This is a genomic window from Streptomyces celluloflavus (genome assembly GCA_000720995.1).
GTDB lineage: Bacteria > Actinomycetota > Actinomycetes > Streptomycetales > Streptomycetaceae > Streptomyces > Streptomyces celluloflavus.
The window spans coordinates 230,686-288,356 of the sequence record JOEL01000012.1 but is presented as its reverse complement, the minus strand read 5'-3'; the positions used below and the strand labels follow the sequence as shown (position 1 = coordinate 288,356).

At 72.1% G+C, this 57,671-nt stretch carries 43 protein-coding genes, 1 tRNA gene and 1 pseudogene (2 of these 45 only partly in view); 26 read left to right on the top strand and 19 right to left on the bottom strand.

The features are described 5' to 3' along the window. The 4 genes from IH09_RS13810 to IH09_RS13795 all read right to left on the bottom strand — a co-directional run. Positions 1-3,600: the 5' portion of a multifunctional oxoglutarate decarboxylase/oxoglutarate dehydrogenase thiamine pyrophosphate-binding subunit/dihydrolipoyllysine-residue succinyltransferase subunit gene (locus IH09_RS13810; protein WP_052856486.1), read on the bottom strand. It extends 204 nt beyond the left edge of the window; only the first 3,600 of its 3,804 coding nucleotides appear in the window; its start codon is at positions 3,598-3,600; the stop codon falls past the left edge of the window. A gap of 237 nt (positions 3,601-3,837) precedes the next feature. Further along, complete coding sequence (locus tag IH09_RS13805; RefSeq protein ID WP_052856485.1) at positions 3,838-4,953, bottom strand: HAMP domain-containing sensor histidine kinase; 1,116 nt, start codon at positions 4,951-4,953, stop codon at positions 3,838-3,840. Beyond that, on the bottom strand, positions 4,950-5,690 hold the full coding sequence (locus IH09_RS13800) for a response regulator transcription factor (RefSeq protein WP_052856484.1): 741 nt from the start codon (positions 5,688-5,690) through the stop codon (positions 4,950-4,952). The genes IH09_RS13805 and IH09_RS13800 overlap by 4 nt, the downstream gene beginning before the upstream one ends. A gap of 77 nt (positions 5,691-5,767) precedes the next feature. Next, entirely contained in the window at positions 5,768-6,499 is a 732-nt protein-coding gene (locus tag IH09_RS13795) for a spermidine synthase family protein (RefSeq protein WP_052856483.1), read from the bottom strand. A gap of 278 nt (positions 6,500-6,777) precedes the next feature. On the opposite strand from IH09_RS13795, the gene IH09_RS13790 reads away from it, so the two are divergent. From IH09_RS13790 to lon, 3 genes are all read left to right on the top strand, one after another. Continuing rightward, the gene (locus IH09_RS13790; protein WP_052856482.1) at positions 6,778-7,599 is read left to right on the top strand and encodes a rhomboid-like protein; all 822 of its coding nucleotides are present in this window, start codon (positions 6,778-6,780) and stop codon (positions 7,597-7,599) included. Positions 7,600-7,888: 289 nt separating this feature from the next. Then, positions 7,889-8,734, top strand: coding sequence for a pentapeptide repeat-containing protein (locus tag IH09_RS13785; RefSeq protein ID WP_052856481.1), 846 nt, complete (start codon positions 7,889-7,891; stop codon positions 8,732-8,734). 467 nt (positions 8,735-9,201) lie between these two features. After that, a complete protein-coding gene (gene lon / locus IH09_RS13780) occupies positions 9,202-11,661 on the top strand; it encodes an endopeptidase La (protein WP_052856480.1) in 2,460 nt (819 codons plus the stop codon). Positions 11,662-11,779: 118 nt separating this feature from the next. On the opposite strand, the gene IH09_RS13775 is transcribed toward lon, so the two are convergent. Next, positions 11,780-12,643 carry a lysozyme gene (locus IH09_RS13775; protein ID WP_052856479.1) on the bottom strand — a complete coding sequence of 288 codons (864 nt, stop codon included), beginning with the start codon at positions 12,641-12,643 and terminating at the stop codon, positions 11,780-11,782. A 284-nt stretch (positions 12,644-12,927) separates the two neighbouring features. Between IH09_RS13775 and IH09_RS13770 the strand changes: the two genes are divergently transcribed. Further along, positions 12,928-13,446, top strand: coding sequence for a MarR family winged helix-turn-helix transcriptional regulator (locus tag IH09_RS13770; RefSeq protein ID WP_110952267.1), 519 nt, complete (start codon positions 12,928-12,930; stop codon positions 13,444-13,446). A 129-nt stretch (positions 13,447-13,575) separates the two neighbouring features. Here the strand turns inward: IH09_RS13770 and IH09_RS13765 are convergent, their stop codons facing one another. Next, a complete protein-coding gene (locus IH09_RS13765; protein WP_052856562.1) occupies positions 13,576-14,421 on the bottom strand; it encodes a hypothetical protein in 846 nt (281 codons plus the stop codon). A gap of 616 nt (positions 14,422-15,037) precedes the next feature. On the opposite strand from IH09_RS13765, the gene IH09_RS13760 reads away from it, so the two are divergent. The 5 genes from IH09_RS13760 (at position 15,038) to IH09_RS13740 (ending at position 21,060) form a co-directional block, all read left to right on the top strand. After that, positions 15,038-18,172, top strand: a complete 3,135-nt coding sequence (locus IH09_RS13760; protein WP_052856478.1) for a nitrate- and nitrite sensing domain-containing protein — start codon at positions 15,038-15,040, stop codon at positions 18,170-18,172. Continuing rightward, positions 18,169-18,663: a roadblock/LC7 domain-containing protein gene (locus tag IH09_RS13755; RefSeq protein ID WP_052856477.1), complete on the top strand. Its 495-nt coding sequence runs from the start codon at positions 18,169-18,171 to the stop codon at positions 18,661-18,663. Before IH09_RS13760 ends, IH09_RS13755 begins: the two co-directional genes overlap by 4 nt. Continuing rightward, positions 18,660-19,061, top strand: a complete 402-nt coding sequence (locus IH09_RS13750; RefSeq protein WP_052856476.1) for a DUF742 domain-containing protein — start codon at positions 18,660-18,662, stop codon at positions 19,059-19,061. The genes IH09_RS13755 and IH09_RS13750 overlap by 4 nt, the downstream gene beginning before the upstream one ends. Further along, entirely contained in the window at positions 19,042-19,716 is a 675-nt protein-coding gene (locus IH09_RS13745; RefSeq protein WP_094791753.1) for a GTP-binding protein, read from the top strand. Before IH09_RS13750 ends, IH09_RS13745 begins: the two co-directional genes overlap by 20 nt. A gap of 99 nt (positions 19,717-19,815) precedes the next feature. Then, the gene (locus IH09_RS13740) at positions 19,816-21,060 is read left to right on the top strand and encodes a styrene monooxygenase/indole monooxygenase family protein (protein WP_052856475.1); all 1,245 of its coding nucleotides are present in this window, start codon (positions 19,816-19,818) and stop codon (positions 21,058-21,060) included. On the opposite strand, the gene IH09_RS13735 is transcribed toward IH09_RS13740, so the two are convergent. The 5 genes and pseudogenes from IH09_RS13735 to IH09_RS13715 form a co-directional block, all read right to left on the bottom strand. Then, positions 21,038-22,039: a hypothetical protein gene (locus IH09_RS13735; protein ID WP_052856474.1), complete on the bottom strand. Its 1,002-nt coding sequence runs from the start codon at positions 22,037-22,039 to the stop codon at positions 21,038-21,040. The two genes, IH09_RS13740 and IH09_RS13735, sit on opposite strands and share 23 nt — an antisense overlap. A 177-nt stretch (positions 22,040-22,216) precedes the next feature. Then, positions 22,217-23,275, bottom strand: a pseudogene (locus IH09_RS13730) (chitinase); the annotation flags it as partial. Positions 23,276-23,733: 458 nt separating this feature from the next. Next, a complete protein-coding gene (locus tag IH09_RS13725; protein ID WP_190233283.1) occupies positions 23,734-24,000 on the bottom strand; it encodes a hypothetical protein in 267 nt (88 codons plus the stop codon). 114 nt (positions 24,001-24,114) lie between these two features. Further along, entirely contained in the window at positions 24,115-24,855 is a 741-nt protein-coding gene (locus tag IH09_RS13720; RefSeq protein WP_094791757.1) for a TetR/AcrR family transcriptional regulator, read from the bottom strand. Positions 24,856-24,997: 142 nt separating this feature from the next. Next, positions 24,998-25,924, bottom strand: coding sequence for an AurF N-oxygenase family protein (locus IH09_RS13715; RefSeq protein WP_094793141.1), 927 nt, complete (start codon positions 25,922-25,924; stop codon positions 24,998-25,000). 194 nt (positions 25,925-26,118) lie between these two features. On the opposite strand from IH09_RS13715, the gene IH09_RS13710 reads away from it, so the two are divergent. Next, positions 26,119-27,237 carry a diiron oxygenase gene (locus IH09_RS13710; protein ID WP_052856471.1) on the top strand — a complete coding sequence of 373 codons (1,119 nt, stop codon included), beginning with the start codon at positions 26,119-26,121 and terminating at the stop codon, positions 27,235-27,237. A 25-nt stretch (positions 27,238-27,262) separates the two neighbouring features. Here the strand turns inward: IH09_RS13710 and IH09_RS13705 are convergent, their stop codons facing one another. The 5 genes from IH09_RS13705 to IH09_RS13685 form a co-directional block, all read right to left on the bottom strand. Further along, on the bottom strand, positions 27,263-28,045 hold the full coding sequence (locus IH09_RS13705) for an ATP-binding cassette domain-containing protein (protein WP_052856470.1): 783 nt from the start codon (positions 28,043-28,045) through the stop codon (positions 27,263-27,265). Positions 28,046-28,453: 408 nt separating this feature from the next. Next, on the bottom strand, positions 28,454-28,933 hold the full coding sequence (locus IH09_RS13700; protein ID WP_052856559.1) for an HD domain-containing protein: 480 nt from the start codon (positions 28,931-28,933) through the stop codon (positions 28,454-28,456). 124 nt (positions 28,934-29,057) lie between these two features. Continuing rightward, positions 29,058-30,509 carry a penicillin-binding transpeptidase domain-containing protein gene (locus tag IH09_RS13695; RefSeq protein WP_052856469.1) on the bottom strand — a complete coding sequence of 484 codons (1,452 nt, stop codon included), beginning with the start codon at positions 30,507-30,509 and terminating at the stop codon, positions 29,058-29,060. Next, positions 30,506-31,972 (bottom strand): FtsW/RodA/SpoVE family cell cycle protein, encoded by a 1,467-nt coding sequence (locus IH09_RS13690; RefSeq protein ID WP_094791761.1) that lies wholly within the window; start codon positions 31,970-31,972, stop codon positions 30,506-30,508. The genes IH09_RS13695 and IH09_RS13690 overlap by 4 nt, the downstream gene beginning before the upstream one ends. Positions 31,973-32,158: 186 nt before the next feature. Then, positions 32,159-32,506 carry an SH3 domain-containing protein gene (locus tag IH09_RS13685; protein ID WP_052856468.1) on the bottom strand — a complete coding sequence of 116 codons (348 nt, stop codon included), beginning with the start codon at positions 32,504-32,506 and terminating at the stop codon, positions 32,159-32,161. Between the two features lie 748 nt (positions 32,507-33,254). Here IH09_RS13685 and IH09_RS13675 point away from each other — a divergent pair. Continuing rightward, entirely contained in the window at positions 33,255-34,541 is a 1,287-nt protein-coding gene (locus IH09_RS13675; RefSeq protein WP_094791762.1) for a cytochrome P450, read from the top strand. Between the two features lie 321 nt (positions 34,542-34,862). On the opposite strand, the gene IH09_RS13670 is transcribed toward IH09_RS13675, so the two are convergent. Beyond that, complete coding sequence (locus IH09_RS13670; protein ID WP_052856466.1) at positions 34,863-36,047, bottom strand: DUF418 domain-containing protein; 1,185 nt, start codon at positions 36,045-36,047, stop codon at positions 34,863-34,865. Between the two features lie 318 nt (positions 36,048-36,365). Here IH09_RS13670 and IH09_RS13665 point away from each other — a divergent pair, with 318 nt between their 5' ends. From IH09_RS13665 to IH09_RS13655, 3 genes are all read left to right on the top strand, one after another. Continuing rightward, positions 36,366-37,046, top strand: coding sequence for a response regulator (locus IH09_RS13665; protein WP_052856465.1), 681 nt, complete (start codon positions 36,366-36,368; stop codon positions 37,044-37,046). Further along, positions 37,043-38,182 carry a sensor histidine kinase gene (locus IH09_RS13660; RefSeq protein ID WP_052856464.1) on the top strand — a complete coding sequence of 380 codons (1,140 nt, stop codon included), beginning with the start codon at positions 37,043-37,045 and terminating at the stop codon, positions 38,180-38,182. The genes IH09_RS13665 and IH09_RS13660 overlap by 4 nt, the downstream gene beginning before the upstream one ends. Positions 38,183-38,652: 470 nt before the next feature. Beyond that, positions 38,653-41,058: an ATP-binding protein gene (locus IH09_RS13655; RefSeq protein WP_205379695.1), complete on the top strand. Its 2,406-nt coding sequence runs from the start codon at positions 38,653-38,655 to the stop codon at positions 41,056-41,058. A 206-nt stretch (positions 41,059-41,264) separates the two neighbouring features. On the opposite strand, the gene IH09_RS13650 is transcribed toward IH09_RS13655, so the two are convergent. Beyond that, positions 41,265-42,947: a hypothetical protein gene (locus IH09_RS13650; RefSeq protein ID WP_052856463.1), complete on the bottom strand. Its 1,683-nt coding sequence runs from the start codon at positions 42,945-42,947 to the stop codon at positions 41,265-41,267. Between the two features lie 351 nt (positions 42,948-43,298). Beyond that, positions 43,299-43,370, bottom strand: a tRNA-Arg gene (locus tag IH09_RS13645). A gap of 200 nt (positions 43,371-43,570) precedes the next feature. On the opposite strand from IH09_RS13645, the gene IH09_RS40610 reads away from it, so the two are divergent. The 12 genes from IH09_RS40610 to IH09_RS13585 form a co-directional block, all read left to right on the top strand. Continuing rightward, positions 43,571-44,182, top strand: coding sequence for a response regulator (locus IH09_RS40610; protein WP_404827259.1), 612 nt, complete (start codon positions 43,571-43,573; stop codon positions 44,180-44,182). Positions 44,183-44,383: 201 nt separating this feature from the next. Continuing rightward, positions 44,384-45,790, top strand: coding sequence for an ArgS-related anticodon-binding protein NrtL (gene nrtL / locus IH09_RS13635; protein WP_110952266.1), 1,407 nt, complete (start codon positions 44,384-44,386; stop codon positions 45,788-45,790). Positions 45,791-45,814: 24 nt separating this feature from the next. Further along, the gene (lysA, locus tag IH09_RS13630) at positions 45,815-47,206 is read left to right on the top strand and encodes a diaminopimelate decarboxylase (RefSeq protein WP_052856461.1); all 1,392 of its coding nucleotides are present in this window, start codon (positions 45,815-45,817) and stop codon (positions 47,204-47,206) included. A 138-nt stretch (positions 47,207-47,344) separates the two neighbouring features. After that, positions 47,345-48,637: a homoserine dehydrogenase gene (locus IH09_RS13625; protein ID WP_052856460.1), complete on the top strand. Its 1,293-nt coding sequence runs from the start codon at positions 47,345-47,347 to the stop codon at positions 48,635-48,637. 11 nt (positions 48,638-48,648) lie between these two features. Beyond that, on the top strand, positions 48,649-49,725 hold the full coding sequence (gene thrC / locus IH09_RS13620) for a threonine synthase (RefSeq protein ID WP_052856459.1): 1,077 nt from the start codon (positions 48,649-48,651) through the stop codon (positions 49,723-49,725). Positions 49,726-50,067: 342 nt separating this feature from the next. After that, entirely contained in the window at positions 50,068-50,985 is a 918-nt protein-coding gene (thrB, locus tag IH09_RS13615; RefSeq protein ID WP_052856458.1) for a homoserine kinase, read from the top strand. 375 nt (positions 50,986-51,360) lie between these two features. Continuing rightward, positions 51,361-53,463, top strand: a complete 2,103-nt coding sequence (rho, locus tag IH09_RS13610; protein ID WP_052856457.1) for a transcription termination factor Rho — start codon at positions 51,361-51,363, stop codon at positions 53,461-53,463. Between the two features lie 364 nt (positions 53,464-53,827). After that, positions 53,828-54,952, top strand: a complete 1,125-nt coding sequence (locus IH09_RS13605; RefSeq protein ID WP_052856456.1) for an LCP family protein — start codon at positions 53,828-53,830, stop codon at positions 54,950-54,952. 174 nt (positions 54,953-55,126) lie between these two features. Beyond that, positions 55,127-55,348, top strand: a complete 222-nt coding sequence (gene rpmE, locus IH09_RS13600; RefSeq protein ID WP_052856455.1) for a 50S ribosomal protein L31 — start codon at positions 55,127-55,129, stop codon at positions 55,346-55,348. A gap of 159 nt (positions 55,349-55,507) precedes the next feature. Further along, a complete protein-coding gene (gene prfA, locus IH09_RS13595; RefSeq protein ID WP_052856454.1) occupies positions 55,508-56,587 on the top strand; it encodes a peptide chain release factor 1 in 1,080 nt (359 codons plus the stop codon). Positions 56,588-56,618: 31 nt separating this feature from the next. Next, positions 56,619-57,500 (top strand): peptide chain release factor N(5)-glutamine methyltransferase, encoded by an 882-nt coding sequence (gene prmC / locus IH09_RS13590; RefSeq protein WP_094791772.1) that lies wholly within the window; start codon positions 56,619-56,621, stop codon positions 57,498-57,500. A 53-nt stretch (positions 57,501-57,553) separates the two neighbouring features. Next, positions 57,554-57,671, top strand: the 5' end (the start) of a protein-coding gene (locus IH09_RS13585; RefSeq protein ID WP_052856453.1) for an L-threonylcarbamoyladenylate synthase. Its footprint extends 530 nt past the window's final position; the window shows 118 of its 648 coding nt (coding positions 1-118); it begins with the start codon at positions 57,554-57,556; its stop codon lies off the right edge, out of view.

The following is a 57,671-nucleotide window of genomic DNA, read 5'->3' as shown; positions in this document are numbered from 1 at the left end:
CTGGGCCCACAGGTACTTCTCGGCGTTCGGGAACTTGGCGATCTCCGCCTGGAGCTCCTTGCCGGGCAGCGGGTAGAGCCGCTCGATACGGACGATCGCCGTGTCGTGCGCACCGCGCTTCTCGCGCTCGGCCTCCAGGTCGTAGTAGACCTTGCCGGCGCAGAAGACGACCTTGCGGACGGCGGCCGCGTCCACCGTGGTGTCGCCGATGACGGGGCGGAAGCCGCCCGTCGTGAACTCTTCCGTCTTCGACGCCGCGGCCTTCAGACGCAGCATCGACTTCGGGGTGAAGACGACCAGCGGCTTGTGGTGCGGGTTGTGGACCTGCCAGCGCAGCAGGTGGAAGTAGTTCGACGGCAGCGTCGGCATGGCGACCGTCATGTTGTTCTGCGCGCACAGCTGGAGGAAGCGCTCGATCCGGGCCGAGGAGTGGTCCGGGCCCTGGCCCTCGTAGCCGTGCGGCAGCAGCAGGGTGACGCCGGAGGTCTGGCCCCACTTCTGCTCGGCGGAGGAGATGAACTCGTCGACGACGGTCTGGGCGCCGTTGACGAAGTCACCGAACTGCGCCTCCCACATGACCAGCGACTCCGGACGGGCCAGCGAGTAGCCGTACTCGAAGCCCATCGCCGCGTACTCGCTCAGCAGCGAGTCGTAGACGTTGAAACGGGCCTGGTCCTCGGAGAGGTAGAGCAGCGGGGTGTAGTCCTCGCCGGTCTCGCGGTCGATGAGCACCGAGTGGCGCTGACCGAAGGTGCCGCGGCGGGAGTCCTGGCCGGCGAGCCGGACGGGGGTGCCCTCCATCAGCAGCGAACCGATGGCGAGGGTCTCGCCCATGCCCCAGTCGATCGTGCCGTCCTCCACCTGGGCCGCGCGGCGCTGCAACTGCGGCAGCAGGCGGGGGTGGACGGTGACCCGGTCGGGGATGTTGACCTGGGAGGAGGCGATCCGCTTGACGACCTCCTGGGAGATCGCGGTGTCCACGGCGACCGGGAACTCCGCCTGCGGCTGCGGCACCTCGGGGGTCATCGGGGCCGTGGTCGCGTCGCGGACCTCGGTGAAGACCTTCTCCAGCTGGCCCTGGAAGTCCTGCAGCGCCTGCTCGGCCTCTTCCAGCGTGATGTCGCCGCGACCGATGAGCGATTCGGTGTAGAGCTTGCGCACCGAGCGCTTCTTGTCGATCAGGTCGTACATCAGCGGCTGGGTGAAGGCCGGGTTGTCGGACTCGTTGTGACCGCGGCGGCGGTAGCAGATCAGGTCGATGACGACGTCCTTGTTGAACGCCTGGCGGAACTCGAAGGCGAGCCGCGCCACGCGGACCACGGCCTCCGGGTCGTCACCGTTCACGTGGAAGATCGGCGCCTCGATCATGCGGGCCACGTCCGTGGCGTACATGGAGGAGCGGGCCGACTCCGGCGGGGCGGTGAACCCGACCTGGTTGTTGATGACGATGTGCACCGTGCCGCCGGTGCGGTAGCCGCGCAGCTGCGACATGTTCAGCGTCTCGGCGACGACACCCTGGCCCGCGAAGGCCGCGTCACCGTGCAGCTGGACCGGCAGGACCGTGAAGTCCGTGCCGCCCTTGTTGATGAGGTCCTGCTTGGCGCGCGCGATGCCCTCGACGATCGGGTCGACGGCCTCCAGGTGGGAGGGGTTCGCGGCCAGCGAGACGGTGATCTGCTCGCCGTCCAGACCGGTGAAGGTGCCCTCGGCGCCCAGGTGGTACTTCACGTCGCCGGAGCCGTGCATCGACTTCGGGTCGAGGTTGCCCTCGAACTCCCGGAAGATCTGCGCGTACGACTTGCCGACGATGTTCGCGAGGACGTTCAGCCGGCCGCGGTGGGCCATGCCGATGACGACCTCGTCCAGCCGCGACTCGGCCGCGGAGTCGATGACCGCGTCCAGCAGCGGGATGACGGACTCGCCGCCCTCCAGCGAGAAGCGCTTCTGGCCGACGTACTTCGTCTGGAGGAACGTCTCGAACGCCTCGGCGGAGTTCAGCCGGCGCAGGATGCGCAGCTGCTCCTCGCGCTCGGGCGACTTGTGCGAGCGCTCGACGCGGTCCTGGATCCACTTGCGCTGCTTGGGGTCCTGGATGTGCATGAACTCGATGCCGGTGGTGCGGCAGTACGAGTCGCGCAGCACGCCGAGGATGTCGCGCAGCTTCATCATGGTCTTGCCGGCGAAGCCGCCGACCGCGAACTCGCGCTCCAGGTCCCACAGGGTGAGGCCGTGCTCGATGATGTCGAGGTCGGGGTGCTTGCGCTGGTGGTACTCCAGCGGGTCGGTGTCGGCCATGACATGGCCGCGGACCCGGTAGGAGTGGATCAGGTCGAAGACCCGGGCCGCCTTGGTGACGTCGTCGTCGTGCGAGACGTCGATGTCGCGCAGCCAGCGGACCGGCTCGTAGGGGATCCGCAGCGACTTGAAGATGTCGTCGAAGAAGTCGTTCTCGCCGAGCAGCAGCTGGCTCATCACGCGCAGGAACTCGCCGGAGGCGGCGCCCTGGATCACGCGGTGGTCATAGGTGCTGGTCAGCGTCATGACCTTGGAGATGCCCAGCTTGTTCAGGGTGTCCTGGGAGGTGCCCTGGAACTCCGCCGGGTAGTCCATCGCGCCGACGCCGAGGATCAGGCCCTGGCCGGGCATCAGCCGCGGCACGGAGTGGACGGTGCCGATGCCGCCCGGGTTCGTCAGCGACGCGGTGACCCCGGTGAAGTCGTCCATCGTCAGCTTGTTGTCGCGGGCGCGGCGGACGATGTCCTCGTACGCCTGCCAGAACTCGAAGAAGGTCAGCGTCTCGGCCTTCTTGATGGCCGCGACGACGAGCTGGCGGTCACCGTTCGGCTTGACCAGGTCGATGGCCAGACCGAGGTTGACGTGCTCCGGCTTGACCAGCGTCGGCTTGCCGTCCTTCTGCGCGAAGGAGTAGTTCATCGACGGCATGGCCTTGAGGGCCTGCACCATCGCGTACCCGATGAGGTGGGTGAAGGAGACCTTCCCACCGCGGGCGCGCTTGAGGTGGTTGTTGATGACGATGCGGTTGTCGAACAGCAGCTTCACCGGCACCGCGCGCACGGACGTGGCCGTCGGCAGCTCCAGGGAGGCGTTCATGTTCTTCGCGACGGCGGCCGAGGGGCCACGCAGCGTGACCAGCTCGGGGCCGGCCGGCTTGGCCGCGGGCTCGGCGGCCGGCTTGGCAGCGGCCGGCTTGGCAGCGGCGGGCGCCGGAGCGCTCGGCGCGGGCTTCGCCGGAGCCGGGGCGGCGGGGGCCGCGCCCTGCTGCGCCGAGGAGCCTGCGGGAGCGCTCGTGGCAGCGGGGGCGGCCGACGTGGTCGGGGCGGCCGGAACGGCCGGGGTCGCCGGGGCGGCCGGTGCGGGGGCGATGGCCTCCGTCGGCTGGCTCGGCGCCGCGGCGCCGCCCGGCTTGTAGTCGGCGAAGAAGTCCCACCAGGCTCGGTCTACCGAGTTCGGGTCCTGGAGGTACTGCTGGTAGATCTCGTCGACGAGCCACTCATTGGGACCGAACGCGGCGGCAGGGTTCTTTCCCTGCCCCTCTTGGTCGGTCGAGATGCTCGAGCTGTTGGGGGACTGTAGCGACACGGCGGCAACCGCCCTCTTCCGCTTCCTAAGGTGGTGGACAGCGGGAATAAAGGCTACGCCTCCCCGGACCGTTAATGCAGTCCGGGAGGGTCACTCGTCGCGCACGTCACATTCACCGCTGGGTTTCAGAGCATGACTTGGCGGGAAACACACGGGGTTTGGCTGCGTGCGGACAGATCGCGGCGCCGTCGCACCCCCTGATCAGTGCTCCCACCACCGACCCTACGCCACAGGCCGTCAGCTCCGAGCTGGCTCCAGCCCCGGAAGAGTGACGCGGATACGGCAGCCACGTGGGGATTCGGCCACGCCGATCCGGCCGCCGTGCAGATCCACCGCCCAGCGCGCGATGGCCAGGCCGAGGCCCGTACCGCCGTCGCTCCCGGGGCCGGACGCCGCCGGTCCGCCGCGGTTGAACCGCTCGAAGACCCGGTACCGCTCCGACTCGGGGATGCCGGGGCCCTCGTCCTGGACATCCAGCTCCAGACTCCCCGGGCCCTCGCCGCGCCGAGCGTGGACCGTGACCCGGCCGTGCCGCGGGCTGTGCTTGATCGCGTTGTCGATGAGGTTGGCGACGACCTGGTGCAGCCGCTCGGCGTCGGCGTGCGCGGTCAGCTCGGGCGGGGAGACGTCGAGATGCAGATGGACGTCCGTGCGGGTGTGGGTGCCCGAGCCGGCCAGCGTCGCGGCGCCGCGGCTCATGTTGGCCTCCTTGAGCACCCCGGACAGATAGGGCCAGACCTCGAAGCGGGTGGTGTGCAGCGGCACCACGCCGTTGTCCAGCCGGGACAGGTCCAGGAGGTGCTCGACCAGCCGGCCGAGCCGCTCGGTCTGCTTCAGCGCCGTCCGCATCGTCTCCGGGTCGGGCTGGGAGACACCGTCCACGACGTTCTCCAGCACCGCCCGGAGCGCCGCGATGGGGGTGCGCAGCTCGTGCGAGACATTGGCGACCAGTTCCTTGCGGTGGGTGTCCACCGCCTCCAGATCGGCCGCCATCCGGTTGAAGGCGTCCGCCGGATCGCCGAACTCGTCACGGCGCGCCGAGTGCACCCGGCGGGTGTAGTCACCGTGCGCCATCGACTGCGTCACGTCGGTCATCTCGCCCAGCGGCGCGGTGAGGCTGTTCGCCACGAACTGGGTGATCAGCAGCGACGCGATGATCGAGAAGATGGTGATCACCCGCAGTTCGGTCGCCGAGTGCATCGCGACGAACACCAGCAGGGTCGTGATGATCACCGAGACGATGACCAGCGCGCCGAGGGCCGCCTTGACGGAGCGGTACGGGTCCAGCGGCCGCAATCCGTCCCAGACCCGCGCCCAGAGCCCCCGCGCGGGCGCCCGCCACCGCCGCGTCATGCGGCCGGGGTCTCCAGGGCGTAGCCGACGCCGTGGACCGTGCGGATGCGCTCGGCGCCGATCTTGCGGCGCAGCGCCTTGATGTGGCTGTCGACCGTGCGCGTCCCGGAGGCGTCCGCCCAGTCCCAGACCTCGGCGAGCAGCTGCTCGCGGGAGAGCACCGCGCGCGGGGTGTTCGCCAGGCAGACCAGCAGGTCGAACTCGGTCGGGGTGAGGTGGACGTCGGTGCCGCGCACCCGCACCCGGCGCTGGGCGTGGTCGATCTCCAGCTCACCGAGGCGCAGGATGCCGCTGCGCGGGGTGTGCGCGGCCAGCGCGGCGCGCTCCACCCGGCGCAGCAGGACGTGCACCCGGGCGGCCAGCTCGCGCATCGAGAACGGTTTGGTCATGTAGTCGTCGGCGCCGACCCCTAGGCCGACGAGCATGTCGGTCTCGTCGTCGCGGGCGGTGAGCATCATCACCGGCACCGGCCGCTGGGCCTGGACCCGGCGGCACACCTCCAGGCCGTCGAAGCCCGGCAGCATCACGTCCAGGACCAGCAGGTCCGGCTGCCACGCCTCGGCGGTGTCGACGGCGGCCGGGCCGTCGGTGGCCGTCTGCACCTGGAAGCCCTCGGCGCGCAGCCGGGCCGCGATGGCGTCGACGATCGTCGGGTCGTCCTCCACGACCAGCACCCGGCGCTGGGCGCCCGGCGTGGCCGCGGCGGTGCCGCCCTGGCTGGTCTGAGTCTGGTCCATCGCCCGCCCCTGCATGTCCCCGTGTGCCCGGTCGCGTAGTGCTGGGCAGCAGCGTAAGGGCAGGATGTGACCGTCGGCTACGCGCCCTTACGCGCGAGATGCACCACGTCGGGGACGCCTCGGACAACCGGGATCTCTTTCGTACGTACCCCGCTGAACCCGGCATTTCGAAGGGCCTGTTCGAAACCGGGGGACGGCTGAGCGGACCAGACGGCGAGCACGCCGCCCGGTGCCAGTCGGTCCCGGCAGGCGGCGAGGCCGGCGGGGGAGTAGAGGCTGCCGTTGCCGTCGGTGACGGTCCAGTCGGGCCCGTTGTCGATGTCCAGGCAGAGTGCGTCGTAGGTGTCCCCGTCCGCTCCGGTACGGAGGTACGCGACGAGATCGGTGGCCAGGATCTCGGTGCGCGGATCGGCCAGCGCCGCCGCCGAGACCGCCGACAGCGGACCCGTGCGGTGCCAGTCGATGACCGCGGCCTCCCGTTCGACGACGGCGATCCGGCCCCAGCGCGGTTCGGCGGCCGCCCGCGCCAGTGAGAAGCCGACGCCGAGACCGCCGATCAGGACGGCGGGCCGCGGCCGGGCGGCCGGCAGCTCGGCCAGCGCGGCGTCGATCAGCAGCCGCTCGGAACGGCCGTCGGAGGTGTCCATCAGGAAGCAGCCGTTGGCGATGATCTCGTAGACCGGCGGTGCGCCGGGGCCCCCGTCCCGCTGCCGCAGTGCCACCTCGCCGTACGGGCCCTCCCGGCGGTCGAGGGTGCGTGGCGCCTCCGGGAGGCCGGCCGTGGAGTGCTGGGGGAGCGCGGGAGCCATGCGGCCATCTTGATCGCCCCCGGTCCGCCGGTCCACCGGTTTGGACCGCGGCGCGGGCCGCGGCCGCCGCCAACCGGTCGCGCCCCACGAAGGTTGTCCGATGTGACGAACGTCACGCACACAGCTGGCTCATGGGTTGAACGCGCAGGCTGGTCGCGCACGTTGTCCAGACGCCGTGGACGGTGCCGGCGGCGGAGGCCGTGGGAGCGGTGAAACCTGGTGAACCGGCTGAACCGGCGGAGCGGATCGAACGGAAGGGGCCTCGGGTGGTGAGCAGGATGGGGACGACGGACACCGCACCGGACGGCGGTGTGCGGCCGGCCGGGCTGGCGGGGATTCCGCGGCAGCGCGGCGTGGCGGCGGCCGCCCCCGTCGGCGATGGCGGCCCGGCGGCGGACCCGCCCGCGGGCGCCCCCCGCCGGCGGTGGCGGCCCTGGCTGCTGCTGCCGACCCCGCTCGGCACCCCCTTCACCTTCGGCTACGCCGCCCTCCTCGTGGTGACCACCCTCTTCGCCGACCACGCCGACCCCGCGCTCGTCTCCGAGCTGCTCCGCGGCTCCAGCACGGACGTCGTCCATCTCGCCCAGGCCCCGCTGCTGGTGCTCGTCGCCAGCGCCCTGTGGATAGCGGGCGGCCTCACCTCCGCGTACGCCCTCGGCTTCGTCTTCGTCCTGACGGCGCTCGAACGGCGTATCGGCGGGCTGCGCACCGCCGCCGTCTTCTTCGGCGGCCATGCGCTGGCCACCGTGGCCACCGAACTGACCGTGGGCTTCTCGGTCGCCGCCGGCGGGCTGCCGGACAGCTCCCTGGAGCGCCTCGACTACGGCATCAGCTTCGGCGTGATGACCTGCACCGGGGCGCTCGCCGGGCTGCTCCCGGCCTGGTTGCGCTGGCCGCTGGTCCTCGGCGTGGGGTATGTGGCCGTCGCCGATCTGCTCGCCTACGCCGACCCGGTGACCAACTGGGGCCATCTGCTCTCGCTCGCCCTCGGCGTGGTGAGCTGGCCGCTGCTGCGCCGCTGGCGCGACCGGCGCACCGCGGCCGTACCGCTCCTCGGCGATCTGGGCCATCCGGCCCTGCGCGGCAGCGGCCCGCGCTGAGGTCCGGGGGCGGCCGGCCGGGAGCCGGGGACCGGCGCTGCGGGGCGCTGCGGTCGTGGACCGGCGCTGCGTCCGTGGGGGCTCGGCGGCCGTGACCCGTACGTACTCTCCGATCATGCCCATGGCCGGATGACGGGCGGGGCCACCGACAATGCCGGGGGAGTGGGCGGGCCGGTCGGCGCCCCGCGCGAAAAAGGACGGCCGGGCCGAGTGCCGCGCCTGGGAGAATGGCGGCCCCTTCCGAGTGCGCTGAGCAGCGGCGCCTCCCCGTCGCAGGAGTGCACGCACCGTGTCCGAGGACCGCGAACCCCCGATTCCCGACGCCATCGACCCCGGCCGGCGGCTCGATCTGACCGCCGACTGCGGCAGCTGCTTCGGACTGTGCTGTGTCGTGCTGCCGTTCGCGGCCTCGGCGGACTTCGCGATCGACAAGGACGCCGGGCGGCCCTGCCCCCATCTGCGTACGGACTCCCGCTGCGGCATCCACACCGACCTGCGCGGGCGCGGCTTCACCGGCTGCACCGTCTTCGACTGCTTCGGCGCGGGCCAGAAGGTCTCCCAGGTCACCTTCGACGGCCGGGACTGGCGGCAGGCACCGGGCACCGTCCGGCAGATGACGGAGGTGTTCCCCGTCATGCGGCAGCTCCACGAACTCCTGTGGTACCTGACCGAGGCGCTGAACCTGCCGCCGGCCCGCCCCGTCCACGACGAGCTGCGCCGCGCCCTGGAGCGGACCGAACGCCTCACCCGCGGCAGCGCCCGGGAACTGTCCGAACTGGACGTGGCCGCCCACCGCGGCGAGGTCAACACCCTGCTGCTGCGCACCAGCGAACTCGTCCGGGCCGGGACCGGCGGCCGCAAGAAGAACCGGCGGGGCGCCGATCTCATCGGGGCGCGGCTCCGGAAGGCCGATCTGCGGGGCGCCAATCTCCGTGGCGCCTATCTGATCGGCGCCGACCTCACGGGCGCCGATCTGCGCCTGGCCGACCTCATCGGTGCCGATCTGCGCGGTGCGGACCTGAGCGGTGCCGATCTCACCGGCAGCATCTTCCTCACGCAGGCCCAGCTCAACGCGGCCAAGGGCGACTTGAACACCCGGCTGCCGTCGGCCCTCGACCGTCCGGCGCACTGGTAGCGGGCCCGGTACGGCCACGACCGGCGGCCGTACCGCCCCGCCGCCGGTCCGGCTCCCGCCACCTCACCGGCCCCATCGGCCTTCTTCGCCGTCGTGGTGAACGCCGGTTCGCGCACAGCCGGACCTCAGTGACCGTCAGATGACGCCCACCGGCCACGACGAGCCACCGGTCGCAGCGACCGACCCAACCGGCCACGGCGAGCCAACCGGCCACGACCAGCTACCGGCCACAGCGAGCCAACCGGCCACAGCCCCCGCCGCCCTCCCCCCACCTCCGCGATCCACCGGCCCGCCACCCCCTCGGCCCGCCGGTCCCTCGATACGCCGGTCCCTCGATCCACCGGTCCATCAATCCATCAATCCGGCCCGCCCCGCCGATCGCTCACAGCGAACACACTCCGGGGAACATCCACCCCTCCCTCCGCATTGAGTGAGTACAGCTCAACTTGCTTGCCGAAGGGGAGATCATGGCTTCGACGTCCACCTCGCTCACACTGCCCGTGCTGCCCCTCGATGACGAGGTCGTCCTGCCCGGCATGGTGGTGCCGCTGGACCTGTCCGACGCGGAGGTACGGGCCGCGGTGGAGGCCGCGCAGGCGGCCGCCTCCGGGGGTAACAAGCCGGAGGTGCTGCTTGTGCCCCGGGTCGACGGCACCTACGCGGGCATCGGCACGCTCGGGCGGGTCGAGCAGGTCGGGCGGCTGTCCGACGGCGATCCCGGGGCGCTGATCCGGGGCCTGGGGCGGGTGCGGATCGGCTCCGGTACGACCGGGCCCGGTGCCGCGCTCTGGGTGGCGGGCACCACCGTCGAGGAACCGGTGCCCGACCGGCTGCCGGGATCGGTCGGCGAGCTCGTCACCGAGTACAAGGCGCTGACCACCAGCTGGCTGCGCAAGCGCGGCGCCTGGCAGGTCGTGGACCGGGTGCAGCAGATCGAGGACGTCTCGGCGCTCGCCGACAACTCCGGGTACTCGCCGTTCCTGACCACCGATCAGAAGCTCCGGCTGCTGGAGACCGTCGACCCGGTCGACCGGCTGAAGTCCGCCACCGACATGCTGCGCGAACACCTCGCCGAGCAGGACGTCGCCGAATCCATCGCCAAGGACGTCCAGGAGGGCGTCGACAAGCAGCAGCGGGAATTCCTGCTCCGCCGCCAGCTGGAGGCGGTCCGCAGGGAGCTGGCCGAGCTCAACGGCGACCCGGAGGACGAGGGCGGCGACTACCGCGCCCGGGTCGAGGCCGCCGACCTCCCCGAGGACGTCCGCAAGGCCGCCCTCAAGGAGGTCGACAAGCTGGAGCGGTCCAGCGACCAGAGCCCCGAGGGCTCGTGGATCAGGACCTGGCTGGACACCGTCCTGGAGCTGCCGTGGCACGAGCGGACCGAGGACGCGTACGACATCGCCGGTGCCCGCCGGGTCCTGGACGCGGACCACGCGGGCCTGGAGGACGTCAAGGAGCGGATCACCGAATACCTGGCCGTCCGCAAGCGCCGGGCGGACCGGGGGCTCGGACTGGTCGGCGGGCCGTCCGCGGCGGCGGGCGACGGCGGTGCCAAGGGCGGCGGACGGCGGGCGGGCGGCGCCGTGCTGGCGCTCGTCGGGCCGCCGGGCGTCGGAAAGACCTCGCTCGGCGAGTCCGTCGCACGCGCCATGGGGCGCTCGTTCGTCCGGGTCGCACTCGGCGGCGTCCGGGACGAGGCGGAGATCCGCGGCCACCGGCGCACCTACGTCGGCGCGCTGCCCGGCCGGATCGTGCGGGCCATCAAGGAGGCCGGATCGATGAACCCGGTGGTGCTGCTCGACGAGATCGACAAGGTGGGCTCCGACTTCCGGGGCGACCCGGCCGCGGCGCTGCTGGAAGTCCTCGACCCGGCGCAGAACCACACCTTCCGGGACCACTATCTGGAGGTCGAACTGGACCTGAGCGATGTGGTCTTCCTGGCCACCGCCAACGTCCTCGAAGCCATCCCGGAACCGCTGCTGGACCGTATGGAGCTGGTGCGGCTCGACGGCTACACCGAGGACGAGAAGGTCGTCATCGCCCGGGACCACCTGCTGCCCCGCCAACTGGAGCGGGCCGGTCTGGAACCCGGTGAGGTGACCGTCACCGACGAGGCGCTGCGCAAGCTGGCCGGTGAGTACACCCGCGAGGCGGGCGTACGGAATCTGGAGCGGGCCGTCGCCCGGCTGCTGCGCAAGGTCACCGCGCAGCACGAACTCGGCGAGCGGGAGCTGCCGTTCACCATCGGCGGCGAAGAGCTGCGCCCGCTGGTCGGGCGCCCGCACCACACCCCCGAGTCGGCGCAGGACCCGGCCGGGCGGCGGACCGCGGTGCCCGGGGTGGTGACCGGTCTCGCGGTCACCGGTGCCGGTGGCGACGTGCTGTACGTCGAGGCGTCGCTCGCGGACGCGGAGACCGGTGCGTCCGGCCTCCAGCTGACCGGACAGCTGGGCGACGTGATGAAGGAGTCCGCGCACATCGCGCTGTCGTTCCTGCGCTCGCACGGCGCGGAGCTGGAGCTGCCGGTGGCCGATCTGAAGGAGCGCGGGGTGCATCTGCACGTACCGGCCGGTGCGGTCCCCAAGGACGGGCCGAGCGCGGGCGTGACGATGACCACCGCCCTGGCCTCGCTGCTGTCGGGCCGGCAGGTCCGGCCGGACGTGGCGATGACCGGTGAGATCTCGCTGACCGGGCGGGTGCTGCCGATCGGCGGCGTCAAGCAGAAGCTGCTCGCGGCGCACCGGGCCGGTATCACCACCGTGATCATCCCGCAGCGCAACGAACCCGATCTGGACGAGGTGCCGGCCGAGATCCTGGAGGCGCTCCGGGTGCACCCGGTCGCGGACGTCCGCCAGGTCCTGGAGCTGGCGCTGACACCGGCCGTGACAGCGGCCGGCGCGGCGCCGGAGGTTCCGGTCGCGGCGTGACGGACGCGGCCGGGACCGGGCAGGCGCCCCGTCCGCACACCTCGTGCGGGCGGGGCGCCGCCGTGCGTCCGGCCGCGCGGGTGCGGCCGCATCGGTCGCGGACCCCGGCCGGGCTCCGTCAGCCGTTGGCGAGGGCCTGGAGGCGGTCCTGTGCGCCGTTGAAGAGGTTGTGGTCACCGACGGCGGGGCCGGTGGAGGTGTACTGCCAGATGGTGTGGAAGCCCCAGCCGGCCGGGAGTTCGCCGACCGAGGAGCCGTAGCGCGGCACCCACAGCGGATTGACGCTGCCGAACCCGGTGTAGTTGCCGGTGCACTGAGACCACCAGCTGGTGGAGGTGTAGAGGACGGCGTCCCGGCCGGTGCGCGCCCGGTAGGTGGCGAACCAGTCCTTCATCCAGTTGACCAGCCCGGTCGCGCTCAGGCCGTAGCAGGTCGCGCCGTAGGGGTTGTACTCCATGTCGAGCGCGCCGGGCAGCGTCTTGCCGTCCCTGGACCAGCCGCCGCCGTGATTGACGAAATAGGTGGCCTGCGCGGCGCCGCTGGAGGTGTCCGGCGTGGCGAAGTGGTACGCGCCGCGGATCATCCCGACGTTGTACGAGCCGTTGTACTGCTGCGCGAAGTACGGGTTGGTGTAGCTGGTGGACTCGGTCGCCTTGACGTAGGCGAAGCGGACCCCGCTGTTCCAGAGCGACTGCCAGTCGACGTTGCCCTGGTGGCCGCTGACGTCCACGCCCTCGACGGAGGCGGTGAGCGCGGCCGTCGGCGGGGCGCCCGGGGCGGTGCCCTCGTGCGCGGCGATCTGGGAACCGGCCCAGTCCTGGCCGGGGTGGGTGGGCTCCGGCGCGTGCCGCGCGGACGCGGCGGCGGCCCCGGCGGCACCGGGCAGGCCGAGGAGGAGGGAGAGGGTCGCGAGGAGGATGCCGGCCGCGGTCGCGAGGGAGCGCGCGGGGCGGTGGGGGGAGCCGGATCTGGACGCGGGCATGCGTGCCTCCGAAGAGCTCGGTGAGCTGACCTGAGGGGGGACGGGGCTGACGGCAGGGGTTCACCGGCGCGAGGATGCGGCGGTGCGGTGCGTGGGGCACCTGGTGGAGCCTCTGGCGTTTGGTGTGGTCATGCCAGAAATGACGATACGCGCGTAGACCGGCGTGACAAAAGAGGGTCGCGGGGCTGTCGTTGGTCTAATCCTGCGAAATACTGGCCAAGCTGCGGTTTCTGTCGCGGCGGCAAGAAATTTTCATTCTCGGGAAAGCGGGAGAGGTCGCTGACGTGCACAACACCGGAGCCGACGGTACGGCGGCGGACGGCGGGCCGGGGAGCGCGGACCACGCGCCGCACGCGGACCACGTGGATCACGTATTCCTGTCCCTGGAACGCGAGTTGGCGGTGTTCCTGCGCCGCGCCCGCGCCTCGTCCGGTGAGATGGCGCGCGAGGTCCACCCCGATCTGGAACCGGCCGCCTACGGTCTCCTCGTCCGGCTGGCCGACATCGGCGCGCAGCGCGCCACGGACCTGGCCGGCTTCTTCGGCGTCGGCAAGGCCACGATGAGCCGTCAGCTGCACGCCCTGGAGGACCTCGGGCTGGTCGCCCGCGAACCGGATCCGGCCGATGGCCGGGCGGTCCTGGTGCGCATCACCGACGAGGGCCGGGAGCGCTTCTCCCGGGTCCGCGAAGGACGCCGCGCCCAGTACGCCCGCCGCCTCGCCGCCTGGGACCGGACCGAGGTCGCCGACCTGGCCCGCCTGCTGCACCGGCTCAACGCCGAGCAGGAGGGGGAGTGCTGCTGAGGGACGGCTGAGGGCGCGTACACCGCCGTCCCCCGCATCCCCGGCCCGTCCGCCGGTCGCCCAGCGGGCCCCGCACCGAGGCCGAGGCCCTGGCAGTCGTCAGCCCCCGGCCGCGGACGGGCGTCGCGGTCACGGCGCCACGAAGACCACCGCGGCATCGTCCCGCGCCTTGCCGCGCGGGTACGCGGCACCGTCCGGGTCCGCCGCCTCGGCCGCCCGGACCTGGTCGATCAGCGCCTGCGGCCCCTGCTTCGCCACCAGGGCCGCGCAGTCCGCCCAGGAGCCCTCGCGGAACACCTCGACCCAGCGGCCCGCCCCGTCGCTGAGGGCGGTCAGCGAGCGGACCTCGCCGCGCGGGACGCGGCCGGTGACCGCGCGGGCGGCCACGGACGGATCGGCGGCCGCGGTGAAGAAGCCGCCCTCGGCGTTGCGCAGCGCCTCGACCGCGCGGCCGTACGCCCGGCCCGCGGCGGCGCGTTCGGCGGAGCCGCGGGGCAGCGCCCGGACGGCGGCGCCCCGGGCGCGGACCGCGGGCGGCAGTTCGTCCAGCCGGGGGTCCTGCACCGGCCGCACGGTGCCGTCCGGCCGCTCCAGCAGGAGCACGGAATCGGACAGTACGAGGTACTCGACGGTGTCCGCGGACCAACGCGCGGTGACCACGGTCGCCTGCGGAGTGCGGGCGTGAGAAAGGTCACAGGTCGATCGATGCATATCGGCCGTCCGGGAGATGGCCGCCGAGAGAACCTCAGCGAGCGTCATATCCCGCCATGAACCGGACAGTTCGAGCATTGCGCCCCCCAGGCGCGCGGTGAACCACGGTACGGAGTGGACGCAGCCGTACGCCTCCTCCGGCGGTGTCACACCGTCCAGCAGGACCAGGACTCCGCCCTGGCCGGAGGCCGGAAGGGCGACCGATGCGTAGTCCTCGTTCGGTCGTTGGGGATCGCCCGGTTCGGTGGCGAGTTCGATGCGCATGGGAACGAGTCTGCCGGAGCCGCCCGTATTCTCCCGGCGGCGGGACGCTTCCCGGGTGCGGGCGGACGGCCGGGCCGCCGGTGGGCGGAAAGTCCGGACCAGGGCGGCGGGCGGGATGCGGGCGCGCATCTTTTCAGGACCGCGGCGGTTCTCCAAACCCGCCGGGGGGTTGCGCGAGGTTGCGGCCCGTCCCGCCGACGCGCGGAAGTTGATGGTCAATCTCGGATTGATGTTCACTCGTTCAGGTGGCCGGGCATGTGTTGCCGAGCCACTGCGCAGCGCCGGTGGAATGGTCGTTTCCCGGATTATTGGGGTGGGCCAGGACGTTCGTCGCAACGCGCAGAGCCGGGCTGTTTCCCTTCGCGGAGGTGTGCGCTGCTGCGGTCTCCGCGCAGCTCCGCCCCGCGAGCGGAGGAGCGAGCCGGGTCCGCGAGGCCACACGGCGTGGGCAGGCGAGACAGGAATGCGAGCAGCGGTGCGGAAGAAGCGGCTTCGGGGCGGCGCAGGGAAGCCGGGATCACCGGCCCGTTCGGTCTCGGGACCGGGCACGGGCACGGTCCCCGGTCCGGGTACGGCGGGCAGCGGTGACGACCACAGAGGGCGCCCCGCCGCACGGGTGCGCAACCGTCTCGCCGGGGCCGTCGCCGTCGTCGCGGTGGCCGTCCTGGGGGCCGGTGCGCCCGGCGTCATGACCGCCGTCGACCACACCCACACCAGCCAGCAACTCGTCGACCTCGCCGAGCTGAACGCGCGCGCCATCGCGCTCGCGCACTCCCTCGCCGACGAGCGCGACGCGATGACCGCCTACGTCGCCGACGGCCGCAGCAGCAAATCCGGCGCCGGGGTCCCGGAGGACCAGCGCGCCCGCGTGGACCGGCAGATCACCGAGCTGCGCGGGAAGTCCCACGGCACCGCCGGGGAGAGCGCGGTGTTCACCGCCGCGGACACATTCCTCACCGCGCTGCCGCAGACCCGTCAGAAGGCGCTGTCCGGGCCCGGATCGGCCGAGGACACCTTCACCGCGTACACCAAGGCCGTCCAGGCGCTCGGCGCAATCAGCGCCGACATCGCCCGGGGACTGCCGGCCCGCGCGAACGGCGCCGACGCCGACACCCGTGCACTGCCCGCACTCGGCCGCGCCACCGACCAGGCAGCCGCCACCCGCGGTCTGCTGCTCGCCGCGCTCGGTGCGGGCGGCCCGCAGTCCAAGCTGACCACCGCCGCCCAGCTCGCGCACACCCGCGAACAGGGCGCGCTGGCCGACTTCGCGCAGTCCGCGAGCGCCGGTGCGCGGGACCGCTACGACCGCACCGTCAACGGCACCGACGTCACCAACGCCGAGAACTACCTGACCCGGCTCACCGCTCAGCCGCGCCTGGACACCGCCGACCAGGCGATCGGCCGCGACCGGGTGCGGGCCGCCCTCACCGCCCGCGTCGGGCTGATGCGCGGTGTCGAGTCCGCGATGGCCACCGCCGACATCGAGCGGCTCGGCGGGCTGCGCGACGACGATGTGACGGCACTGGAGATCCGCATCGCGCTCGCCGGGCTCTGCCTGCTGGTCGCGGTCGGCGCCGGTGTCTCCGCCGCGCGTTCGATGACCCGCCCGCTGGCCGCACTGCGGCTCGGCGCCCAGCGGGTCGCCGCCGACCCGTCGCACGAGGAGCCCATCACCTTCAAGGGCCGCAACGACGAGTTCGCCGCCACCGTACGGTCCGTCAACGCGCTGCACGGCAAGGTCGGCGAGCTGGCCGTGCGGACCGGGGAGCTGGAGGGCGAGCGCACCCGGCTGGTCGGCGGCCGGCAGCGGCTGGTCGCCGAGCGCGATGTGCTCCAGGACGAGCGGGTGGAGCTCAAGCGGGAGCTGGCCGCCCGCACCGCGCAGCTGACCGAGCTCACCGGGCAGCTGACCGACCTGACCGGGCAGCGGGCCGAGCTGACCGAGCGGCTGGCCGACCTCTCCGAGCGGCTGACGGCGCTGCGCACCGGCGTGCACGGCCAGTTCGTCAACCTCTCGCTGCGCACCCTCGGCCTGGTGGAGCGCCAGCTCGGCGTCATCGAGTCGCTGGAGGAGAGCGAGGCGGACCCGGAGCGGCTGGAGACCCTCTTCAAGCTGGACCACTTCGCCGCGCGGATGCGCCGCAACAGCGAGAACCTCCTCGTCCTGGCGGGCGCGGAACACGGCAGCGGCCACCCGGGTCCCGTACCGCTGCTGGACGTGCTGCGCGCCTCGATCAGCGAGATCGAGCGCTACCAGCGGGTCCGCGTCCGGTCCCTGCCGCCGCACGCCCAGGTCGCCGGGTTCGCCGCGGACGACATCAGCCACCTGATCGCCGAACTCCTGGAGAACGCCACCTCGTTCTCGCCGCCGGAGGCGTATGTCGAGCTCTCCGGCTGGCTGCTGGAGACCGGCGAGGTGATGCTCTCCGTGCAGGACGAGGGCATCGGCATGACCGCCGAGCGGATGGCGGAGCTCAACGCCCGGCTGGCGGACGCGCCGGGCGCGGCGGCCGCCGAGACCATCGACGAGGCGCTGGGCCTCGGGCTGTACGTCGTGGTGCGGCTGGCCGCCCGGCACGGCGTACGGGTGCAGCTGCGCGAACAGGAGCAGGGCGGTATCGCCGCCGTTGTCGTGCTGCCCGGTTCGATCCTGCCCGCCGCCCCGGACCCGGTCGGCGGCCCGGCGCACACCGCCGCGGGCGCCGCCCCGAGCCTGCCCGGCTCGGTCGCCGAGGCGAACTCCAACACCCTCCAGACGCGGATGCCGCGGACCGATCCGGCCACCGGCCGGCCCGACGCGGGCGCCGACGACGCGCCGCACACCACGGACCGTACGGAGCCCGGCGGCACGGACACAGGTGCGGACACAGGCGCGGACAGCGGCCCCGGTGCGGGCGCCGACAGCGGCGCCGACCCGGCCGCGGGCCCGGCCGCCGCACCGGCTGTGCCCATTGAGCCCGCCGCACCGCAGCCCCCGGCCCCCGCCCCCGCGCCCTTCGACGACTCCACCATCCAGCTCCCGGTCATCGCCCCGGACCGGGACGGCGGGGCGGACACCGGCCAGGGGACCGGTCCGGCCCCCGGCCGGCCGTTCACCCCCGCCACCGATCCGATCGTCGCCGCGGCGGAGCGGGCCATCGACGCCGCCGGTCTCGGCGCCGGGCCGGCCGGCCCCACCACCCATGCCGCGCCCGACCCGAGCCCGTACGGCCCGCGGTCCTCCGGCCCGTACGCCACCGGCGCGGCCGAGCACACCCGGCCCGAGGAGGCGACGGCCCCGGCCGACGGCCCGGCAGCTCAGGCCCCCGGCGGCGGCCGGCACGCCGCACCGGCCGGCGCGGCCCGTCCGCCGGTCCGGCCCGCCACGTCCGACCCGTACGCCGTCGGACCGGACCAGCACAGCCGTCCCGCGACCGACGCGGCACCGGCACCGGCCGACGTACGGGCCGACGCCCCCGCCGACGCACCGGAGCAGGGGCAGCGGCGGACCACCGTCACCGGACTGCCCAAGCGGACCCCCAAGGTCGTGGCGCAGCAGAAGCCGGCCGCCGCGCCGCGCAAGAGCGGCGCGGCGCACGCCGAGGCGCTGCGGCGCCGGCTCGGCGGATTCCAGCAAGGGGCCCGGGACGGCCGGCGCGAGGTGGAGGCGGAGATCGCGGAACGAACAGCGGAGCAGACCATCCCACAGAAGGACACCGACGGCGCGGGGGCCCCGGGAGAGAGCCACGTTGTCGAGGAGGCACGCGATTGAACGCGCAAGCGCCCACTGCTCAGGGACGCGGTCCGAGCAGTCAGGCACGGAATCTGCACTGGCTGCTGACCAACCTGGTCGACGAGGTGCCCGGTATCCGCTCGGTCGCCGTGGTCTCCTCCGACGGACTGATGCTGCTGTCCTCGGACCCCGACCGGGCGGACGAGGCGGCGCAGACCGGTGAGAACAACGGGCCCAGGGGCTCCAGCGCCGACCTGGCCACCATCGTCTCCGGGCTCGGCAGCCTCACCAACGGCGCCGCGAAGCTGATGAACGGCGGAGTCGTCAAGCAGACGATGGTCGCGATGGACGAGGGCAGCCTCTTCGTCATGGTCATCAGCGACGGTTCGCTGCTCGGCGTCCACGCCACCCCCGACTGCGATATGAGCGTCATCGCCTACCACATGGCGCTCTTCGTCGGCCGGGCAGGCCATGTCCTCACCCCCGAACTCCGCAGCGAGCTGCGCAAGTCGATGGAGAGCGCCCAGTGAGCCCCACCGCCAAACTCCCCGTACGCGGCGGGGACCGGAAACCCGCACGCGTCCGGCCGTACTCGCTCACCGGCGGCCGCACGAAGTTCGGCCACGTGCTGCTCGTCGAGACGTTCGTGGCCGCGCTGGACGCCCCCGAGGAGCGGCGCGAGCTGACGTCCGGCGGCTGGGGTGACCGGGTGATGCCGGAGATGCGCGCGATCGTCGAGCTGTGCCGACGGATGCGCTCGGTCGCGGAGATATCCGCGCTCCTCAAGATGCCGCTGGGCGTGGTCCGCGTACTGCTCAGCGATCTCGCCGACCAGGGAAAGATTCGCGTCTACGGCACCGGGCACGGCACCGGCCGGCCGGACCGCGCGCTGCTCGAAAGGGTGCTGAGTGGACTTCAACGGCTCTGACACGATACCGGCCGGGCCGGCGTCGACCGCCGGCTCCGCGGGCCGGGCCGATACCGTGGCACCGGCCGCCGAGGCGGGGTTGCAGAGCTGGCAGACGGACCGCACGCAGGCACCGGTCGCCACCAAGATCGTGGTGGCGGGCGGCTTCGGCGTCGGCAAGACGACGTTCGTCGGATCGGTCTCGGAGATCACGCCGCTCAAGACCGAGGCGCTGATGACGCAGGCCAGCGCCGACACGGACGATCTCAGCGCCACCCCGGACAAGACCACGACCACGGTCGCGATGGACTTCGGGCGGATCACCCTCGATCAGGAGCTGGTGCTCTACCTGTTCGGCACCCCCGGACAGCAGCGCTTCTGGTTCATGTGGGACGACCTGGTGCGCGGTGCGATCGGCGCGGTCGTGATGGCCGACACCCGGCGGCTGGAGGACTGCTTCCCGGCGCTGGACTACTTCGAGAGCTGCCAGCTGCCCTACGTCGTCGCGGTCAACCACTTCGAGGGGACCCCCGCGTACGCCGCGGAGGACGTCCGTGACGCGCTGACCGTGCCGCCGCACGTGCCGATCGTGATCATGGACGCGCGCAAGCGGGCCACGGTGATCGAAGCGCTGCTCGCGCTGGTCGGGCAGGCCCTGGACGTCACGCCCGAATAGGCCACGCCCCACGAGCACGCCGGGCCCGCCGCGGGGCGGGCCCGCCCATGACGCCACCCCCCTGAAGCAGCAGCACAGTAAGCAGAGAAGAGCGCCGCCATGCGGAAGATACTCATCATCGGAGCCGGTCAGTCCGGTCTCCAACTCGCCCTCGGCCTCCAGTCCAAGGGCTACGAGGTCACCCTCATGTCCAACCGCACCGCCGACGAGATCCGCTCCGGCCGGGTCATGTCGACGCAGTGCATGTTCCACACCGCCCTCCAGCACGAGCGCGACCTGGGCATCAACTTCTGGGAGAGCCAGGCCCCGCGCATCGAGGGCCTCGGCGTCTCGGTCGCCGCCCCCGACGCCTCGCGCGCCGTCGACTGGGTGGGCAAGCTGGACGGCTACGCGCAGTCCGTCGACCAGCGGGTCAAGATGGCCGGCTGGATGGAGACCTTCGCGCAGCGCGGCGGCCAGCTCGTCATCCACGGCGCCGCCGTCTCCGACCTCGACTTCTTCGCGAGCCGCTACGACCTGACGCTGGTCTCGGCCGGCAAGGGCGAGCTGGTCTCCATGTTCGGCCGGGACGCGTCGCGTTCGCCGTACGACGCCCCGCAGCGGGCGCTCTCCGTCGCCTACGTCCACGGCATGGGCCCGCGCCCCGAGCACCCCGAGTTCGACGCGGTGCGCTGCAACCTCGTCCCCGGCGTCGGCGAACTCTTCGTCATGCCGACGCTGACGAACACCGGCCGCGCCGACATCCTCTTCTGGGAGGGCGTCCCCGGCGGCCCGCTGGACGCCTTCCAGGGCATCAAGGACCCGAACGAGCACCTCGCCTTGACCCTGGAGCTGCTGAAGCGGTTCCTGCCCTGGGAGTACGACCGTTCCACCAAGGTCGAGCTGACCGACGCCAACGGCACGCTGGCCGGCCGCTACGCCCCGACCGTGCGCAACCCCATCGGCCGGCTGCCCTCCGGCGGCCTGGTCCTCGGCGTCGCGGATGTCGTCGTCGCCAACGACCCGATCACCGGCCAGGGCTCCAACTCGGCCTCCAAGTGCGCCGCCGCCTACCTCGCCTCCATCGTCGAGCGCGGCGACCAGCCGTTCGACGCGGAGTGGATGCAGGCCACCTTCGACCGCTACTGGCAGACCGCCCAGCACGTCACGAAGTGGACCAACGCGATGCTGGCGCCGCCGCCCGAGCACGTCCTCAACATCATCGGCGCGGCCGGCCAGCTCCAGCCCGTCGCCGACCGCTTCGCCAACGGCTTCAACAACCCGGCCGACTTCGAGAACTTCTTCTTCGACCCGGACAAGGCCAACGCCTACCTCGCCTCGGTCACCGGGCAGCCGGCCGGCTGACCCCCTCCGGGCCCCGGCCCGCGGACGCCGCCCGGCCGCCCGCGGCCGGGGTGTCCTGCCGGACCAGCCGGACGAGCTGCTCCTCGGAGAGCCCGGCGAGCAGCCGCTCGACGGCCTTGAGCCCGGCCCGCGCCGCGTTCCGCCGCTCCTTGCACCGGTCGGTGAGCCGCCGCTGCTCGGCGAGCGCGGCGCGCTCCCGGCGGGCCAGCCGGCCGGCCCGCCGCTCCTCCGCGGTGAGCCGGGCGACGAGGGCGGCCTGTCCGCGGGCCGCCTGCCGGAGCACCTGGCCCCGGTCCATCGCCCGCTGCGGATCCCGGGCCCACAGGACCCGCAGATACGATGCGAGCACGCCCGGTCCCGCCCCCTGGTACTGCTGCCGGGCCAGCCGCCCCACGTCGGCCCGCCCGCGGGCCAGCCGCGCACGGGCCGCCGCCAGCCGGGAGGTGAGCTCCTCGGCTCGCTGCCGCGCCGCCCGCAGGTCCGCCCGGCTCTCCCGGTACGCCGCGGCGGACGCCTCGCTCGCGCGGTAGAGCGTCCGCAGCCGTCCCAGCAGGGCGCCGGGGTCGCGGACGGCGGAGCCGCCGCCGATCCCGGTACGGTCCTCGGCGCCGGCGTCCGGATCGGCGTCCGCCCCGGCTGCCCGCTCCGCGTCCACCGCCGCGTCCGCGTCCGGGCGGGTGCCCGTACGGGTCCCCGGACCCGCGGTGGTGCCGGTGCCGGTCTCGGTGCCGCCCCCGTCGACGCCCTCGGTGACCCGCCCGAGGCCGCCCTCGCCGGTGTCCCGCGACGCCGTCTCCGGCGGCCCGGTGCCCGACGCGCCGCCGACCGCGGTGCCGGTGTCCGTGGACCGGGTGCCCGGTGCCCCCGTGTGCGGCGGCGCCGGTCCCGGTTCGGCGAGCACCGAGTACGCGGGCAGCGCCAGGGGCACGGCGCCGACGACCGCCAGCGCGCCCGCCCAGCGCGGGAACCGTCCGGACACGCGCCCACCTCCGACTCCCGTGGCCGCCCGGCCGCGTACTCCGTACCCGGACCGTCCGACCGCCTGACAGACCGTCCGGCCGAGCGGCCGGCCGCGATCCGGATCGTGTCATGACAGTCATACATTTAGGGCGAATGGGGGCGGAAGGGCGAGGGGCGCGGCGGCCGGATCACTCGGTCAGCCGTCGGAGCGGCCGTCGGCGTAGCTGTGGAAGGTGCTGCCGAAGTAGCTGTCGAAGTTCTTCCGGAACTCGCCGTTGTTGTAGCGGTCCCAGTTGATCGACCAGGCCATCAGACCGCGCAGACCGGGCCAGCTGCCGTGCGGCTGGTAACCGCCGCAGCCGGTGTTCTTCGTCAGGCAGTCGAGCGCCTGGGTGACCTGCGCGGGCGGGGTGTAGCCGTTGCCCGCGAGGGAGGAGGCGGGCAGGCCGATGGCGACCTGGGACGGCTGGAGCGGGGGAAAGACGTGGTCCTTGTTGCCCGCCACGGGGAAGCCGGTCAGCAGCATGTCCGTCATCGCCAGGTGGAAGTCCGCACCGCCCATGGTGTGGTACTGCCCGTCCAGCCCCATGATCGGGCCCGAGTTGTAGTCCTGGACGTGCAGCAGGGTGAGGTCGTCGCGCAGCGCGTGGATGACCGGGAGGTACGCGCCGGCCCGCGGGTCCTGGCCGCCGAACGGCCCGGAACCGTAGAACTGGTAGCCGAGCTGGACGAAGAAGGTCTCGGGCGCCATGGTCAGCGTGAAGCCCGCGCCGTACTCGGCCTTGAGGGTCCGCACCGCGGAGATGAGGTTGACGACGGCGGGCGTGGTGGGGTTCTTGAAGTCCGTGTCGCCGTTGTCCAGGGCGAGCGAGTGGCCCTCGAAGTCGATGTCCAGACCGTCGAGTCCGTAGCGGTCGATGATGGCGCCGACCGACCGTACGAACGCGTCGCGGGCCGCGGTGGTGGTGAGCTGGACCTGGCCGTTCTGCCCGCCGATGGAGATCAGCACCTTCTTGCCGGCCGCCTGCTTGGCCTTGACCGCGGCCTTGAACTCGTCCTCGGACTCCACTCCCGGGCACTCGGCCTGCGGACAGAGCGAGAAGCGGATATCGCCCGAGGTGGCCGAGGTCGGCTCGCCGAAGGCCAGATCGATGATCCCCCAGCTGTCGGGCACGTCGGCGAGCCGGGTGTAGCCGGAGCCGTTGGCGAAGCTGGTGTGGAGGTAGCCGACGAGAGTGTGCGCGGGGAGCGCGGCGGTCCCCGGCCGGGCGCCGGCCGGGGCGGTCTCCGGGGCCGCGGCGGCGCGCGCGGTACCCGGCTGGGCGGTGAGCCCCAGGACTGCCGCCAGCGCGACGGCGGCCAGTGCGGCGGACAGGGTCCGGGGGCGGTGGGTGCGGCCGGTGGGGGAGGGGCGGCGGGAACGGAGACGCATGGGGGCTGCTCCTTCGGTCGACGGCGCTGGAGTGGGGGTGCGCGGGCCGAGCGGGAGGGGAGCCGCCCCTGCGGGCTGGGGCCGGCCAGGGAGGCTTGGGGCGGCTCCCCTGGGCAGGCAGCAAACAGGACTAGACCACTAGTGTCAATGGTCCGGACCAGACTCGGTGATGGGTGCGGCGGTGACCGCGGTGGCCTCAGTGGTGGCGAATCAGGTGACGGCCGGGGCGGTGGCCACGCCGCTGACCGCGACGAGGGCCGTGGTGACGGCTTCCGGACCCGTCAACTCCGCTTCTGCCACGGCCACTTGGGGCCGCCCGGTGGTTTGCCCTCCGGGTCGTACTCGTACTTCCAGCCGCTCGGCAGCCCCAGCCGTCCCACCCGTCCGGGGGCGCGCCGGTAGAGGTACAGCGTCGGCGGTCGCCCGTCGTCGTTCGGCACCGGGATCTCGTACGTCTTCGGTGGCTGCCCGGTCGCGCCGAGCAGCACCGGCAGCACCCGGCCGTCCAGCGGTCCGCCGACGAAGGGGGTCGCCGCCGCACCGCGCACCGGACGCGCCGCCGCACCGCGCACCGGACGCGCCGCCGCACCGCGCACCGGACGCGCCGCCGCACCGCGCACCGGACGCGCCGCCGCACCGCGTGACAGGCCCGCTGCCATGGGTCACAGCAGGTGGGACGCGTCGCGTACGACCGGGAGCAGGCGCCGGACCAGATCGCCGACCGGGCCGTCGGGGGTCTCCAGTGCCAGCGCCGCCCGGGTCACCCGCGCGGTCTGCGCATCGCGGGCGGCGGTCGCGGCCAGCAGCGCGATGAAGTGGTCGACCAGCCCGTCGCGCAGCTCGTCGAGGGGAGGCTGTTTGCCGCCGTCCAGCCAGATCAGCGAGGCGCCCTCGACGGCGGTGATCCACATGCGGACCGCCGTCCGCAGCCGCGGACCGGGCTCCGGCTCGCCCAGATGGCGCAGGATCTGCTCGGCGGCGGCGCGCCGCACCTGGTCCACGATCGCGGACGTCCGGGAGGTCGCCACGACGCTGCCGCCCTGGAGCAGCGCGCTGAATCCCGTGTCGTGCCCGTCGACGAATGTCAGATAGCGGTCCAGCGCGCGGGAGAGCCGCTGGGTGAGCGGGCCGGACTGCGGCTCGGCGAAGCAGCGTTCGAGGTCCTCGGCGGCGCTGCGCAGCGCCGCCTCGTACAACTGCTGCTTGCCGCCGGGGAAGTAGCGGTAGACGAGCGGCCGCGAGACCTCGGCGGCGGTCGCGACATCGTCCAGCGAGACGTCCTCGGGGGCGCGTTGGGCGAACAGGCCCAGCGCCGCGCCGAGCAGTTGGCTGCGGCGTTGCTCGACGCTCAGTCTGCGGTAGGCGGGTCGGGGTACTGCTGGGGCGGTGCCGCTGCCGTTCATGGACAGCAGCGTAACCGCCCCGGATTTCCCTTCGCACATATGCGCGTACGCGCCGGCGAGCCTTTGGCCGGGTCGGGCCGGTACGCCCGTCCCGGCGCGGGCGTCCGTGTCCCTGCCCGCGCGCCGGCCGTCCGGTCCGCCCTCAGGGCAGCAGTCCCGAGCTCGTCCACAACCGGCGGCCCACACCGCGCAGTACGCCGATCTCGTCCAGGAAGTCGGTGAGCCGCCGGGCGCCGGTCTGCATCACCTCGCGGCGGTGGCCGCTGGCCTTCACCTGGGCGACGGCCTCGCGCTTGTCCAGGCCGATGCGGGCGTAGACCTCCGGATTGACGAACGCGACGGAGAAGACCCGGGCCGCCTCGCCGGAGCTGATCCGGGTCAACTCCCGTTCCCAGCGCGGCGCGGAGACCATCTGGCGGCGCAGCTCCTCGCGCGCGTAGCGGACGTGCCGGGCCTCCTCGACGACATGGATACGGGTCACCCCGCGGACGAGGGTCTGCACCCGCTCGTCCGGGAACGTCAGCCGCTGCATCCAGTCGAGGATCTCCTCACCGAGCAGGGTGCAGGCGAACGAACCCGGGGTGGTGGAGACGGTCTTGAGGACGCGGGCGAGCTGGTGGTTGAGGCGGGAGACCGGGTACGCCGGGGCGCCGCTCCGCTGGATCAGGCGCGCGAACATCTTGGAGTGCCGGCACTCGTCGGCGATCTCGGTGAGCGCATAGCGGACATGTGCGCTGGTCACCGGCTTGTCGTAGATGTGCCGGACCAGCAGCTGCATCAGGATGATCTCGAACCAGATGCCCAGTGAGGCCAGCGAGGCGGCCTCGTGCCGGGACAGGTCGCGCTGGCGCTCCGGTGACATCCGCCGCCACAGGGGGGTGTCGTAGAGCGAGACCAGCTCCGGCGGCCAGAACCACTTGCCGTCCTCCAGCGGCGCGTCCCAGTCGAGCGCGGTGTCCGGGTCGTAGGAGTGCTTGGCGGAGGACTCCAGCAGGCGTTCGGCCACCTGCTCCCGGTCCTTGAGCAGCCCGAGGGCGTCCCGCAGGACCTCGGTGTCCGCCGCAGTCATCGCGTTCGTCGTCGTCACGCTCGTCATGGCTGTGGTACCTCGCTAGTGGGGTTACCCGCGGTCACGTATTATGAGACTGCGTGTCAGCAAGGACGTCAATCCCTTGTGCGCGACTTATTGACCCACCGGTAAGAAGCGTGTGAGCCTGCCAACGACCGCCCGTGACAAGGGGTTCGGTGAATCAGGAGGCACTCGTGTCGACCCGAGATCTCTATGTGCAGGGCCCCGGCGACGCTCTGTGGACGGTGCCCGCCACCGGTTCGGCCCGCTTCAGCTGGGAGTACGGCGACGGCCGGGAGCGGCTGCTCGCCCTCTACCAGAAGGGCAAGGACAAGCAGTGGGACGCCGCCACGCGGATCGACTGGGACCTCGAAGTGGACCCCCGAAACCCGCTCGGCACCCCCGACGAGTCGATGGCCCTGTATGGCACCCGGTACTGGGACAAGCTGACGGAGCAGGACCGCGGCGACCTGCGCCGGCACTACACCTCCTGGCAGTTCAGCCAGTTCCTGCACGGTGAGCAGGGCGCGATGGTGTGCGCGGCCCGGATCGTGGAATCCGTCCCCGACCTGGACGCGAAGTTCTACTCCGCCACCCAGACCATGGACGAGGCGCGGCACGCCGAGATCTACAGCCGCTTCCTCCAGGACAAGATCGGGATGTTCTACCCCGTCAACGACAACCTCCAGGCGCTGCTCGGCGACACCCTGCGGGACGCCCGCTGGGACATGCCGTACCTGGGCATGCAGGTGCTGATCGAGGGCCTGGCGCTGGCCGCCTTCGGCATGATCCGCGACACCACCACCGAGCCGCTGCCCCGCCAGATACTCACCTACGTCATGCAGGACGAGGCCCGCCATGTCGCCTTCGGCCGGATGGCGCTGCGCGACTACTACCGCCAGCTCACCGACGCCGAACTGCGCGAACGCGAGGAATTCGTCATCGAGGGCTGCTATCTGATGCGCGACCGGCTGCGCGGTCTGGAGGTCCTGGAGAACTTCGGCATACCCCGGCAGGAGGCCGCCGAGATCACCGAGAACTCCGAATTCCTGCACCTCTTCCGCAAGTTGCTCTTCAGCCGGATCGTGCCGTGCGTCAAGGACATCGGCCTCTGGGGCGAGCGGCTGCAACGCGCCTACGCCGACCTGGGCGTCTACGAGCTGGGCGACTCCAATCTGGACCTGCTGATGGCCCAGGACGAGGAACTGGCCGAGGAACTGGACGCCCAGCGCTTCGCCGCCGAGGAAGCGGCCCGCACGGCGGAGGTCGCGGCGGCCATCGCGCAGGGGGCCGCTGCGGAGGGGGCCGGCTGAGCAGGCGCGGTACGCGCCGCCGCCCTCAGCGCCTGCCCGACCGGGCCAGCCAGCGGCCCTCGTGCCGGGAGACCTCGATCGGACGGCCGAAGCAGGCCGTCATCCGCTCACCGGTCAGCACCTCGTCCACCGGACCGCGCCCCGTCACCCGGCCGTCCCGCAGCAGCAGCGCGTGGCCGATGGCCGGTGACAGTTCCTCCAGATGGTGGGTGACCGTCACGGTCGCCAACTCCGGCCGCCCCAGGGCCAGTCGGTGCAGCGCGTCGATCAGGTCCTCGCGGGAGGGCAGGTCGAGCGCGTTGAACGGCTCGTCGAGCAGCAGCAGCGAGGGCTCGGCCATCAGCGCGCGGGCGATCAGGATCCGGGCCCGCTGGCCGCCCGAGCAGACCCCGAACGGGCGGTCCGCCAGCTCCTTGCAGTCCAGCTCGGCGAGGAGTCCGTGGGCCCGTTCGCGGGTGGCGTCGTCGTACTTCCGCCACAGCGGCTGCACGGTCCCGGTGGCGCCGGTCAGGACGACGGTGTGGCCGGTCGCGCCCTGCGGCACCTGCTGCGCGCCGGAGACCAGGCCGATGGCGGCACGCAGTTCGCGGACGTCCACCGAGCCGAGCCGGTGGCCGAGCACCTCGACGGTGCCGACGGTGGGGAACATCAGCGCGCCGGCCAGCCGCAGGACGGTCGTCTTGCCCGCACCGTTCGCGCCGAGCAGCGCCCAGTGCTCACCGGACCGGACGGTCCAGTCGACGGCGTCGAGGATGACCTGTCCGGTGGCGTGGCGCCGGACACCGACACCGGCGAGGGCGGCGATCACCCGGGCCGCGCCCGGCTCCGGCGTCCGGGAAGCCTCTGACGGCTGCGACGGCTGCGACGGCTGCGACGGCTGCGACGGCTGCGGTGACGGCTGTGCTGCGGCCGCGGGCCGCGACGGGTGCGAAGGGCGCATCGGCGCAGGGTAGCTGTGCACGGCACCTTTCCGTAGGGGCTGTCCGATGCCTGGACGTGCGAAGCGCTTGACCTGCGACTTCCTTGGCCTGTGACTTCCTCGGCCCGCGACGTTCTTGGGCAGCGACTCTCCTGGCCCGTGGTCCTGTTGGCCGATGGTCGGTACAGCAGGTGGCCCGGCCGGGCGGTGGTCCGTGCGGCCTGCGGCCCGCGGCTCCGGGCGCGGCGTCGCCGCCGCGGCGTGGAGTCCGTTCCCCGGGCCGGCCGTTCAGTTCGTTCAGGCAGACCCGAGCAGCGCCCGCATCCGTGCGTACTTCGCCGTCAGCCGCGCCCGCGTCGCCGCGTCCAGGACGGCCAGCCGCGCCGGATCGGCGTTGTGCGCGAGGTCGGACTCCTTGACCAGCAGCGCGCCGGGCGTGGCCAGGATGCGGGCGGCGTACTCCTCGGCCGGCTCGTCCGCGCGTTTGGTGACGGCCATGATCATGGCCTTGGTCGCCTCGGTGAGCGCCGCACGGGCCAGCCACTCCGGCGTGAGCACACCGTCCTCGACGGCGTCGTGCAGCCAGGCCGCGGCGATCTGCTCATCGCTGCCGCCGCGCTCGCGCACCCCCGCCGCGACCGCGGCCAGATGCTCCGCGTACGGACGTCCCGCCTTGTCGGTCTGATCCGCGTGCGCGCGCCGGGCCAGCGCCGCCACCTCGGCGAGGGAGAGCAACGGGGGCGTCGGCGGGAGCGGGTCCGGGGTCGTATCGGCCATGCGGACATTGTGCCGCGCGGTCACGGCGGTCATGGCGGTCACAGCGGGTGCTGGGCACGTACGCCGTGACGGGCGATGTGCGCCGCCCGGTGCGCAGTGCGTGACCGTGGTTCATGACGGTCCGTCAGCGCAGCGCGGCCCGCACCACCGCGCGGGCGATCGGCGCCGCGCTGCCGCCGCTGATGTCCGCGCGCTCCGCCGCCGGGTCCTCGACGACCACGGCCACCGCCACCGCGGACCCGCTGTCCTCCTTCGCCTTGGCCCACGAGATGAACCAGGCGTACGGCGTGCTCTCGCCGTCCGCACCGTGCCGGGCGGCGCCGGTCCTGCCGCCGACGACGGCGTCCTCGATGGCGGCCTGCGCACCGGCGCCGTTCTCGACGACATCGGTCATCATCTCCTGGAGTTGCCGGGCGGCGGCCGGCCCGATCGCCTGGCGCGAGGGCTGGTGCGGGGCGGTGGCGACGGTGTGCCCCCGGGCATCGGTCACCGCTTCGACGAGATACGGCGGCGTCAGCACCCCGTCGTTGGCGACCGCCGCCGCGACCATGGCCATCTGGAGCGGGGTGGCGGTGGTGTCGTACCGGCCGATGGCCGAGAGCGCGACCTGCGCGGTGTCCATCCGGGTGTCGAAGTTGCTCCGCGCGACGGGGGAGGGGATGCGCAGCCGGTCGTCGTCGAAGCCGAACCGGCGGGCGGCCGCGACCATGCCGGGCAGGCCGATCTCGGCACCCAGATGTGCGAAGACGGTGTCGCAGGAGACCAGGAAGGCGTCCTTGAGGCTGGCGTCCGCGCAGTCGCCCGCCGCATTGCCGAGCCGGGCGGTGGTGCCGGGCAGGACGTACGGGTCGGGGGCGCCCGTCGGGGCGTCGATATCGGGCACCGTGCCGCTGTCCAGCGCGGCCGCCGCGGTGACGACCTTGAAGGCGGAGCCGGGCGGATAGGTCTGCCGGATGGCCCGGTTGAGCATCGGCTGGTCCGCGGCACCGGTCAGCCGCCGCCAGGCGTCGGTGACCGAACGGCCGTTGCCGGAGAGCAGGTTCGGGTCGTACGAGGGGGTGCTGGCCAGCGCGAGGATCCGGCCGGTGCGCGGTTCGACCGCGGCGACCGCGCCCTTCCTGCGGCCGAGCCCGTCGAACGCGGCGCGCTGCATCGCGGGCCGGATGGTGGTCGCGACATCGCCGCCGGGCCGCCGGGCGCCGGTCATCTCGTCCCACCAGGGGAACGTGGTGAGCCGGTCGTCGGTGCCGGCGAGGATGCCGTCCTCGGCGCGCTCGACGAGGGAGGTGCCGTAGCTCTGCGAGGAGTAGCCGGTGACCGGCGCGTACAGCGGGCCCTCGGTGTACGTGCGCTCGTAGCGCAGCCGGCCGCCGCTGTCCCGGGAGCCGGTGACGGGCCGGCCCGCGACGAGCACGGCGCCCCGCGGCTGGCCGTAACGGGCCATCGCGGCACGGCGGTTGGCCGGGTTCCCGGCGTACGCGTCGGCCGTGAAGACCTGGACCCGCGAGGAGTTGGCGAGCAGGGCGACGAGCAGCAGCAGCGAGAAGGCCGCGGCGTGCCGGATGCAGCGGATCACCGTCCGGCCCCGCGGGAGGCGGGGACGGAGGCGCCGATGCCGACGGTGGAGAGGGGGCCGGGGCCGGTGTCGGTGAGGCCCGGGTGGCCGGTGGCGGCTCCGTCCCGGTCCGGTGGCCCGGGTGCGCGGGCCCGGTCGCTGAGGCGCAGCAGCAGCGCGATGATGATCCAGTTGGTGATGACGGACGAGCCGCCCTGTGCGAGGAACGGCATCGCCATGCCGGTCAGCGGGATCAGCCCCGTCACCCCGCCCGCGATGACGAAGACCTGGACGGCGAGCAGCGTGGCGAGGCCGACGGCCAGCAGGCTGCCGAACGGGTCCCGCAGGCCCAGGGCGGCGCGGTAGCCGCGGGCCACCAGCAGTGCGTAGAGCAGGAAGACGGCGGTCAGCCCGGCCAGTCCCAGTTCCTCGCCGAACGTCGACAGGATGAAGTCGGACTTCATGGCGAAGCCGATCAGCGGTGAGCCGCCCCGGCCGAGACCGGTGCCGAGCACGCCGCCCGCGCCGAAGGCGAACAGCGACTGGGCGAGCTGGCCGGGCCCCTTGCCCGCCTCGATACCGGCGAACGGGTGCAGCCAGTCCTCGACCCGGCCGTGCACATGCGGCTCCACGGTGCCGACGGCGGCCGCGCCGGCGACCGCGAGCAGTACGCCGACCGCGATCCACCCGGTCCGCCCGGTGGCCACGTACAGCAGGACGACGAAGACCGCGAAGAAGAGGAGCGAAGTGCCCAGATCGCGTTCCAGGACCAGGACGGCGACCGTGAGCAGCCAGATCGTGACGATCGGGCCGAGCACCCGGCCGGCGGGCAGCCGCAGCCGGCCGACCCGGCGGCCGGTATGGGCCAGCGCACCGCGGTTGGCGGCCAGATAGGCGGCGAAGAAGACGGTGATGAGCACCTTGGCGAACTCGGCCGGCTGGAGGGAGAACCCCGCGATCCGGACCCAGATCCTCGCCCCGTTGACGGCCGGGAAGAGGCCCGGCGCGACCATGAGGAGCAGCGCCAGGGCCGCACAGAGGTAGGCGTACCGCCGGAGCACCCGGTGGTCGCGCAGCAGCACCACGACGGCGGTGAAGAGCGCGACGCCGACGGCGGACCAGATCAGCTGGGCGGGCGCGGCCTGGTCGTCGGGGGTCTCCAGATCGAGCCGGAAGATGAAGACCAGCCCGAGCCCGTTGAGGAGTACGGCGATCGGCAGCAGCAGCGGATCGGCGTACGGGGCGCGGAGGCGGACGGCGATGTGGGCGAGGAGCGCGAGGACGCCGAGCCCGGCGCCGTAGCCCGCCGCGTCGGCCGGTACGGCGTGCTGTTTGACCAGGCCCACACCGAGATAGCCGCAGACGCTGATGAGCACGGCGGCCACCAGGAGGACCAGTTCGACGCCGCGCCGGCTGGGCTGCGGCGGGGCCGGCGGGGGAGTGTCCGCCGGGGTCGCGGTGGCCGCCGTCGCCGTTGACGTCATGCCTGGCAACGTAGCAAGCGGCGGGCGATATTTCCGTTATGTCGGTTGCGGGGGTCGTGGCGGTTGCGGCGGTCGTGGCGATCGTGCTGGTTCGGCGTTCGGGGTGGGCGGTTCGTGGTGCTGGCGCTGGTGCTGGTGCCGGGCGGGCGTCGGCGGGGGCCGTCCGGCGCCCGCCCGGCTACCGGGTCAGCACCAGTGCGGCGGCTCGCCGAGGTTCACGATGTAGCGGGCGGACGACCAGGCGTACCTGCCGTCGGCGAGCTTGTACCAGCGACGGTTGCCCCGCACCTTCTCGCCGGTGACCTTGCACTCGATGCGGACGATCCGGCCGTACCGGTTGTGGCCCACCACGCGGTGGTGCTCGCTCGGGCCCGAGCGGACCAGCAGACCGTCTCTGGCGACGACACGGCCCCGGAAGTGGCCGTGCTCGCCGTCGCCGCCGGACGCCAGGGCCGGACCGGTCACGACGGCGGAGGTCAGCGCGCCCGCGAGGGCGCAGAGGGCGAGCTTGCCGGACTTCGACTTCGGAAACATGCACTTCCTCCTGCGGAGGGGAAGATCCCTGGGGGATGAGTTCGAGTGGAGGTCGCCGGGCGCCGGGTGACGGACGGGGCGGGGGCTGCGTCGCTTCTGGCGCGATATCTGCGCCCAAGCTCGGCCGCGTGTGCGAATTTGTGTCGCTTTGATGTATTTTGCCTATCTTGCTCGCCTCACGGTAAGGAGGCAACGGAGAGTTCGCAACTCATCACCGTTCGTGAGAGTGTCAGGCCCGAAAAATCAGGGCATTCCCGCCCGGTGCGGGCGTGCTCGGGCGCCGTCGGGTGTCGCGGCGGCGCGGTGCGCGGGCCGGCTCCCGGTCGGTGCGGTCGCGTGGCGGGAGGCGGCGGCCGTCCCTGGGCCGCCGGGTGGCGTGAGAGGCCGGGGAGGTCGCGGGGTGGGACCTGCGTCGGAAGTCGTAGTCGTTAGTAGACGTTTCGCCGGGAGTCGTAGGGGATGATTCAGGGTCTTCCCAGGGGCGTTCAAGGGTTGTTCCGCGATCGCGGGCAATGGCAGTTTGTAAACTCCTTCAGAACGAAAAGAACTAAGGCCGAGCTCGTCACGCTGGATGCGGACGACCGACGACCGGTCGACGGCATGGACCCGGTCCATGACCGCCGCGAGCGAGGGGCTATGGCATACGTCACATCAATACACGCCGAGCGGAGGTCCCGCGCTCTCCCGGCCTCCTTGGGGCACCGGGTGCGGGCGACCATCTCCCTCGACGAAAGGCAGTATTAACGTCATGACGACTCTCCGCTCCCGGATCATCGCCTGGGCCGGCCGCATGTATCTGGCGAGAACACAGAAGAAAGGCTTCGACCTGTCTCGAATGTCTTTCTTGCCCGAGTCTGTCCTGATGCCTTTGCGGCGCGATGGACTCGACCCGGTGGGCGAGCTGGCGGCCGTCCGGGAGAAGGAACCCATCACCAAGCTCCCGGTGCCGATAGCCGCCAACGTCTGGCTGGTCACCGGCTACGACGAAGTCAAGGCGGTACTGGGCAAGGGCAACGCCTTCAGCTCGGATTTCACCAACCTCGTCGGCAAGGCCGGCGCCGGGGCCGACCAGAATCCCGGCGGTCTCGGTTTCGCCGATCCGCCCGTACACACCCGGCTGCGCAGGCTGCTCACCCCCGAATTCACCATGCGCCGGCTCAGCCGGCTGACGCCGCGTATCCACGAGATCGTCGAAGAGCGCCTGGACGCCATGGAGCGCGCCGGCAAGAACGGCGAACCGGTGGACATCGTCCATTCCTTCGCGCTGCCGATCCCTTCCCTGGTTATTTGCGAACTCCTCGGTGTGCCTTATGAGGACCGTGAGGACTTCGAGCGGCTCAGCGCCGCCCGTTTCGACCTTTTCAGCGGTGCGAACGCTTCTTTCGGCGCCATATCGGAATCGCTTTCCTACTTCCGGGAAGTCGTCAAGAAGCAGCGTGAGAATCCGGGCGACGGTCTGCTCGGCATGATCGTGAAGGAACACGGCGACTCGGTCAGCGACGAGGAGCTGGCGGGCCTGGCCGACGGCGTGCTGACCGGCGGTTTCGAGACCACGGCCAGCATGCTGGCGCTCGGTGCCCTGGTCCTCCTCCAGGACCCGAAGCATTTCGCGGCCCTGAAGGACGGCGACGAGGTGGTCGAGCGCTATGTCGAGGAGCTGCTGCGCTACCTGACCGTCGTACAGGTCGCGTTCCCGCGTTTCGCGCGCGAGGACCTGGAGATCGGCGGTGTGCAGATCACCTCCGGGGATGTGGTGCTGTGCTCCCTGAGCGGCGCGGACCGGGACGGCGAACTGGGTCCGGAGATGGAGCGGTTCGACCCGTCACGCAACGTCCCCTCGCATCTCGCCTTCGGTTACGGAATCCACCGCTGCGTCGGCGCGGAACTGGCCCGGATGGAACTCCGCGCCGCCTATCCCGCGCTCGTACGCCGGTTCCCCCATATGCGGCTGGACGTCAAACCGGAGGAGCTGGCATTCCGGAAACTGTCGATCGTCTACGGGATCGAGTCCCTGCCGGTACGCCTCGACGGCTGACCGTCCCTTTTCGCGACGACCCCACGACCGGGCACTTGGCCGAATGGCCGCGTGCCCGGTCGTCGCTTTCCGCGGCCGGGGGAGAGCCGCAACGGGGCGGGCGGGGCGGCGCCGTACGGCCGGTCGTCGGCCGCCGCCTGACGGCCCATCCGGTTCGCCCCCTCCGTATGCCAGGACAGCCGCCACGAGCCGATGCGCCGCTCCGCCGCTCAGGTCCGGCGCGTCGGTGGGGGCGCCGGCCGTCCCACCCGCCCGGCACGTACCGGAGCCCCGACGCCCCGTACCGGCGGTATCCCTACGGCCGGGTATCCCCACGCCGGTTCACCGCACGTGCCGGGCGGTCCCGGTCGCCTTGCTCATCAGCCATTCGAGCGGCCCGCGCCGGAAGAAGCGGGACCAGACGGCGGCGAAGACGGTGACCGACGCGATGAAGCCGAGCAGGACGGGCAGGGGCGAGCCGGGCAGTTCCTCGATGCCCAGGAGCTGAATGCCGACGATGTGGAAGACGTACGCCGTCAGCGACATCGACCCGACCGCGATGACCGGACCGGCCAGGCGGCGCAGGCGGGGGAGGGCGTCCATGGCGGCGAGGCACGCGACCAGGACCATGATCGCCACGCCCGCGTTGCCCAGTATCGACAGGGTCGTCTCGCTGTGCGGGGAGGCGACCAGCAGCCAGCCCGGAGTGCCGGCGGACGGGAAGTCCGCGGTGTCGGACCACCAGGCCGGCGTCGCCGCACCGAGAAAGAGGCGCAGGGCCAGCCAGGAACCCCCATGGCCCGCGAGGGCGAGGGCGGCGCCGGTCAGGGCGAGGCGTATGCGGACTCCGGCGGCGGCCAGGTCGAGGCGGGCGATGGCCATACCGGCCACGACGAGCGGGAGCCAGGTCAGGGCCGGGTAGGTACCGGCGAAGAGCAGCGAGATCAGGCCGGTGAAGAGCAGCGAGGCGAGACCGGCGGGCTCGCCGGGTATCCGGAGGACCTCGTCGCCGAACACCCGCTCCAGCGCGTACAGCACCTGAGGGCAGACCAGCGCCCCACCGGCCGCGATCAGCGCCAGCTGCCCGGCGCCGAGCCGGTACAGCGGCAGCACGAGCAGGAAGTACAGCCCGTAGAAGGCGAGGATCACCTGCACCGGGGTGTCGGTCAGGGTCAGCGCGGTGCCCAGGGCCAGCAGGATGACGGCCCGGATGATCACTTTGACGACGGCCTGGCGTCCGGCCCGCCCGGTCTTCGGTGCGCGGCGCCCCGTGATGAGGACGACGGCGAAGCCGGCCAGCAGGGCGAACAGCGCGGAGGCCCTGCCGTGCGCCAGCTCCATCAGTAAGCCCGTACCGCCGCCCCGGTCCGGGTCCGGTCCGACATGCGCCGCGTACATGCCGAAGACCGCCAGGCCGCGGGCCAGATCCACCCCGACCAGCCGGCCCAGGGGAGCCTTCCCGCGGTCCGGGACGACGGCCGGCGTCCGCTCGGGCGGAGGCGCTGCGGTGACTGTGTGCTGTGACATGCCTCCAGACTGGAAAAGCGCTGGTGGGCGGGGTATCCGGCGTCCGGCCGAGCCGCCCCCGCCGCCCGGCCGGAACAGCCCCTCCGGACGGCCGGAGCCACCGCACGCGCCGACGCCCCGGCCGCGCCGGACTTTAGGCTCGGTGGGACGGCGGTCGGCGTACGGGCCGGAACCCGGGGCCGCACGACCGCCGGCCGGTACGGACAGCAGCAAGCACTGCAAAGACACTGATGGTGTACGGGCGAGGCCGGGGAACACCCCCGGCCCTCGGCGGCACCCCGACAACAACCCCGACGACAGCGACGAGGCGGAGCACACGTGATCCGGGTGGTAGTGGTGGACGACGAGGCACTGGTCCGGTCCGGCTTCAGACTCATCCTCAACGCGTCGGACGCCATCGAGGTCGTCGCGACCGCGACCGGTGCGGAAGCCGTCGCCACCGTCCGCGAGCACCGCCCGGACGTGGTCCTGCTCGACATCCGGATGCCGGACGTGGACGGGCTGGCCGTCCTGCGGGAGCTGCGCGCGCACCCGGAACCGCCCGTGGTGGCGATGCTGACGACCTTCGACACCGACGAGTACGTCCTGACCGCGCTGCACTCCGGCGCCGCCGGCTTCCTGCTCAAGGACACCGAGCCCGATCAACTGGCCCACCTGGTGCGCAGCCTGGCCGCGGGCGGTGTCGTGATGTCCCCGAAAGCGTCCCGGACCCTCCTGCGCGGCCATCCCGGCACCGGCCCCGCCGCCGAGGCCGACGAGGAGGCGGCCCGCGTCGAGCGGCTGACCGACCGGGAGCGGGACGTGCTCGTACGCGTCGCGGAGGGACTGTCGAACGCGGACATCGGAGCCCGGCTGCACCTCGGCACCGGTACGGTCAAGGACCACGTCAGCGCCATCCTCACCAAGCTGCGCGTGGGCGGACGGGTGCAGGCCGCGCTGCTCGCCCAGCGGGCGGGCCTGCTGGAGACGGACCGGGAACGACCGGGTGCCGGGCGATGACGGGGGTGGCCGGGACCACCGGGCGGTGGCAGAGCCTTCGGGAGCGCATCCCGGCGCCGCTGGCCGACGCCGGGCTCGTCGCACTCGCCGCGCTCGATGTCTGGCTCAACCTGTGGAACGAGACCTCCCAAGGCCTGGCGCTGGCCGCCGTCGCCTGCGCCGCCCTCGTCTTCCGCCGCCGGTTCCCCCTGACCGTCCTCCTGCTCACCCTGCCGGTCACCCTGCTCGAAGACGTCGTCGTGGCCCCGCTGGCGGCCCTGTTCACCCTGGCCGTACGCTCCCGCGACCGCCGGCTGCTCGCCTTCTGCGTCACCCTGGCCGCGATCGCCACCGCCGTCCCCTCTCCCCTGGACGTCGCCGGCGCCTACGACCGCCCCTGGACCCTGGTGTACTTCGGCTACCCGCTCGCCACGGCCGCCGCCCCCGTGCTGCTCGGCCAACTCGTCCAGGCCCGCCGGGACCTGTCGCGGCGGCTGGTGGAGATCGAGGAGGCGAAGGACCACGAGCGGGAACTGCACGCACAGGCGGTGCTCGCCCGCGAACGCGCCCAGCTCTCCCGCGAGATGCACGATGTCGTGTCCCACCAGGTCAGCCTGATCGCCATCCAGGCGGGCGCCTTGCAGGTCGCCGCCAAGGACACCGGCACCGTCGAGGCCGCGCGCACCATCCGCTCCCTGAGCGTGGGCACCCTCGACGAACTGCGCACCATGGTCTCGCTGCTGCGCGCCTCCGGCGGCGACGCCACCGAGCTGACCCCGCAGCCCACCCTCGCGGACCTGCACCGGCTCGTCGAGACCAGCGGCATCCCCGTCGAGCTGACCGGCGAACTCCCCGCCACCGTCGGCACACCCGCACAACGCGCCCTCTACCGCACGGTGCAGGAAGCCCTGACGAACGTACGCAAACACGCCCCCGGAGCCGCCGCCCGCGTCGAACTCAGCCACGACACGGACGAAATCGGAGTGACCGTCACCAACGCCCCGCCGACCCGGCCCTCCCTTCCCCTCCCGAGCGCCCGCCAGGGCCTGGTGGGCCTGCAGGAACGCGCCGACATGCTGCACGGCACCTTCGAAGCGGGCCCCGCCGCCGACGGCGGCTACCGCGTCCGCATGCGCCTCCCGGCCCGCCAGAACTGAACACCGCCGCGGGGCCCGGCGCCGTCGGACAATCCGCCCGAAACCGATCGCATGCCGTCATCGGGATGCGGGGGCCTCTTCTCCCCGTGCGCCGTCGTCGGCATTCTGGTGGCGCGGATGCACACTGACCGCGCCCCGCCCCGCGCGGTATCGTTCCTGTCGCCTTCCGCGACAGCGGGAGTCCGGAGGTGGCACCTCGCGGCCCGAGCCTGGAAGCCGTCCCGATGGCCGGCGGACCGCTTCCGGAACTGACCATTCGGACGGCAGGGTGATGTTTCACGCTCTGCACACCGAGACCGGGGCACTGGACGGGGCGATCCGCTGCACCACCCCGGACACCGTTGCCCCATGGACGGCATACGTGCGGAACGCCTGCGCGGCCGCGGAGGACACCGCCTTCTCTTTCGACCGAACCGTCGCACCGCTGCCGCCGCCCCCGGCGGCCCGACCCGGGAGGGACACCCATCGGCATGCCGGCAGACACCAACGGGCGGTCCGGAGACTCGGCCAACGACCTCTCCGGGGAGTCCCGCGATGTCGTCCAGGCCGGGAACGTCTCCGGCGACATCCACTTCCACCAGGCACCGGCAGCGTCCGACCGTCCGCGAACCGTTCCTCGGCAGCTCCCCGCCGATGTGCACGCATTCGTCAACCGGACCGCGGAACTGGGGCAGTTGGACGCCATCCTGACGGGACGGGACGGCGGTCAGCTCGTCGTGTCCGTGCATGTGGTGGCCGGTACGGCCGGAGCGGGCAAGACCTCCCTGGTCCTGCACTGGGCCCACCGGGTCAGGGACCGCCTCCCCGACGGCCAGCTCTTCGTGAACCTCCGGGGCCACGATCCGCGCGAGCCCGTCACCGCCGAGCAGGCGTTACGCGGTTTCCTGCGCGCGCTCGGCGTGGCCCCGGGCGACGTACCGCAGGACGTGGACGACGCGGCCGCGCTCTACCGTTCCCTGCTCGCCGACCGCCGGATGCTCATCGTGCTCGACAACGCCGCCACCGTCGGCCAGGTACGGCCGCTGCTTCCCGGCAGCGGGGACAGCCTGACCCTGGTGACCAGCCGCAACCGCCTGGCCGCCCTCGCCGTACGCGACGGCGCGCGCAGGATCACCCTCGGCACGCTCCCCGAACCGGAAGCTGTCGCACTGCTGCGGACCGTCACCCGCGACCACCGCCCGGGAGACGACCCGGACAAGCTCACGGAGCTGGCCCGGCGGTGCGCACACCTCCCGCTCGCCCTGCGGATCGCCGCCGAGCGCGCCGCCGGCCACCCGCATCTGAGCCTGGACGACCTGCTCGCCGACCTCCACGACGAGTCCGCGCTCTGGGACGCGCTCAGCACGGGAACCGACGAGGAGGCCGAAGCCGTCCGGACCGTTTTCGCCTGGTCCTACCGCGCGCTGCCGCCGCACTCCGGGCGCCTCTTCCGGCTCCTCGGCCTGCATCCGGGACCGGAGTTCGGGCTCCAGGCGGCCGCCGCGCTCGCCGGCCTCCCCCTCAGCCGCGCCCGGCAGCTCCTCGACGACCTCGTCGGCGCCCATCTGCTGGAGCAGAGCGGCCCCGACCGCTTCCAGTTCCACGACCTGCTGCGCGCCTACGCCTCCGAACAGGCCCACGACGAGGAACCCGCCGAGCAGCGCGAAGCCGCCCTGCGCCGCGTGCTGGACCGCTACCTGCACACCGCGGACGCGGCACAGACGTGGCTCCAGCCCGGCGAGGACCACTTGCCGCTGCCCGAGACGACCACACCCCTGCCGCCACCGGCCTTCGCCGACTACGACGCCGCCGCCGACTGGGCAGAACGCGAACGCGCCACCTTCCCGCACCTCGTACGGGCCGCAGCCGCGGCCGGACTGCACCAGCACGCCTGGCAACTGACCGCAACCCTGTGGAACGCGCTGTCCGCGTCCGTTTCCTTCGCCGACTGGCTCGGCTTCGGGCACATCGGCCTGGCTTCCGCAGAGCACGTGAACGACACCAACGGGCAGCTCCTGCTGCTCAACCAGCTCGGGATGTCCCACCGGTCCGCCAACCGGCTCGACCTGGCGGCGGACCACCTGAGCCGCGCCCTCGATCTGGCCCGCACCACGGGGAATCGCGGGGAGGAGGCACACGCCCTCAACCTCGTGGGCCTTGTCCACTTGCGTGCCCGCCGCCTCGACGCCGCCGCTGCGCACTTCGCAGAGGCCATCGGTACCTTCCGCGAAGTGGGCGGTGAACGCTGGGCCGCCGCCGCCCTGTCCAACGTGGCTGGAGCCCACCTGGAAGCCGGCCGCCTGGAAGAAGCGGATACCGCGATCCAAGCCGCCCTCTCGGCTCACCGCGCCCTGGACAACCGGCAGAGCATCGGCAACGCCCGATGGCTCGCCGCACAACTCCACCGCGAGCGGGACGAGACCGAGGCGGCCCGCGAGGCCATCGACGAGGCCCTCGGGATCGCGCTCGGCCTGCGCAACCGCGGACTGGAGGGCTTCTGGCTGCTCGCTCTCGGCGACATTCAGCGCACCACCGGGCAGCACGGCGACGCTCTGGCCTCCTACCAGCGGTCGGCCATGCTCCACCGGCGCCTGGGTGATCGCAGTCGCGAAGCCCTGGCCTGGCGCGGTACGGGGCAGGCGTACGCCGCAATGGACCGCCATGGCGAGGCCGCCGCCTTCCACCGCCAGGCCGCGGCCGTCCACCGCGACCTCGGGGACGCATGGGAGCTCGCCGTGGAGCTCGGCCACCTGGCCGCCGCTGTCCACCCGCAGGACCCTGAGGCGGCTCGCGCCCACCGGACCGAGGCCCTGACCCACCTGACCCCGTACACCGACCCCCGGGCCACAGCCGTACGCGCACGCCTGGAGAGGCAGCTGACCGAAGCCGACTGCTGACACACGTCACTGACACACGTCGTCTCACCCCCTCGGCACCGCGAGCCGTAGCGCCGCCCATGACCTGGCGGCCCCCGCCGTCCCGACAGCTCCGTCCGCCCTGCCACTCGGGACGGCTGCGGCCACGCCCTCATCTCTGCCCCGGCGATTCATGCGGCTTCCCAGGGCTCCAGCAGCCCCCGGACCTGACAACTCCCCGCGGGGAGTCACAGGCCGTGCTGGTCCAGGAGCCGCATGAGATTCCGTTTGCGTTTGTGGGCGGTGCGCAGGGCGGCGAGGTAGGAGAGGAACTCGTCCTCGGTGCCCAGGCGGCGGTGGCAGTCGCGGATGCTCAACAGCAGGCTGGTCAGCTGTTCGTAGACCGGGTTGCCGGTCTGCTTCGTGAGGGGCTCGGCCAGGCGCAGGTAGACGCCGAGCGTGTCGGAGGGACGAGAGGCGCGGGCCCGGTCGGCGAGGGCGAGCCACTGCCGGTCGTGGGCGCCGGTCTCGGTCGCCGCCTGCCAGGCGGCGGCGATGTCATCGTCGTCGATCAGGGCGTCGACCAGGGCGGGCCCGGCGTACCGGGACCGCGGCCCCTGCCGCGCGTCGGCGCGCAGCAGCGAGAGAGCCCGCGCACGCTCCGCCTGCCAGCAGCCGGCCGCCTGCGCCGCCGTACGCAGCTGCTGATACGCGGCCAGGGAAAGGCCGCCGGTGAGGACGGCCCGGCGCAGGGCGACGGCGTCGGAGAGCCGCCCGGCGCTGGTGTAGCGGTCGCAGAGGTAGTTCACCAAGGCGATGTCGGGGGTGACGGCGGCAGCCGCTTCCCCGATACCGCGCTCCGCCCACCGGAGGGCCTCGTCGGGGCGGCCGGCGGCGTCCAGTTCGCGTGCGATGACCAGGTGGGTGCTGCCGTCGGGCATGAGGTCGGCCGCGTGCACGGCGACCACGGTGTCCACGTCATCGCCCGCCTTGGCCAGCCGCTCCATCAGGTACTTCTCCGCCCAGCCGGTGCGGTTGCCGCGCCATGCCTCGACCGCCAGCCGGCGTACGGTGACCATGCCCGGCTCCCCGAGGACATCCGCGTAGTCGAGCGGGTCGATGCCGGTCAGGTCGTCCAGATCGCTGAGCACATGCCGGACCAGCCATCGCGCGGTCTCGTCCGGATCCGGGTGAGCTGCACGGCACGCGTCGAGATGGGCTTCGGCGAGAGCGTCCCCGACCCGGCCCAGGTGCCCGTCGGAATCGTCGATGCCGTCCTGCACCTCGCTCAGCAGCTGCATCGCCTCCCGCGACAGGGAGATCGCGTCCTCGCCCCGCCCGGTCGAGGTCAGCGCGCTGATCGCGGACACCGCCTGCGCAGCCTGTTCGCCGTACGCGTGGGCATCGGCGTACTCGACGTATCCGTACCGTTCGAAGGGGGTGATGTCGAGGAGTTCACGGATCCGGGTACGCACCTCGGCCAGGTCTCCGTGAGCGCTCGCCGCCCGCAGCTCCAGACGACGGCGTACCTGCCGGTCCTCGGCGATCTGTTCCCGTACGAGGGCGAGCAGTTCGTCTCGGGAGAGCCCGGCCAGCCACCCGTCCAGTTTCTGCGCACGGCTCCGGGCCCGGCCGCGCTGCTGTGGCAGTGCCTCCGGCCCGGCCAGCACGGTCAGACCGAGGGCGACCAGATGTTTGCAGAAGTTGCCTTCCAGGCCGTACGGGCAGCCGCACTCCCCGGCAAGCCCCCGGGGCCCGTCGAGGGACAGCTCCACCGCGTACGCGTGTGTCCCATGAACCGTGGCCGTGATCCAGCCATCGCTCACCTCCACGGCGGTCACCGCGTCCACGTACCCCCGGCCTCGCTCGAAGGAGCGCGGACCGGCCAGCGTGCGCAGGTCGTTCTCATCGAATCCGGTGTTCCGTGTCACACCGTCATTCAACCGGAGGGCGAGGGTGCCGCCTTGCGGAATTCAGGAATCCCGGCGGTGCGGTGGAGACATGGACGTGGCTGCCCAGCCGCTCGGACACGTCAGGAACGCACCCTCGCCCACGCATTCATCGAATGCGATCGAGGAAGCGGCCAACGTGAAGATCACGAGGGCGGTCGGAAGAGGAGAACGGCGCGGCCTGACACGTGTGTCAGAGATGTGCCGCGAACGCTGGGAGACAAGAACGCTGGGAGACAACGAGAAAGAGCGGGAGTCAGTATTACTGACTCCCGCTCTCTCGTTTCGGCATCCGCCCTGTCACATTCCAACTTTGGGAGGTGATCAGGCGAGTGCCCCCGGCAGGATTCGAACCTGCGCACACGGCTCCGGAGGCCGTTGCTCTATCCCCTGAGCTACGGGGGCGTTTCGCCCTGTTGTTGTGGCGACGGGTAGAACCCTACCAGCTCTGATGGGGTGTTCAGGAACAGGGTTTTGCGGGGGATGGGGGAGGGGCGTAGCGCATCCGGGGGCGGTGCCGGCGAGGGTCGGGGAAAGGTCCCTCGCACGGGGCGGAAGTGGGCAAAACCGGGACGCAGCCGCAGGTGGGCGCCTAGTCTCATGGTGTGCCTGGCTTGCCCGGTCGGATCCTTGTCGTTGATGACAACAAGGTGATCCGGCAGTTGATCAGGGTCAATCTCGAGCTTGAGGGCTACGAGGTCGTGACCGCGGCTGATGGTGCCGAATGCCTGGATGTGGTGCACCACGTGAGACCCGATGTGGTGACCCTTGACGTGGTGATGCCGCGGCTCAACGGTCTGCACACGGCCGCGCGGCTGCGTTCCGATCCGCGGACGTGGGACATCCCCATCGCCATCATCAGTGCGTGCACCCAGGTCGAGGTGGACAGCGGTGACTCGCTGGGGGTGGACGCGTTTCTCGCCAAGCCGTTCGAGCCGACGGAGCTGGTACGCACGGTCGGGGAACTTGTGCGGCAGGGGCGGGAGCGAGGGTCCGGGCGTGAGGACGAGGTGGAAGGCGAGGCCGGCGCGGCGGGCGTTGCGGGCGCGGGGCACGGGGTGATGGCGTCCGGTGGGCTGATGGATGCCCATGCCCATGTCGACGTCGATGTCGCTGTAGATGCCGAAGCGGCTGTTGATGCGGGTTTGGGTGTGGACGGGGACGTTGAGGTGGAGGCAGAGGGGGGCTCGGGGTCGGTGGTTCGGCCCGGGGGCTGACGGCGGGGTGGTCGGGGCGTTGGGTGGGGTGGATGGGTTGGGTCTACGGGGCCGAGGCTCGGGGCCAGGGCCAGGGCCAGGGTCAGTGCCGGGGCCGGATGACTGTCGGCGTCTCCGTTCGGCGAGGTGTTCGTAGGGCTGGTGGTCCACAGGGCGAAACGGGGTCGCGTGGGTGGCCCCCTTCTCCCATACGCTTGTCCTGTGACCCCCGCTGAGCTCTCCCGTACCGTCCTGCGCTCCGTGCGTGGTGCCGTTGAGGAGCGGGAGCTCTCCGTGCCGGTGCCGGTGCGGATCGTGGTGGAGCCGCCGCCGCGGGCCGGGTGCGGGGACTACGCCTCCAATGTCGCGTTGCAGCTCGCCAAGCCCGCCGGCCGGCCGGCCCGGGAGATCGCCGAGATTCTGCGGAAGCGGCTGGTCGGTACGGCCGGGATCGCGCGGGTCGAGATCGCCGGACCGGGGTTCTTGAACTTCACGCTGGGGGAGGGCGCGTCGGCCGCGCTCGTACGGGATGTGCTGGCCCAGGGGGCGGCGTACGGGGCCCGGAGTGTGCATGAGGGGGACGGGGGCGTTGTCGAGGCGGCGTTTCCCAGTGGGGGCGGGGCTCGGGGGGTTGCGGTCGCCGAGGCGTTGGAGCGGATCGTGGCGGCCGGGGGGAGCGGGCGGCTGATGCGTCGGGGGGACGTGCCGGGGTCGGGGGGCAGTGCGGAGGAGCTGGCCGGGCTGGTCGCGCGGCTCGGGGCGGACGAGGCCCGGTGGGCGTTGCTGCGGCCCGCGGCGCATGATCCGGTGCGGTTGCCGGAGCGGCCGGTGCAGCGGGAGAGCAATCCGCGGTTCCGGGTGCAGTACGCGTACGCGCGGAGCCGGGCATTGGCGCGCAACGCGCGGGAGCTGGGGTTCGGGAGCGAGCCGGGGGAGGTGTTCGCGGGCGGGGACACGGCGGTGAGCGACCGTTTCGTCGACGTTGACGGCAACATCGACGTCGATACCGGTTGCGGTGTCGGGCCTGCGGCTTCCGTCGACGCAGGACGCCGGCCCGAACCCATACCTTCCGCCGTCGGCGTGAAGAGGGAGAGCCCCACCGGCCTCGTCACCGCCACGGGCTCCGTACGCCCCGCCGCCGGCCCCACGCGCTCCGCAGTCGTCACCCCCTCCGCAGCAACTGCCACAGCCCCCGGAGCCCCCGAGCCCTCCGACCTCGCGACCGCCAGCTCCGCCGCCCCCCACCACTCACCCCGAGCCGACGGATCACGCCCGTCCAACGGATCACGCCCGTCCGACCGATCACGCCCGTCCGGCGGACCGCCCCCCGCCTCCCAGCCGCCACCCCCCGCCCTCCAGGCCCACCAGACCCTGCACGTGCTCCTGGCCGGCTACCCCGCCGCCGTGGAAGCCGCGGCGCGGCAGTTGGCGCCGGATCGGGTGGTGCGGCAGCTGGAGGCGACGGCGGACGCGTTCTTCCGCTGGCATGACGTCTGTCCGCCGCTGCCCGTGGGGGAGCAGAAACCCTTGGCCGTTCACCGCGCCCGGCTGGCCCTCGTCGAGGCCACCGGGACGGTGCTCGCCAACGGCCTGCGCCTGCTCGGCATCTCCGCGCCCGACCACCTCTGAACCCTTGAGGGGATCTTCACCGTCATGAGCCGTTCCGCCCACCCCGCAGGGCCCCGCTACGCCGATGTGCTGCCCGAGGGCCACTACGCCGCGCCGCCCGCCGATCTCAACACCCTCGACCCGCGCGTCTGGTCCCGTACCGTCCGGCGCAATGCCGACGGTGTGGTGACCGTCGGCGGGCTGGACGTCGGTGCGCTGGCCGAGGAGTTCGGCACGCCCGCGTACTTCCTGGACGAGGACGACTTCCGGGCGCGCTGCCGGGCCTGGAAGGACGCCTTCGGGCCGGGGGCCGATGTCTTCTACGCCGGGAAGGCGTTCCTGTCCCGGGCCGTCGTGCGGTGGCTGGCCGAGGAGGGGCTCAATCTCGACGTGTGCTCGGGCGGTGAGCTGGCCACCGCGCTCTCGGCCGGGATGCCCGCCGAGCGGATCGCGCTGCACGGCAACAACAAGAGCACCGAGGAGATCACCCGTGCCGTGGAGGCCGGGGTGGGGCGGATCGTGCTGGATTCGTTCCAGGAGATCGTGCGGGTCGCGCACATCGCGGAGCGGCTGGGCAAGCGGCAGCGGGTGCAGATCCGGGTCACGGTCGGCGTCGAGGCGCATACGCACGAGTTCATCGCGACGGCGCACGAGGACCAGAAGTTCGGGATCGCGCTGGCCGGCGGGCAGGCCGCGGAGGCGGTGCGGCGGGCGCTGAAGCTGGACGGGCTGGAGCTGACCGGCATCCATTCGCACATCGGGTCGCAGATCTTCGACATGGCCGGCTTCGAGGTGTCGGCCCGGCGCGTGGTGCAGCTGCTGACCGAGGTGCGCGACGAGCACGGCATCGAGCTGCCGGAGATCGACCTCGGGGGCGGGCTCGGGATCGCGTACACCTCGGACGACGACCCGCGGGAGCCGCATGAGATCGCGGCGGCGCTCGGCGACATCGTGACCCGGGAGTGCGCGGCGGCCGGGCTGGCCGTCCCCCGGCTGTCGGTCGAGCCGGGGCGGGCCATCGTCGGGCCGACGGCCTTCACGCTGTACGAGGTCGGGACGGTCAAGGAACTGACCGGGCTGCGGACCTATGTGTCCGTCGACGGCGGAATGTCGGACAATATCCGCACGGCCCTGTACGACGCCGAGTACAGCGTCGCGCTCGTCTCGCGCTCCTCCGATGCCGAGCCGATGCTCTCGCGCGTCGTCGGCAAGCACTGCGAGAGCGGCGACATCGTCGTACGGGACGCCTTCCTGCCCGCCGACGTGGCGCCGGGGGACCTGCTCGCGGTGCCGGCCACCGGCGCGTACTGCCGCTCGATGGCGAGCAACTACAACCACGCGCTGCGGCCGCCGGTCGTGGCGGTCGCGGACGGTGCGGCCAGGGTGATCGTCCGCCGGGAGACGGAGGAAGATCTCCTGCGGTTGGATGTCGGCTGAGCCGGATCCACCGCACCGGGCCCCGGATGAAATAAATGTCTCGGCATCTGGACTTTGGACGGAAAGTGCCGTCCGGTGCGTGAGACTGGTGCATTAACAAGCAGGAAAACGGCTGGATCGATGAAAAGCAGAGGTCGAATGATGCGTACGCGTCCGCTGAAGGTGGCGCTGCTGGGCTGTGGTGTTGTCGGCTCAGAGGTGGCGCGCATCATGACGACGCACGCCGACGACCTCGCGGCCCGCATCGGTGCGCCCGTGGAGCTCGCCGGGATCGCCGTCCGCCGCCCCGACAAGGTGCGCGACGGCGTCCCGGCCGAGCTGGTCACCACGGATGCCACCGCGCTCGTCAAACGCGGTGACATCGACGTCGTGATCGAGGTCATCGGCGGGATCGAACCCGCCCGCGGACTGATCACCACCGCCTTCGCCCACGGCGCGAGCGTGGTCTCCGCCAACAAGGCGCTGGTCGCCGCGGACGGTGCGGCGCTGCACGCCGCCGCGCAGGAGCACGGCGCGGACCTCTACTACGAGGCCGCGGTCGCCGGGGCGATCCCGCTCGTCCGGCCGCTGCGCGAATCGCTTGCCGGTGACAAGGTCAACCGCGTGCTGGGCATCGTCAACGGCACCACGAACTTCATCCTCGACAAGATGGACGGCAGCGGGGCCGGGTACAGCGAGGCGCTGGACGAGGCCACCGCGCTCGGGTACGCGGAGGCCGACCCGACCGCCGACGTGGAGGGCTTCGACGCGGCGGCCAAGGCCGCGATCCTGGCCGGTATCGCCTTCCACACCCGGGTGCGGCTGGACGATGTGCACCGCGAGGGCATCACCGAGGTCACCGCCGCCGACATCGCCTCCGCCAAGCGGATGGGCTGCACGGTCAAGCTGCTCGCCATCTGCGAGCGGGCCGCGGACGGCGCCTCCGTCACTGCCCGGGTGCATCCCGCGATGATCCCGCTCAGCCATCCGCTCGCCTCCGTGCGCGAGGCGTACAACGCGGTCTTCGTCGAGGCCGACGCGGCCGGTCAGCTGATGTTCTACGGACCGGGCGCGGGCGGTTCGCCGACCGCCTCCGCCGTGCTCGGCGACCTCGTCGCGGTCTGCCGCAACAAGCTCGCCGGTGCCACCGGGCCGGGGGAGTCGGCGTACACGCGGCTGCCCGTCAGCCCCATGGGCGATGTCGTCACGCGCTACCACATCAGTCTCGACGTGGCGGATAAACCGGGTGTTCTCGCGCAGGTCGCGACGGTCTTCGCGGAACACGGCGTATCGATCGATACGGTCCGTCAGCAGGGCAAGGACGGCGAGGCGTCCCTCGTCGTCGTCACCCACCGAGCGGCCGACGCCGCGCTGTCATCGACCGTCGGCGCGCTGCGCGAGCTGGACACCGTCCGCGGTGTCGCCAGCATCATGCGGGTCGAAGGGGAGTAAGGAACCAACCCATGTCTGCCAAGTCCACCGCGAGCCGTCAGTGGCGCGGAATCATCGAGGAATACCGTGACCGGCTGCCGGTCGGCGACACGGCCGAGATCGTCACCCTCCGGGAGGGCGGCACGCCCCTCGTGCCGGCCCAGGTGCTCTCCGAGCGCACCGGCTGTGAGGTGCATCTCAAGGTCGAGGGCGCCAACCCCACCGGTTCCTTCAAGGACCGCGGGATGACGATGGCCATCACCCGGGCGAAGGAGGAGGGTGCCAAGGCGGTGATCTGCGCCTCCACCGGCAACACCTCCGCCTCGGCCGCCGCGTACGCCGTGCGCGCCGGCATGGTCTGCGCGGTGCTCGTCCCGCAGGGCAAGATCGCCCTCGGCAAGATGGGGCAGGCGCTGGTGCACGGCGCGAAGATCCTGCAGATCGACGGAAATTTCGACGACTGCCTGACGCTCGCCCGAGGCCTCTCCGAGAAGTACCCGGTCGCACTTGTGAACTCCGTCAACCCGGTGCGCATCGAGGGCCAGAAGACCGCCGCCTTCGAAATCGTCGACATGCTCGACGACGCGCCCGACATCCATGTGCTGCCGGTCGGCAACGCCGGAAACATCACGGCGTACTGGCGCGGCTACCGGGAGTACGCGGCCGACGGCATCGCCTCGCACACCCCCCGGATGTGGGGCTTCCAGGCGTCCGGCAGCGCGCCGATCGTGCGCGGCGAGGTCGTCAAGGACCCGCACACCGTCGCCACCGCGATCCGCATCGGCAACCCCGCCTCCTGGGCGTTCGCCGAGCAGGCCCGGGACGAGTCGGGCGGCCTCATCGACGAGGTGACGGACCGTCAGATCCTGGCCGCCTACCGCCTGTTGGCCGCTCAGGAGGGCGTCTTCGTGGAGCCCGCCTCAGCCGCCTCGGTCGCCGGTCTGCTGAAGGCCGCCGAGCAGGGCAAGGTGGACCCGGGCCAGCGGATCGTCTGTACGGTCACCGGCAACGGCCTCAAGGACCCGGACTGGGCGGTGGCCGGCGCGCCGCAGCCGGTCACGGTCCCGATCGACGCGGACGCCGCGGCCGAGCGCCTCGGTCTCGCGTAGCACCGGCATCCGGCGGGCGGGCGGACCCCGCTCGTACGGCGTGGGGTGCGGGACGGTCGCCGTCCCGCACCCCACGTGCAGCAAATTGTGCAAAGGCTGCAAAGGCTGAAAAGGGGGCGGCGGGGCATGGGCCGGTGTGCGACACGCATCGTGCGCCTCCTGTGCGCCCTATGTCGCCACAGAACCTTCCTTCGATAGGCTGGCAGCCAACTCCCCTCCCCACGGCATAACGCAGTGGTACGCAGGGCAGGTCAGAACAGTCCCCACGAGCCGTCCGGGCACCCAGGTGCCGCGGTGTTCCGGGGCAGTACCGCAGCATCAATCAAGGAGAGTCATCGAGCGATGGCCGGTCCCGCGTTCCGCGCCGCCGCCGTCCGGGTGCGCACCCCCGCTACCAGCGCCAATCTCGGTCCCGGCTTCGATGCCCTGGGTCTTTCCCTGGGCCTGTACGACGATGTCGTGGTGCGCGTCGCCGACTCCGGTCTGCACGTCGACATCGCAGGTGAGGGGGCGGACACGCTGCCGCGCGACGAGAGCCATCTGCTCGTCCGGTCCCTGCGCGCCGCCTTCGAGCTGCTCGGCGGGCAGCCGCGCGGCCTGGAAATCGTCTGCGCCAACCGCATTCCGCACGGCCGTGGCCTGGGGTCCTCGTCCGCGGCCATCTGCGCCGGTATCGTCGCCGCCCGCGCCGTGACGATAGGCGGTGAGCAGAAGCTCGACGACGCCGCGCTGCTGGAGCTGGCCACCGAGATCGAGGGCCACCCCGACAACGTCGCCGCCTGCCTGCTCGGCGGCTTCACGCTCGCCTGGACGGACACCGGCGCCGCGCGGGCGATCCGGATGGATCCGGCGGATTCCATCGTTCCGGTGGTCTTCGTGTCCGGGAAACCGGTGCTGACCGAGACCGCCCGCGGACTGCTGCCGCGCACCGTCCCGCATGTGGACGCCGCGGTCAACGCCGGCCGTGCCGCACTGCTCGTCGAGGCGCTGACCAGGCGCCCCGAGCTGCTGCTCGCGGCGACCGAGGACCGACTGCACCAGGAGTACCGCGCCCCCGCGATGCCGGAGAGCGTGGCCCTGGTGAACCGACTGCGCGCGGACGGCGTCCCCGCAGTCATCTCCGGCGCGGGCCCGACGGTGCTCGCGCTGGTCGAGGACGCTGCGGCCGACAAGGTCGCACGGCTGGCGGGTGAGGGGTGGGCGGCCAATCGGCTGACCCTTGACGCGGCGGGGACCTGCGTCCTGCCGCTCGCCGGGTGATCGACGCGGGTGATCGACGATTGCCGGCCTTGGAGAGGGGGAATGTTTGTTGGATCCGGTAGTGTTAACCTCAAGTCAGTACTCGACGCCTGAGTGGCGCGGTGCTTCGTGTCCCCCATCGGGACGACTTTCTTCCGGGAGCTTCCCAAACTGCTTGGAGCAATGGCCTGAGCAGGAGTGAGCACGCTCCGGAATCGGCGTGACGACATGAGTCACTCTGCATCTCTTCGCGCCGGAACCATCAATTGATCTTTCCGCCGTTTCCGGCGGGACCACCGCCCCGGCCCGGTCCGCAAGACCCAAGGACCACAGCCGGGCAGCACGACCGGTCGCCGAGCCAGACAGGCCGACGCCCGCTCCAGGGAAGGACCCTTCGTGAGCGACACCACCGATCTGATGGGCGTGCGCACCGATGGCAGTGCCACCGCGCCCGCCACGGACGCTCCCGCCGCGCCTGCCACCGGTGCTGCCACAGCCCCTGCCACGCGGCGACGCCGTTCCGGCACCGGCCTTGACGGCATGGTCCTGGCAGAGCTTCAGCAGGTTGCCTCCGGCCTCGGGATCAAGGGCACCGCGCGGATGCGCAAGAGCCAGTTGATCGAGGTCATCAAGGAGAAGCAGGCCGGCGGGGCCACGGCCAAGGCCGACGCGCCTGCCGAGACCAAGCCGAAGCGCCGTACGACCTCCAAGGCCCGCACCGGCGAGGACGGTACGGACCGGTCCGCCGAGAAGGCCGCCAAGGCCGAGCCGGCCGCCGAGAAGGCCGTGGGCCAGCAGCAGATCGACATCCCCGGCCAGCCGGTCAGCGATGAGCAGCCGGCCGGTGAGCGCCGCCGGCGCCGGGCCACCGCCGCGGCGGGCAGCCCCGAGGGCGCCGCCGGAGACGTCAAGACCGAGGCGCGTCCCGAGACGACGACGGTCAAGGCGGACGCCAAGGTGGAGGCCGCGGTCGCGGTCTCCGCGCAGGACGGCGCCGACGGCCGGGCGACCAAGACCGGCGAGCGCCAGGACCGTGGCGAGCGCCAGGACCGCGGTCAGAAGGGCGACCGCGGCCAGCGCGGTCAGCGCGACCGCGGGGACCGTCAGGACCGCGGCGAGCGCCAGGACCGCGGTGAGCGCCAGGACCGTGGCGACCGGCGCGGCAAGGCCGACGCGGACGGCGGCCAGGGCGGCAACCGCCAGCGGGACAACCGCGACAACCGTGACAACCGCCGTGTCGAGGAGGACGACGACTTCGAGGGCGGCCGCCGGGGCCGTCGCGGCCGCTACCGCGACCGCCGGGGCCGTCGCGGCGGCCGCGAGGAGTTCGGCAACGAGCCGCAGGTCAACGAGGACGACGTCCTGATCCCCGTCGCGGGCATCCTCGACATCCTGGACAACTACGCGTTCATCCGGACCTCCGGCTACCTGCCCGGTCCGAACGACGTGTACGTCTCGCTCGCGCAGGTCCGCAAGAACGGTCTGCGCAAGGGTGACCACGTCACCGGCGCGGTCCGCCAGCCCAAGGACGGCGAGCGGCGCGAGAAGTTCAACGCGCTGGTCCGCCTGGACACCGTCAACAGCGTCTCGCCCGAACAGGGCCGCGGCCGGGCGGAGTTCGGCAAGCTGACGCCCCTTTACCCGCAGGACCGACTGCGGCTGGAGGGGGAGTCGGGCGGTCTGACGACCCGGATCATCGACCTGGTCGCGCCGATCGGCAAGGGCCAGCGTGGTCTGATCGTGGCCCCGCCGAAGACCGGCAAGACCATGATCATGCAGGCGGTCGCCAACGCGATCACCCGCAACAACCCCGAGTGCCACCTGATGGTCGTCCTCGTCGACGAGCGGCCCGAAGAGGTCACCGACATGCAGCGGTCGGTCAAGGGCGAGGTCATCTCCTCGACCTTCGACCGCCCGGCCGAGGACCACACCACCGTCGCCGAGCTGGCCATCGAGCGCGCCAAGCGCCTCGTCGAGCTGGGTCACGACGTGGTCGTCCTGCTGGACTCCATCACCCGCCTGGGCCGCGCGTACAACCTCGCGGCGCCCGCCTCCGGCCGCATCCTGTCCGGTGGTGTCGACTCGACCGCGCTCTACCCGCCGAAGCGCTTCTTCGGTGCCGCGCGCAACATCGAGGACGGCGGTTCGCTGACCATCCTGGCCACCGCGCTGGTCGAGACCGGCTCGCGGATGGACGAGGTGATCTTCGAGGAGTTCAAGGGCACCGGCAACCTGGAGCTCAAGCTCGACCGCAAGCTCGCCGACAAGCGCATCTTCCCGGCGGTGGACGTGGACGCGTCCGGTACCCGTAAGGAAGAGATCCTGATGGGCAGCGACGAGCTCGCCGTCGTCTGGAAGCTGCGCCGGGTGCTGCACGCGCTGGACCAGCAGCAGGCCATCGAGCTGCTGCTGGACAAGATGAAGCAGACGAAGTCCAACGCGGAGTTCCTGCTCCAGATCCAGAAGACGACGCCGGGTATGGGCAACGGCAACGACTGACGCCCGTAGCGCAGTCCGCGAAGCCCTCCTCGCCCCTGTGGGCGGGGAGGGCTTCGTGCTGTCCGCCCGCCCGCGCGCCCGGTGTGACCCGTATCGCCCACGGCGCACCGCCGCCTGAGACCTTCCGCACAAGGGTGCGTAGCGCACACCGGCGGCAAAGATGGCCGAAAAGGCGCAGAAAGCCCAGGTGAGAGGGACGAAAGTCCCGAACCGGCGGTCCTCTTCGGCGCGGTTTTCTAAGAAAGCCCTCATCACGCGCTGTGCAACCCTTCCGGTCTACCTCCCGTCTGACTGGGCACGACAGGCCGTGGCAGACACGGGTACCGGCGAGGGGCAGTCGAGAGAACCGAGGACTGAGGAGCAGATGGCGCAGAGCAAGGGGACCGCGAAGACGGCCGAAAGCCGCGCCCACCGCATACGGGCCACCGGCCGCCGGCGCAAGGCTCCGCCCCGGCGCCGCCGGATCCTGACCATCACCCTGTGCACGCTGGTCAGCGCCGTCCTGCTCGGCGGGGCGGGCATCGGCTACGTCTACTTCAAACTCAACGGCAACCTGAAGGGCGTCGACATCAACGCCGCCCTCGGCAGGGACCGGCCCAAGAACGTCGACAACGGCTCGATGGACATCCTGGTCCTCGGATCGGACTCCCGGGCGGGCAAGAACAGCGAATACGGCGCCGACGAGGGCGGGGCGCGCTCCGACACGGCGATGATCATGCACGTGTACGAGGGCCACAAGAAGGCCGGCGTCGTCAGCATCCCCCGGGACACGATGATCCAGCGGCCCGACTGCACCAAGGACGGCAAGAACGTCCCCGGGTCGCAGCGGGCGATGTTCAACACCGCGTACGAGGTCGGCGGCCCGGCGTGCGCCGTCAAGACCGTCGAGTCGATGAGCGGCATCCGCATGGACCACTTCGTCGAGGTCGACTTCACCGGCTTCAAGAAGCTCATCGACGCGCTGGGCGGGGTGGAGATCACCACCAGCAAGGCGATCAACGACAACAGCAGCCATCTGCACCTGCCGCCCGGCAAGCACACCCTCGACGGCGAACAGGCGCTCGGCCTGGTGCGGACCCGGCACGGCGTCCCCGGCGGCGACGGCAGCGACCTGGGCCGCATCCAGTTGCAGCAGACGTTCGTCAAGGCCCTGATGAACCAGGTCAAGAACGTCGGGATACTCACCAACCCCACCAAGCTGTACAAAATCGCCGATACGGCCACCAAGGCCATCACCACCGACACCGACCTCAACTCCGTCGGCGAGCTGACCGGGCTGGCCAAGAGCCTGGGCGGTATCGGGTCGGAGAACATCCACATGGTGACGCTGCCGGTGACCACCGACCGGATCAACCCGGACCGGGTGCAGCCGCTGACCCGGCAGAGCGCCCTCGTCTGGGACGCGCTGCGGCAGGACAAGGACATCCCCGCGGCCGCGCTCAAGGACTCCATCGGCGACAAGGGCGGCACCAGCAGCTACGTCAAGTAGCCGGCCGATCCCGGCCCGGAGCCGCCCGGCCCCCGGCCCGCCCCGGGGAATAGCCGCGGCCGTACCCCGGTTTTGGGAGATACGGCGAGTCCTGGCAGACTGGACCGTCGGCCCCGGTTCACGTGACGCAATCCGCAGCACGACCCGGAGCACTCCCGAACCTAGGAGAACCCCTTGAAGCGCGACATTCACCCGGAGTACGTCGAGACCCAGGTCAGCTGCACCTGTGGCGCGTCGTTCACCACCCGCAGCACCGTTGCCGACGGCAGCATCCGCGCCGACGTCTGCTCCGAGTGCCACCCGTTCTACACGGGCAAGCAGAAGATCATGGACACCGGCGGCCGCGTGGCCCGCTTCGAGGCCCGTTTCGGCAAGGCCGCTGCCGCCAAGAAGTAGCGACCCGCAAGGCGCCGGTCTCCGGTCGCCCCTTCGCAGGGGTGACCGGACCGGCGCTTTGTCGTCCAGGCCACGGACCCGGCCGGGGGTCCGGGAAGCCGCGGCCCCGCCGCACAGGTGCCGGCCCCCGGAACACCCAGTCAGCAGAGGAACCCCACGATGTTCGAGGCGGTCGAGGAACTGATCGGCGAGCACGCCGGTCTTGAGAAGCAACTGGCCGACCCCGCGGTCCACGCCGACCAGCGCGAGGCCAAGCGGCTCAACAAGCGCTACTCCGAACTGACCCCGATCATCACGACGTACCGCTCCTGGAAGCAGACCGGCGAAGACATCGAGACCGCGCGCGAATTCGCCGTGGACGACCCGGACTTCGCCGACGAGGTCAAGGAACTCGACGCCCGCCGCGAGACGCTGACCGAGAAGCTGCGGCTGCTGCTCGTACCGCGCGACCCCAGCGACGACAAGGACGTCATCCTGGAGGTCAAGGCGGGCGAGGGCGGCGAGGAGTCCGCGCTGTTCGCCGGCGATCTGCTGCGGATGTATCTGCGCTACGCCGAGCGGGCCGGCTGGAAGACCGAGATCCTCGAAGCCAACGAGTCCGACCTCGGCGGTTACAAGGACGTCCAGGTCGCCGTGAAGACCAAGGGCGGCAACGGCGCCACCGAGCCCGGCCAGGGCGTCTGGGCGCGGTTGAAGTACGAGGGCGGCGTGCACCGCGTCCAGCGGGTGCCGGCCACCGAGTCCCAGGGCCGTATCCACACCTCCGCGGCCGGCGTGCTCGTCACGCCCGAGGCCGAGGAGGTCGAGGTCGAGATCGGCCCCAACGACCTGCGCATCGACGTCTACCGCTCCTCGGGCCCCGGCGGCCAGTCGGTCAACACCACCGACTCCGCCGTGCGCATCACCCACCTGCCCACCGGCATCGTCGTCTCCTGCCAGAACGAGAAGAGCCAGCTCCAGAACAAGGAGCAGGCGATGCGTATCCTGCGCTCGCGGCTGCTGGCCGCGGCCCAGGAAGAGGCGGAGCGGGAGGCGTCGGACGCCCGGCGCAGCCAGGTGCGGACGGTGGACCGCTCGGAGCGCATCCGGACGTACAACTTCCCGGAGAACCGCATCTCGGACCACCGGGTCGGCTTCAAGGCGTACAACTTGGACCAGGTGCTCGACGGCGAGCTCGACCCGGTCATCCAGGCGTGCGTGGACGCCGACTCCGCGGCCAAGCTCGCCGCCGCCCAGTAAGACCCCGTACGTACCGGCTGGAGGAAGCCCCGTGCTGCATTCCCCCGGGGAGCGCCCCCCGAACCCCCGCTCGGTGCTGCTCGCCGAGGTGGCCCAGGCCACCCAGCGGCTGGCCGACGCCGGCGTGCCCTCCCCGCGTTTCGACGCCGAGGAGCTCGCCGCGCATGTGCACGGCGTCAAACGGGGCGAGCTGCACACGGTCCCCGACGCGGACTTCGACGCCCGCTACTGGGAGGCGATCGCCCGCCGCGAGGCACGCGAACCGCTCCAGCACATCACCGGCCGCGCCTTCTTCCGCTACCTCGAACTCCACGTCGGGCCCGGGGTGTTCGTCCCCCGCCCGGAGACCGAATCGGTGGTCGGCTGGGCGATAGACGCGGTCCGCGCCATGGACGTCGTCGAGCCGCTGATCGTCGATCTGTGCACCGGCTCCGGGGCCATCGCCCTCGCCCTCGCACAGGAGGTGCCGCGCTCGCGGGTGCACGCCGTGGAACTCTCCGAAGACGCGTTGCAGTACGCGCAGAAGAACGTCGCGGGCTCGCGCGTCGTCCTGCACCACGGGGACGCGCTCAGCGCGCTCCCCGAGCTGGACGGCCAGGTCGACCTCGTCGTCTCCAACCCGCCGTACATCCCGCTGACCGAGTGGGAGTACGTCGCACCCGAGGCCCGCGACCACGACCCCGGGCTGGCGCTGTTCTCCGGCGAGGACGGCCTGGACACCATTCGCGGCATCGAGCGGACCGCACACCGGCTGCTGCGGCCCGGCGGCGTCGTCGTCATCGAGCACGCCGACACCCAGGGCGGACAGGTGCCGTGGATCTTCACCGAGGAGAAGGGGTGGGCGGACGCGGCCGACCACCCCGATCTCAACAACCGGCCCCGCTTCGCCACCGCGCGCCGGGCGACACCATGACACCCGCCGCCCCGACGCCTGATGTATCCGTTCCGCACGAGGAGGTCTGCTAAATGGCACGGCGATACGACTGCACCGACGCGACCGACCGCGCGACCGGTCTGCGCGAGGCCGCCTCGGCCGTCCGCCGCGGCGAGCTGGTCGTGCTGCCGACCGATACCGTCTACGGCA

Bases quoted from the DNA above. Each gene is read 5' to 3' on its own strand.
- IH09_RS13805 (WP_052856485.1), bottom strand. From the start codon at position 4,953: ATGACGCGGCGGTGGCGGGCGCCCGCGCGGGGGCTCTGGGCGCGGGTC.
- IH09_RS13800 (WP_052856484.1), bottom strand. From the start codon at position 5,690: ATGGACCAGACTCAGACCAGCCAGGGCGGCACCGCCGCGGCCACGCCG.
- IH09_RS13795 (WP_052856483.1), bottom strand. From the start codon at position 6,499: ATGGCTCCCGCGCTCCCCCAGCACTCCACGGCCGGCCTCCCGGAGGCG.
- IH09_RS13790 (WP_052856482.1), top strand. From the start codon at position 6,778: ATGGGGACGACGGACACCGCACCGGACGGCGGTGTGCGGCCGGCCGGG.
- lon (WP_052856480.1), top strand. From the start codon at position 9,202: ATGGCTTCGACGTCCACCTCGCTCACACTGCCCGTGCTGCCCCTCGAT.
- IH09_RS13775 (WP_052856479.1), bottom strand. From the start codon at position 12,643: ATGCCCGCGTCCAGATCCGGCTCCCCCCACCGCCCCGCGCGCTCCCTC.
- IH09_RS13765 (WP_052856562.1), bottom strand. From the start codon at position 14,421: ATGCGCATCGAACTCGCCACCGAACCGGGCGATCCCCAACGACCGAAC.
- IH09_RS13740 (WP_052856475.1), top strand. From the start codon at position 19,816: ATGCGGAAGATACTCATCATCGGAGCCGGTCAGTCCGGTCTCCAACTC.
- IH09_RS13720 (WP_094791757.1), bottom strand. From the start codon at position 24,855: ATGAACGGCAGCGGCACCGCCCCAGCAGTACCCCGACCCGCCTACCGC.
- IH09_RS13715 (WP_094793141.1), bottom strand. From the start codon at position 25,924: ATGACTGCGGCGGACACCGAGGTCCTGCGGGACGCCCTCGGGCTGCTC.
- IH09_RS13700 (WP_052856559.1), bottom strand. From the start codon at position 28,933: ATGGCCGATACGACCCCGGACCCGCTCCCGCCGACGCCCCCGTTGCTC.
- IH09_RS13690 (WP_094791761.1), bottom strand. From the start codon at position 31,972: ATGACGTCAACGGCGACGGCGGCCACCGCGACCCCGGCGGACACTCCC.
- IH09_RS13685 (WP_052856468.1), bottom strand. From the start codon at position 32,506: ATGTTTCCGAAGTCGAAGTCCGGCAAGCTCGCCCTCTGCGCCCTCGCG.
- IH09_RS13675 (WP_094791762.1), top strand. From the start codon at position 33,255: ATGACGACTCTCCGCTCCCGGATCATCGCCTGGGCCGGCCGCATGTAT.
- IH09_RS13670 (WP_052856466.1), bottom strand. From the start codon at position 36,047: ATGTCACAGCACACAGTCACCGCAGCGCCTCCGCCCGAGCGGACGCCG.
- IH09_RS13660 (WP_052856464.1), top strand. From the start codon at position 37,043: ATGACGGGGGTGGCCGGGACCACCGGGCGGTGGCAGAGCCTTCGGGAG.
- IH09_RS13655 (WP_205379695.1), top strand. From the start codon at position 38,653: ATGCCGGCAGACACCAACGGGCGGTCCGGAGACTCGGCCAACGACCTC.
- lysA (WP_052856461.1), top strand. From the start codon at position 45,815: ATGAGCCGTTCCGCCCACCCCGCAGGGCCCCGCTACGCCGATGTGCTG.
- IH09_RS13625 (WP_052856460.1), top strand. From the start codon at position 47,345: ATGATGCGTACGCGTCCGCTGAAGGTGGCGCTGCTGGGCTGTGGTGTT.
- thrC (WP_052856459.1), top strand. From the start codon at position 48,649: ATGTCTGCCAAGTCCACCGCGAGCCGTCAGTGGCGCGGAATCATCGAG.
- thrB (WP_052856458.1), top strand. From the start codon at position 50,068: ATGGCCGGTCCCGCGTTCCGCGCCGCCGCCGTCCGGGTGCGCACCCCC.
- IH09_RS13605 (WP_052856456.1), top strand. From the start codon at position 53,828: ATGGCGCAGAGCAAGGGGACCGCGAAGACGGCCGAAAGCCGCGCCCAC.
- prfA (WP_052856454.1), top strand. From the start codon at position 55,508: ATGTTCGAGGCGGTCGAGGAACTGATCGGCGAGCACGCCGGTCTTGAG.